This is a genomic window from Citrobacter sp. T1.2D-1, from assembly GCF_950098555.1.
In the GTDB taxonomy this organism is placed as follows: domain Bacteria; phylum Pseudomonadota; class Gammaproteobacteria; order Enterobacterales; family Enterobacteriaceae; genus Citrobacter_A; species Citrobacter_A telavivensis.
Map to the genome: position 1 here is coordinate 1 of NZ_CATNHH010000011.1, position 57671 is coordinate 57671.

General features: G+C 54.2%; 51 protein-coding genes and 1 pseudogene (1 of these 52 running past the window's edge). 17 read left to right on the forward strand and 35 right to left on the reverse strand.

Annotated elements, in window-relative coordinates:
* Positions 1-354 precede the first annotated feature (354 nt).
* Positions 355-921, reverse strand: coding sequence for a D-glycero-beta-D-manno-heptose 1,7-bisphosphate 7-phosphatase (gene gmhB / locus QQZ17_RS11090; protein ID WP_152405803.1), 567 nt, complete (start codon positions 919-921; stop codon positions 355-357).
* 189 nt (positions 922-1110) lie between these two features.
* Here gmhB and metN point away from each other — a divergent pair, with 189 nt between their 5' ends.
* The 7 genes from metN to QQZ17_RS11125 all read left to right on the forward strand — a co-directional run bounded on the left by metN (position 1111) and on the right by QQZ17_RS11125 (position 7577).
* Entirely contained in the window at positions 1111-2142 is a 1032-nt protein-coding gene (metN, locus tag QQZ17_RS11095; RefSeq protein WP_046475860.1) for a methionine ABC transporter ATP-binding protein MetN, read from the forward strand.
* On the forward strand, positions 2135-2788 hold the full coding sequence (locus QQZ17_RS11100) for a methionine ABC transporter permease MetI (protein WP_042323638.1): 654 nt from the start codon (positions 2135-2137) through the stop codon (positions 2786-2788). The genes metN and QQZ17_RS11100 overlap by 8 nt, the downstream gene beginning before the upstream one ends.
* A gap of 39 nt (positions 2789-2827) precedes the next feature.
* On the forward strand, positions 2828-3643 hold the full coding sequence (metQ, locus tag QQZ17_RS11105) for a methionine ABC transporter substrate-binding lipoprotein MetQ (protein WP_042997845.1): 816 nt from the start codon (positions 2828-2830) through the stop codon (positions 3641-3643).
* 118 nt (positions 3644-3761) lie between these two features.
* Positions 3762-4166 carry an Rcs stress response system protein RcsF gene (gene rcsF / locus QQZ17_RS11110; protein WP_042323642.1) on the forward strand — a complete coding sequence of 135 codons (405 nt, stop codon included), beginning with the start codon at positions 3762-3764 and terminating at the stop codon, positions 4164-4166.
* The gene (gene tsaA, locus QQZ17_RS11115; RefSeq protein WP_152405804.1) at positions 4163-4870 is read left to right on the forward strand and encodes a tRNA (N6-threonylcarbamoyladenosine(37)-N6)-methyltransferase TrmO; all 708 of its coding nucleotides are present in this window, start codon (positions 4163-4165) and stop codon (positions 4868-4870) included. The genes rcsF and tsaA overlap by 4 nt, the downstream gene beginning before the upstream one ends.
* A 110-nt stretch (positions 4871-4980) precedes the next feature.
* On the forward strand, positions 4981-6699 hold the full coding sequence (gene proS, locus QQZ17_RS11120) for a proline--tRNA ligase (protein ID WP_152405805.1): 1719 nt from the start codon (positions 4981-4983) through the stop codon (positions 6697-6699).
* Between the two features lie 53 nt (positions 6700-6752).
* Positions 6753-7577: a YaeF family permuted papain-like enzyme gene (locus QQZ17_RS11125; protein WP_152405806.1), complete on the forward strand. Its 825-nt coding sequence runs from the start codon at positions 6753-6755 to the stop codon at positions 7575-7577.
* Positions 7578-7654: 77 nt separating this feature from the next.
* Here the strand turns inward: QQZ17_RS11125 and nlpE are convergent, their stop codons facing one another.
* The 3 genes from nlpE to QQZ17_RS11140 are packed head-to-tail and all read right to left on the reverse strand — an operon-like array spanning position 7655 to position 9347.
* On the reverse strand, positions 7655-8353 hold the full coding sequence (gene nlpE / locus QQZ17_RS11130) for an envelope stress response activation lipoprotein NlpE (protein ID WP_152405807.1): 699 nt from the start codon (positions 8351-8353) through the stop codon (positions 7655-7657).
* Positions 8354-8385: 32 nt separating this feature from the next.
* Positions 8386-8805 (reverse strand): alternative ribosome rescue aminoacyl-tRNA hydrolase ArfB, encoded by a 420-nt coding sequence (gene arfB, locus QQZ17_RS11135; protein ID WP_042323653.1) that lies wholly within the window; start codon positions 8803-8805, stop codon positions 8386-8388.
* The gene (locus QQZ17_RS11140; protein ID WP_152405808.1) at positions 8802-9347 is read right to left on the reverse strand and encodes a YaeQ family protein; all 546 of its coding nucleotides are present in this window, start codon (positions 9345-9347) and stop codon (positions 8802-8804) included. The genes arfB and QQZ17_RS11140 overlap by 4 nt, the downstream gene beginning before the upstream one ends.
* 188 nt (positions 9348-9535) lie before the next feature.
* On the opposite strand from QQZ17_RS11140, the gene QQZ17_RS11145 reads away from it, so the two are divergent.
* Together QQZ17_RS11145 and rof are read left to right on the forward strand one after the other, a co-directional pair.
* Positions 9536-9736 carry a YaeP family protein gene (locus QQZ17_RS11145; protein WP_042323658.1) on the forward strand — a complete coding sequence of 67 codons (201 nt, stop codon included), beginning with the start codon at positions 9536-9538 and terminating at the stop codon, positions 9734-9736.
* Positions 9723-9983, forward strand: coding sequence for a Rho-binding antiterminator (gene rof / locus QQZ17_RS11150; protein WP_042323659.1), 261 nt, complete (start codon positions 9723-9725; stop codon positions 9981-9983). Before QQZ17_RS11145 ends, rof begins: the two co-directional genes overlap by 14 nt.
* A gap of 91 nt (positions 9984-10074) precedes the next feature.
* On the opposite strand, the gene tilS is transcribed toward rof, so the two are convergent.
* The 20 genes from tilS to rpsB all read right to left on the reverse strand — a co-directional run bounded on the left by tilS (position 10075) and on the right by rpsB (position 33623).
* Positions 10075-11373, reverse strand: coding sequence for a tRNA lysidine(34) synthetase TilS (tilS, locus tag QQZ17_RS11155; protein WP_152405809.1), 1299 nt, complete (start codon positions 11371-11373; stop codon positions 10075-10077).
* 61 nt (positions 11374-11434) lie between these two features.
* Positions 11435-11824 carry a VOC family protein gene (locus QQZ17_RS11160; protein WP_152405810.1) on the reverse strand — a complete coding sequence of 130 codons (390 nt, stop codon included), beginning with the start codon at positions 11822-11824 and terminating at the stop codon, positions 11435-11437.
* A 65-nt stretch (positions 11825-11889) separates the two neighbouring features.
* Complete coding sequence (ldcC, locus tag QQZ17_RS11165) at positions 11890-14028, reverse strand: lysine decarboxylase LdcC (RefSeq protein WP_152405811.1); 2139 nt, start codon at positions 14026-14028, stop codon at positions 11890-11892.
* 98 nt (positions 14029-14126) lie between these two features.
* Entirely contained in the window at positions 14127-15086 is a 960-nt protein-coding gene (gene accA / locus QQZ17_RS11170) for an acetyl-CoA carboxylase carboxyl transferase subunit alpha (RefSeq protein ID WP_046475834.1), read from the reverse strand.
* A gap of 12 nt (positions 15087-15098) precedes the next feature.
* Positions 15099-18581: a DNA polymerase III subunit alpha gene (dnaE, locus tag QQZ17_RS11175; RefSeq protein ID WP_152405812.1), complete on the reverse strand. Its 3483-nt coding sequence runs from the start codon at positions 18579-18581 to the stop codon at positions 15099-15101.
* Between the two features lie 24 nt (positions 18582-18605).
* The gene (rnhB, locus tag QQZ17_RS11180) at positions 18606-19202 is read right to left on the reverse strand and encodes a ribonuclease HII (protein ID WP_152405813.1); all 597 of its coding nucleotides are present in this window, start codon (positions 19200-19202) and stop codon (positions 18606-18608) included.
* Positions 19199-20347: a lipid-A-disaccharide synthase gene (gene lpxB, locus QQZ17_RS11185; RefSeq protein ID WP_152405814.1), complete on the reverse strand. Its 1149-nt coding sequence runs from the start codon at positions 20345-20347 to the stop codon at positions 19199-19201. The genes rnhB and lpxB overlap by 4 nt, the downstream gene beginning before the upstream one ends.
* Complete coding sequence (gene lpxA / locus QQZ17_RS11190) at positions 20347-21135, reverse strand: acyl-ACP--UDP-N-acetylglucosamine O-acyltransferase (RefSeq protein ID WP_042323676.1); 789 nt, start codon at positions 21133-21135, stop codon at positions 20347-20349. Before lpxA ends, lpxB begins: the two co-directional genes overlap by 1 nt.
* A gap of 3 nt (positions 21136-21138) precedes the next feature.
* A complete protein-coding gene (gene fabZ, locus QQZ17_RS11195; protein WP_003018528.1) occupies positions 21139-21594 on the reverse strand; it encodes a 3-hydroxyacyl-ACP dehydratase FabZ in 456 nt (151 codons plus the stop codon).
* A 103-nt stretch (positions 21595-21697) separates the two neighbouring features.
* A complete protein-coding gene (gene lpxD, locus QQZ17_RS11200) occupies positions 21698-22723 on the reverse strand; it encodes a UDP-3-O-(3-hydroxymyristoyl)glucosamine N-acyltransferase (RefSeq protein ID WP_042323678.1) in 1026 nt (341 codons plus the stop codon).
* A gap of 3 nt (positions 22724-22726) precedes the next feature.
* The gene (gene skp / locus QQZ17_RS11205) at positions 22727-23212 is read right to left on the reverse strand and encodes a molecular chaperone Skp (RefSeq protein ID WP_042323679.1); all 486 of its coding nucleotides are present in this window, start codon (positions 23210-23212) and stop codon (positions 22727-22729) included.
* A gap of 122 nt (positions 23213-23334) precedes the next feature.
* Entirely contained in the window at positions 23335-25764 is a 2430-nt protein-coding gene (bamA, locus tag QQZ17_RS11210; RefSeq protein ID WP_152405815.1) for an outer membrane protein assembly factor BamA, read from the reverse strand.
* A gap of 31 nt (positions 25765-25795) precedes the next feature.
* Positions 25796-27148 carry a sigma E protease regulator RseP gene (rseP, locus tag QQZ17_RS11215; protein ID WP_152405816.1) on the reverse strand — a complete coding sequence of 451 codons (1353 nt, stop codon included), beginning with the start codon at positions 27146-27148 and terminating at the stop codon, positions 25796-25798.
* Between the two features lie 11 nt (positions 27149-27159).
* Positions 27160-28017, reverse strand: coding sequence for a phosphatidate cytidylyltransferase (gene cdsA / locus QQZ17_RS11220; RefSeq protein ID WP_152405817.1), 858 nt, complete (start codon positions 28015-28017; stop codon positions 27160-27162).
* A gap of 12 nt (positions 28018-28029) precedes the next feature.
* Entirely contained in the window at positions 28030-28788 is a 759-nt protein-coding gene (gene ispU / locus QQZ17_RS11225; protein WP_152405818.1) for a (2E,6E)-farnesyl-diphosphate-specific ditrans,polycis-undecaprenyl-diphosphate synthase, read from the reverse strand.
* Positions 28789-28970: 182 nt separating this feature from the next.
* Entirely contained in the window at positions 28971-30173 is a 1203-nt protein-coding gene (gene ispC, locus QQZ17_RS11230) for a 1-deoxy-D-xylulose-5-phosphate reductoisomerase (RefSeq protein WP_152405819.1), read from the reverse strand.
* A gap of 158 nt (positions 30174-30331) precedes the next feature.
* A complete protein-coding gene (frr, locus tag QQZ17_RS11235) occupies positions 30332-30889 on the reverse strand; it encodes a ribosome recycling factor (protein WP_046475801.1) in 558 nt (185 codons plus the stop codon).
* Between the two features lie 142 nt (positions 30890-31031).
* Complete coding sequence (gene pyrH / locus QQZ17_RS11240) at positions 31032-31757, reverse strand: UMP kinase (RefSeq protein WP_042323694.1); 726 nt, start codon at positions 31755-31757, stop codon at positions 31032-31034.
* A 154-nt stretch (positions 31758-31911) separates the two neighbouring features.
* A complete protein-coding gene (tsf, locus tag QQZ17_RS11245; protein ID WP_042323696.1) occupies positions 31912-32763 on the reverse strand; it encodes a translation elongation factor Ts in 852 nt (283 codons plus the stop codon).
* 134 nt (positions 32764-32897) lie between these two features.
* Positions 32898-33623 carry a 30S ribosomal protein S2 gene (gene rpsB / locus QQZ17_RS11250; RefSeq protein WP_042323700.1) on the reverse strand — a complete coding sequence of 242 codons (726 nt, stop codon included), beginning with the start codon at positions 33621-33623 and terminating at the stop codon, positions 32898-32900.
* Between the two features lie 405 nt (positions 33624-34028).
* On the opposite strand from rpsB, the gene map reads away from it, so the two are divergent.
* From map to QQZ17_RS11270, 4 genes are all read left to right on the forward strand, one after another.
* Positions 34029-34823: a type I methionyl aminopeptidase gene (gene map / locus QQZ17_RS11255; protein WP_152405820.1), complete on the forward strand. Its 795-nt coding sequence runs from the start codon at positions 34029-34031 to the stop codon at positions 34821-34823.
* A 108-nt stretch (positions 34824-34931) separates the two neighbouring features.
* The gene (glnD, locus tag QQZ17_RS11260; protein WP_152406392.1) at positions 34932-37604 is read left to right on the forward strand and encodes a bifunctional uridylyltransferase/uridylyl-removing protein GlnD; all 2673 of its coding nucleotides are present in this window, start codon (positions 34932-34934) and stop codon (positions 37602-37604) included.
* A 30-nt stretch (positions 37605-37634) separates the two neighbouring features.
* On the forward strand, positions 37635-38459 hold the full coding sequence (gene dapD / locus QQZ17_RS11265) for a 2,3,4,5-tetrahydropyridine-2,6-dicarboxylate N-succinyltransferase (protein WP_152405821.1): 825 nt from the start codon (positions 37635-37637) through the stop codon (positions 38457-38459).
* 109 nt (positions 38460-38568) lie between these two features.
* Positions 38569-38955 carry a DUF3461 family protein gene (locus QQZ17_RS11270; RefSeq protein ID WP_042289892.1) on the forward strand — a complete coding sequence of 129 codons (387 nt, stop codon included), beginning with the start codon at positions 38569-38571 and terminating at the stop codon, positions 38953-38955.
* 126 nt (positions 38956-39081) lie between these two features.
* Here the strand turns inward: QQZ17_RS11270 and cdaR are convergent, their stop codons facing one another.
* From cdaR to dgt, 3 genes are all read right to left on the reverse strand, one after another.
* Entirely contained in the window at positions 39082-40239 is a 1158-nt protein-coding gene (cdaR, locus tag QQZ17_RS11275) for a DNA-binding transcriptional regulator CdaR (protein WP_042323710.1), read from the reverse strand.
* A gap of 150 nt (positions 40240-40389) precedes the next feature.
* Positions 40390-41820 carry a serine endoprotease DegP gene (gene degP, locus QQZ17_RS11280; RefSeq protein WP_046475779.1) on the reverse strand — a complete coding sequence of 477 codons (1431 nt, stop codon included), beginning with the start codon at positions 41818-41820 and terminating at the stop codon, positions 40390-40392.
* Between the two features lie 129 nt (positions 41821-41949).
* Positions 41950-43467 carry a dGTPase gene (gene dgt, locus QQZ17_RS11285; protein WP_152405822.1) on the reverse strand — a complete coding sequence of 506 codons (1518 nt, stop codon included), beginning with the start codon at positions 43465-43467 and terminating at the stop codon, positions 41950-41952.
* A gap of 82 nt (positions 43468-43549) precedes the next feature.
* Here dgt and mtnN point away from each other — a divergent pair, with 82 nt between their 5' ends.
* From mtnN to QQZ17_RS11300, 3 genes are read left to right on the forward strand one after another with little or no spacing between them, the layout of a single operon-like run.
* Complete coding sequence (mtnN, locus tag QQZ17_RS11290) at positions 43550-44248, forward strand: 5'-methylthioadenosine/S-adenosylhomocysteine nucleosidase (RefSeq protein ID WP_152405823.1); 699 nt, start codon at positions 43550-43552, stop codon at positions 44246-44248.
* Positions 44241-45041, forward strand: a complete 801-nt coding sequence (gene btuF / locus QQZ17_RS11295) for a vitamin B12 ABC transporter substrate-binding protein BtuF (protein WP_152405824.1) — start codon at positions 44241-44243, stop codon at positions 45039-45041. The genes mtnN and btuF overlap by 8 nt, the downstream gene beginning before the upstream one ends.
* A gap of 37 nt (positions 45042-45078) precedes the next feature.
* Positions 45079-45702: a TRIC cation channel family protein gene (locus QQZ17_RS11300; RefSeq protein WP_042323720.1), complete on the forward strand. Its 624-nt coding sequence runs from the start codon at positions 45079-45081 to the stop codon at positions 45700-45702.
* A gap of 102 nt (positions 45703-45804) precedes the next feature.
* Here the strand turns inward: QQZ17_RS11300 and erpA are convergent, their stop codons facing one another.
* From erpA to clcA, 3 genes and pseudogenes are all read right to left on the reverse strand, one after another.
* Complete coding sequence (gene erpA / locus QQZ17_RS11305; protein WP_046475767.1) at positions 45805-46149, reverse strand: iron-sulfur cluster insertion protein ErpA; 345 nt, start codon at positions 46147-46149, stop codon at positions 45805-45807.
* Positions 46146-46199: pseudogene (gene yadW / locus QQZ17_RS26415) on the reverse strand (small protein YadW); the annotation flags it as partial. The gene erpA and the pseudogene yadW, both read right to left, overlap by 4 nt.
* 31 nt (positions 46200-46230) lie before the next feature.
* The gene (clcA, locus tag QQZ17_RS11310) at positions 46231-47652 is read right to left on the reverse strand and encodes a H(+)/Cl(-) exchange transporter ClcA (protein WP_152405825.1); all 1422 of its coding nucleotides are present in this window, start codon (positions 47650-47652) and stop codon (positions 46231-46233) included.
* Positions 47653-47820: 168 nt separating this feature from the next.
* Between clcA and hemL the strand changes: the two genes are divergently transcribed.
* Positions 47821-49101 (forward strand): glutamate-1-semialdehyde 2,1-aminomutase, encoded by a 1281-nt coding sequence (gene hemL, locus QQZ17_RS11315; RefSeq protein WP_152405826.1) that lies wholly within the window; start codon positions 47821-47823, stop codon positions 49099-49101.
* Positions 49102-49212: 111 nt separating this feature from the next.
* On the opposite strand, the gene fhuB is transcribed toward hemL, so the two are convergent.
* The 5 genes from fhuB to mrcB form a co-directional block, all read right to left on the reverse strand.
* Complete coding sequence (fhuB, locus tag QQZ17_RS11320; RefSeq protein WP_152405827.1) at positions 49213-51195, reverse strand: Fe(3+)-hydroxamate ABC transporter permease FhuB; 1983 nt, start codon at positions 51193-51195, stop codon at positions 49213-49215.
* Positions 51192-52082, reverse strand: a complete 891-nt coding sequence (gene fhuD, locus QQZ17_RS11325) for a Fe(3+)-hydroxamate ABC transporter substrate-binding protein FhuD (RefSeq protein ID WP_152405828.1) — start codon at positions 52080-52082, stop codon at positions 51192-51194. The genes fhuB and fhuD overlap by 4 nt, the downstream gene beginning before the upstream one ends.
* Positions 52082-52879, reverse strand: coding sequence for a Fe3+-hydroxamate ABC transporter ATP-binding protein FhuC (gene fhuC / locus QQZ17_RS11330; RefSeq protein ID WP_044255394.1), 798 nt, complete (start codon positions 52877-52879; stop codon positions 52082-52084). Before fhuC ends, fhuD begins: the two co-directional genes overlap by 1 nt.
* A gap of 47 nt (positions 52880-52926) precedes the next feature.
* Positions 52927-55104 (reverse strand): ferrichrome porin FhuA, encoded by a 2178-nt coding sequence (gene fhuA, locus QQZ17_RS11335; RefSeq protein ID WP_152405829.1) that lies wholly within the window; start codon positions 55102-55104, stop codon positions 52927-52929.
* Positions 55105-55387: 283 nt separating this feature from the next.
* Positions 55388-57671: the 3' portion of a bifunctional glycosyl transferase/transpeptidase gene (gene mrcB / locus QQZ17_RS11340; protein WP_152405830.1), read on the reverse strand. It continues 245 nt past the right edge of the window; only the last 2284 of its 2529 coding nucleotides appear in the window; the start codon falls outside the window, past its right edge; it ends in the stop codon at positions 55388-55390.

Consider the following 57671-nt stretch of genomic DNA (forward strand, 5'->3'; position numbering starts at 1 on the left):
AGAATTAAACTTCGTAATGAATTACGTGTTCACTCTTTGAGACTTGGTATTCATTTATTGTCCGAAGACATTAAGAATCCATGTCACTTTGAGTGCCCACACAGATTGTCTGATAAATTGTTAAAGAGCAGTTGCGACGCGCTTTAGCGCTCTGTCGCGAGGTCCCGTATATTACGTTTTCCTCTTTCAGAGTCAATCTTTTTTCAGGATTTTTCTCTTCAATCTCACTGGCGTTTTTCTGTGAAGTGATTCACATCCGCCGTGTCGATGGAGGCGCATTATAGGGGGTCGACTCAGGAAGACAAGCGGAAAAATGCAGATTTATTTCAACCGCTCACCTTTTAACCACAATGCTTATTTTTGCTGCTTTTTGATCGCCGATGGCAGGTCAGCAAGGCTATTTAATACCCAATCGGCCGCATTTTCTGCTTCCGGGGTGATCGGCTTGCCGGTACGAACTAACACTTTTGTCCCGACTCCTGCCGCGGCAGCCGCCTGCATATCTTCTAATTTGTCGCCCACCATATAAGACGCTGCCATATCAATGTGCAGGAAATCGCGGGCCGAGATCAGCATCCCCGGATGCGGTTTACGGCAATCGCAGACCTGGCGGTACTCTTCCACGCTGCCCTGCGGATGGTGCGGACAGTAATAGATACCATCGAGGTCGACATCGCGATCGGCCAGCGACCAGTCCATCCACTCTGTTAATGTCTCAAACTGCGCTTCGGTAAATTTGCCGCGCGCAATCCCTGACTGGTTGGTGACAACCACCAGCGCATAGCCCAGGGTTTTAAGCTCGCGCATGGCATCAATAACACCTTCGATAAATTCGAACTCGTCGATTTCATGTACGTAGCCGTGATCGACATTAATTGTACCGTCACGGTCGAGAAAAATTGCGGGTACGGACTTTGCCACCTTTTATAGCTCCTGAATAAGGCATGTAGCGCTAGTATCGCATGTTTCGGCAGGCAAGAAAGTGCTCATCGTAGAAACCCTGATTGATTTAGACGTCTGGATGCCTTAACATCCATTTTGTTGACGGCTTTTGACCGCATCAGACAGACGAAAATGCCACGGTAACTTCATTACGATAATAAATAATCAATGATTAAACTTTCGAGTATCACCAAAGTGTTCCATCAGGGGACTCACACCATTCAGGCGTTGAACAACGTTAGCCTGCATGTCCCTGCCGGACAAATTTATGGCGTTATCGGTGCCTCAGGAGCCGGTAAAAGCACACTGATCCGCTGCGTAAACCTGCTGGAGCGCCCGACGGAAGGGAGCGTTCAGGTCGGTGGACAAGAGCTGACCACGCTATCTGAATCTGAGCTAACCAAAGCGCGTCGCCAGATTGGCATGATTTTCCAGCACTTTAACCTGCTGTCCTCCCGTACCGTTTTTGGTAACGTCGCTCTGCCACTGGAACTCGACAACACGCCGAAAGAAGAGGTTAAGCGTCGCGTGACAGAACTGCTCGATCTCGTGGGACTGGGTGATAAGCACGACAGCTACCCTGCAAACCTGTCCGGTGGTCAGAAGCAGCGTGTCGCCATCGCCCGTGCGCTGGCAAGCCAGCCCAAAGTACTGCTGTGCGACGAAGCCACCAGCGCGCTGGATCCTGCCACCACTCGCTCCATCCTCGAACTGCTGAAAGACATTAACCGTCGTCTTGGCCTGACCATTCTGCTGATTACGCACGAGATGGACGTGGTTAAGCGGATCTGCGACTGCGTGGCCGTTATCAGTAATGGTGAACTGATTGAGCAAGATACCGTCAGCGAAGTGTTTTCACACCCAAAAACGCCTCTGGCGCAAAAGTTTATTCAGTCAACGCTGCACCTGGATATTCCGGAAGATTATCTGGCGCGGCTCAAGGCGGAATCGACAGCCGACAGCGTCCCGATGCTACGCATGGAATTTACCGGTCAGTCGGTTGATGCTCCGCTGCTTTCCGAAACGGCGCGCCGCTTTAACGTGAATAACAACATTATCAGCGCGCAGATGGATTACGCTGGCGGCGTGAAGTTCGGCATCATGCTGACTGAAATGCACGGCACACAAGAAGAAACGCAGGCCGCAATTGCCTGGCTGCAAGAACACCATGTAAAAGTAGAGGTACTGGGTTATGTCTGAGCCGATGATGTGGCTGCTGGTTCGTGGCGTCTGGGAAACGCTGGCGATGACCTTCGTATCGGGTTTCTTTGGTTTTGTGATCGGTCTACCCGTTGGCGTACTGCTATACGTGACGCGCCCCGGACAAATCATTGAGAACGCGAAGCTCTACCGCACCCTGTCTGCGGTTGTGAACATCTTCCGTTCGATTCCGTTCATTATTCTGCTGGTATGGATGATTCCGTTCACTCGCGTAATTGTCGGGACGTCAATCGGTTTGCAGGCCGCGATTGTCCCACTCACCGTCGGTGCTGCGCCATTTATCGCGCGTATGGTGGAAAACGCCCTGCTCGAAATCCCGACGGGGCTGATTGAAGCCTCGCGCGCAATGGGCGCAACACCGCTGCAAATTGTACGCAAAGTGCTGCTGCCGGAAGCCCTACCAGGGCTGGTGAACGCGGCGACCATTACGCTGATTACACTGGTCGGCTATTCCGCTATGGGGGGTGCCGTGGGTGCCGGCGGTCTTGGACAGATAGGCTATCAGTACGGCTACATTGGATACAATGCTACTGTTATGAATACGGTACTGGTATTACTCGTTGTTCTGGTTTATTTAATTCAGTTCGCGGGCGATCGCATCGTCCGGACTGTGACGCACAAGTAACGTTCTACAAAACACAAATATCACATTAAGGAAATAAGCATGGCGTTCAAATTCAAAACCATTGCGGCAGTAGGCGCCCTGATTGGTTCACTGGCACTCGTGGGTTGCGGTCAGGATGAAAAAGATCCAAACCACATCAAAGTCGGCGTGATTGTCGGTGCGGAACAACAGGTTGCTGAAGTCGCACAAAAAGTCGCAAAAGAAAAATACGGTCTGGACGTTGAGCTGGTGACCTTCAATGACTACGTTCTGCCGAACGAAGCGCTGAGCAAAGGCGATATCGATGCCAACGCCTTCCAGCACAAACCGTATCTGGATCAGCAGATCAAAGATCGCGGGTACAAACTGGTTGCCGCAGGTAATACCTTCGTTTATCCGATTGCTGGCTACTCAAAAAAAATCAAATCTCTGGATGAACTTCAGGATGGCGCACAGGTAGCGGTTCCGAACGATCCGACCAACCTGGGCCGTTCCCTGCTGCTGCTACAGAAAGTGGGTTTGATCAAACTGAAAGATGGCGTAGGCCTGCTGCCGACTTCACTGGATATCGTCGGAAATCCGAAAAATCTGAAAATCGTCGAACTGGAAGCCCCGCAACTGCCGCGTTCTCTTGATGATGCGCAGATTGCCCTGGCGGTGATCAACACGACCTATGCCAGCCAGATCAACCTGACGCCGGCAAAAGACGGTATCTTTGTTGAAGATAAAGATTCCCCGTACGTTAACCTGATCGTGACCCGTGAAGATAACAAAGACGCGGAGAACGTGAAGAAATTCGTCCAGGCTTATCAGTCTGACGAAGTTTACGAAGCCGCAAACAAAGTCTTCAACGGTGGCGCTGTTAAGGGCTGGTAATTTTTAGGCGCTTTTCACAATCTGTAATATCATTCAGGACGGGCGTTTGCCCGTCTTGTCATTTATGCAAGCTCCTGATTCAATATGTGACAGTTAGATCATTCATTGAGGAAATATTATGCGTGCTTTACCGATCTGTTTATTGGCACTCATGCTGAGCGGCTGTTCTATGCTAAGCAGATCCCCTGTTGAACCCGTTCAAAGCACCGCAACCCCGCCTAAAGCGGAGCCGGAAAAACCGAAAGCGCCGCGCGCGGTCCCCGTCAGAATTTACACCAATGCTGAAGATCTGGTCGGCAAGCCGTTCCGCGATCTCGGCGAAGTAACCGGTGAATCCTGTCAGGCCTCTAATCAGGACTCTCCGCCGAACATCCCGACGGCACGTAAACGCATGCAGATTAATGCGTCGAAAATGAAAGCCAATGCCGTTTTACTGCATAGCTGTGAAGTCACCAGCGGGACACCAGGCTGCTATCGTCAGGCCGTCTGTATTGGTTCTGCGCTCAACATCTCGGCTAAATGAGTCATTTTCAGTTTGAGCAAATCGGTGTCATTCGCTCGCCCTACAAAGAGAAGTTCGCCGTTCCCCGCCAGCCAGGACTGGTAAAAAGCGTCAACGGCGAACTGCACCTGCTGTCGCCCTATAATCAGGCCGATGCGGTACGCGGTCTTGAAGCATTCAGCCACTTATGGGTGATCTTTGTTTTCCATCAGACGATGGAAGGGGGATGGCGCCCAACCGTGCGCCCGCCTCGTCTTGGCGGTAACGCGCGTATGGGCGTATTCGCCACGCGCTCAACGTTTCGCCCCAATCCCGTCGGTATGTCGCTGGTCGAACTGAAAGGCATTGTCTGTCAGAAAGATCAGGTTATTCTGCAACTGGGTAGTCTGGATCTGGTCGACGGTACGCCGGTCATCGACATCAAGCCCTATCTGCCGTTCGCGGAATCTTTGCCGGATGCAACCGCCAGCTACGCACAACAGGCACCTCAGGCCGAAATGGCGGTGAGTTTTACCGACGAGATTGAACAACAGTTTCCTGCGCTGGAAAAGCATTACCCCCTGCTGAAAACGTTTATTCGCGATGTGCTGGCGCAGGACCCGCGTCCAGCCTATCGGAAAGGGGAAGAGACAGGCAAAACCTACGCCGTCTGGCTGCACGATTTCAACGTGCGCTGGCGCGTAACCGAGACGGGTTTCGAAGTCTTTGCACTAGAACCCCGCTAATTTCACGCCCTTCTCTTTTGACATCCCTTTCTCGCTGGTAAACTGAGTTACTTTTTTTGTGTCAGGCTCGCATTGAGCCTGTTCGATCGTTCAACTGGAACCGTAACAACATGCGTACTAGCCAATACCTGCTCTCCACTCTGAAGGAGACACCTGCCGACGCCGAGGTTATCAGCCATCAGCTGATGCTGCGCGCCGGGATGATCCGCAAGCTGGCCTCCGGGTTATACACCTGGCTGCCGACCGGCGTGCGCGTCCTGAAAAAAGTCGAGAACATCGTGCGTGAAGAGATGAACAACGCCGGTGCCATCGAGGTGTCTATGCCAGTCGTTCAGCCTGCTGACCTGTGGCAAGAGAGTGGTCGTTGGGAACAGTACGGTCCGGAGCTGCTGCGTTTTGTTGACCGTGGCGAGCGTCCGTTCGTACTCGGCCCAACGCACGAAGAAGTGATCACCGACCTGATTCGTAATGAGCTCAGCTCTTACAAACAGTTGCCGCTGAACTTCTACCAGATTCAGACGAAATTCCGTGACGAAGTGCGTCCGCGTTTCGGCGTGATGCGCTCCCGTGAATTCCTGATGAAAGATGCCTACTCTTTCCATACTTCTCAGGAATCGCTGCAGGAAACCTACGACGCGATGTACGCGGCTTATAGCAAGATCTTCAGCCGTATGGGGCTGGATTTCCGCGCGGTGCAGGCTGACACCGGTTCTATCGGCGGCAGCGCCTCGCACGAATTCCAGGTACTGGCGCAGAGCGGTGAAGACGATGTGATCTTCTCTGACTCCTCTGATTATGCGGCCAACATTGAATTTGCTGAAGCTGTTGCGCCGAAAGAACCGCGTGCCGCGGCAACGCAGGAGATGACGCTGGTTGATACGCCGAATGCGAAAACCATCGCCGAGCTGGTTGAACAGTTTAATCTGCCTGTCGAAAAAACCGTTAAAACTCTGCTGGTAAAAGCAGTGGAAGACAGCAAGTCTCCGCTGGTCGCGCTGCTGGTTCGTGGCGATCATGAGCTGAACGAAGTCAAAGCGGAAAAACTGCCGCAGGTTGCCAGCCCGCTGACGTTCGCCACCGAAGAAGAGATCCGCGCGCTGGTGAAAGCCGGTCCGGGTTCCCTGGGTCCGGTGAACATGCCGGTGCCGGTGATTATCGACCGTACCGTGGCTGTAATGAGTGATTTCGCGGCGGGCGCTAACGTGGATGGTAAACACTACTTCGGTATCAACTGGGATCGCGATGTCGCAACCCCAGAAATTGCTGATATCCGTAATGTTGTCGCCGGCGATCCGAGCCCGGATGGTAAAGGCACGCTGCTTATCAAACGCGGTATCGAAGTCGGTCACATCTTCCAGTTGGGCACCAAATATTCGGAAGCAATGAAAGCCTCCGTTCAGGGTGAAGATGGCCGCAATCAGATCCTGACCATGGGCTGCTACGGTATCGGGGTTACACGTGTAGTGGCGGCTGCCATTGAACAGAACTACGACGATCGCGGCATCGTCTGGCCTGACGCCATCGCCCCATTCCAGGTCGCGATTCTGCCGATGAACATGCACAAGTCCTATCGCGTGCAGGAACTGGCTGAAAAACTGTATGCCGAGCTGCGTGCGCAAGGCATTGAAGTGCTAATGGATGACCGTAAAGAGCGTCCTGGCGTGATGTTCGCGGATATGGAACTGATCGGTATTCCGCACACTATCGTGCTGGGCGACCGTAACCTCGACAACGACGATATTGAATACAAATACCGTCGCAATGGCGAGAAACAGCTGATTAAAACCGGCGACATCGTCAACTATCTGGTTAAACAGATTAAAGGCTGATGTCATAAGAGGCTCTGATTTTCAGGGCCTCTTTTTTACATGGATTGTATAAAATGGCTAAACCAACGGCGTATTACCGCCTGTTCCTCCCTTGCCTTCTTTTGCTTTCGGCCTGCACCGTTGACGTCAGCCCACCGAATAAATCCGCCACCGCCATTGATGCGCAATCCAAAAAATGGGCGGTTAAATTCCAGCGCCAAAGCTCATTCACGAATAAAGCACTGGTCGAAATTACTGATACCGAACTTAAGCCAGGCGATCTCCTGTTCTCCTCCAGCCTTGGGGTCACCTCATTAGGCATCCGCGCGTTCAGTAACGCTTCCGTAAGCCACGTTGCCGTTTATCTGGGAAATAATGAAGTGGCAGAAGCCACCGGGGCTGGCGTGCAAATCGTTTCACTCGAACAGGCGATGAAGCATAGCGATAAGCTTTTTGCCCTGAGAGTTCCTGAACTGACCCCGCAACAGGCCGCGGAGATCAAAACCTTCGCCTATAAAATCAAAAACAGCGGCTACAACTATCGCGGTATCGTGGAATTCATTCCGTTTATGATGACCCGCCAGATGTGTTCGCTTAACCCCTTCTCCGAAGATTTCCGGCAGCAGTGTGTCAGCGGACTGGCGAAAGCGCAGCTGAGCGATCCCCGAGCGGGAGAGAAAACGGCGTGGTTTTGTTCCGAATTCGTAACCGATGCGTTTGCTAAAGCGGGACATCCGCTAACTCTGGCGCAGTCGGGCTGGATAAGCCCTGCCGACCTGATGCACATGCGGGAAGGCGACCTTGCCGCGTTTAAGCCAGAAACGCAGCTTCGCTATGTCGGTCATTTGAAGTTAGGGATTTATATCAAGACGGGACGTTTTGTAGGACTGACGCGCTAAGCAGCAGGCGCCATAGCATCACCGCAGGTAAGACGATAGCGGTCCGGAGACCGGACCGCTATCTTTCAGTCTGCCACTCAGTCGGTGCAGCTCTTACCCGGGATAAATTTAATCTCTTTATCGGCCATCAGCGTTTTCACAGGCTCATGAGTATCCGGATTCGCCTCCAGCGTGAAGTGCCCTTCGACAGACAACAGCACCGGTTTTTCACTGGCGCCACGCGCCGCAAGATAACCGCGTTCCAGCTCGGCGTTACTGGCAACGGATACCCGCTTTCCTGTCGCGCAGTCGGTGAAGGTTGCGGCATCCGCCATATAGAAATACATGCCACGCATCGCCATCGGCGTCACTGGCAAGCTCGATTTCACAGGCGCAAGCGTATAGTTAAACTGAGACTCGATAGGGTTACCTTCCCGATCCAGCATCTCCAGCGCTTCTCCTTTCGCACGATAGTAGGATTTCTCGCCCTGACTGTCGGTCAGCACCAGTTTATCGGCCGTACGCGCCCAGGTGCCGTAGGAGGCAAAAGAAGACGGCTCTTCACGTACGCCCTGATAGCGTTCGTTCATTACCCATGTGCCATCTTTCTCCAGAAACAGGGACGTCTCAATTCCCTCGCAGTCGGCACAAGGTAGAATGCCTCGCCAGCTTTGCTGCATCGGTTTTAATTCTGCAACCTGAGTCGGCTGGATAACGTCAACGTCTGAACGGTTATTACAACCAATCAATGCGAAGAGCGTAAACGCCGCCATCGCTGAAAGTAGTGTTTTTTTCACCCTGACTCCCTATCCATTTTTATTCCTGCCCGTCAGTCATCGCGACGGACTTTCCCGCGAAGGGCTTTTACTGAGGATTTCTGCGCCTTCGAATTTAATCTTCGTTCTTTCGATGCCCGCGTTGGTCGGGTTGCGCGTCGGCTTTTTTGTTCTGCGGTGAGTTCTTTTATGACCGCCACCAGCCTGGCAAGCGCCGCTTCCCGGTTGAGTTCCTGGTTGCGGTATTCCTGCGCCTTAATAATCATCACGCCATCGGCCGTAATCAGATGATGGCTGGCGGCCAGCAGACGTTCCTTATAATACTCTGGCAGGCTGGAGGCCCGAATGTCAAAACGCAAATGTATCGCCGTTGAGGTCTTATTGACGTGCTGTCCCCCTGCGCCCTGAGCTCGAATGGCGGTGATCTCCAGCTCATCGTCAGGGATTGAGACAGTTCGCGAAATGACGATCATGCCGGCTGATGCCACGACGTCAGATGAATTTCCAGATTATTCTGAGAATCAGACAGCCAGATAGCACCATCCTGAATCGTCGCCTGTAGTGTCATGGTACGGTTCGCAAAGGCGCTGAGCTGGGCCAGTTGTTCATCATCCAGATACCAGACCGTGAGATTCGAAAACTGCGCGCATTTACTCTGGTTTTGCTGCCACCAGATCTGCGCTGCCCGACTGTTATAGGCAAACAGCGCCACGTCGGCGGCCTGCGTGCACGCCTTCTTAATACGCCTTTCATCCGGCAATCCCAGCTCGACCCACAGGTCGATACCCAGATGATCGTTACGCAACCATGCTTCCGGCTCATCCTCCGCGCTTAAGCCACGCGTAAACTGGAGACGCTCATCCGCATACTTAATCCACGCCAGCAGACGCAGCATCATGCGCTCCTGGGTTTCAGAGGGGTGACGCGCCAGCGTCAACGCCGCATCAAGAAACTGGTTACGGTCAAGGTCCGCCACGTTAACAACGGCTTTATAAATTGTCGCTTTAAGCGCCATGGAAAAACTCCTTTCGAATCAGGCGATCATTGTAGCGAAAATGAAGCCAAAAGGCTGTCAGAGGATCATCTATCAAGGCGCTGATATTGCGCGAATGGCTGTGGTATAGTCACCTTGCTAAACAGAGTTTATCTTCGTAGGCTTAGACTTGCATCCACGGTTAAGTCAGAATGCTGACAGGAGGGCATGTGGAAAAATATTGTGAGTTAATACGCAAGCGGTATGCGGAAATCGCCAGCGGAGACTTAGGGTATATCCCGGATGCGCTGGGTTGCGTATTGAAGGTGCTTAATGAAATCGCGGCAGACAGTGCCCTTTCAGAGTCGGTCAGGGAAAAGGCGGCCTATGCTGCGGCGAACTTACTGGTGAGCGATTATGTCAATGAATGATACATACCAACCCATCAACTGTGATGACTACGACAACCTCGAGCTCGCCTGCCAGCATCATTTATTACTGACGCTGGAACTGAAAGATGGTGAAGTTTTGCAGGCGAAAGCCAACGATCTGGTTTCGCGGAAAAACGTGGAATATCTGATCACCGAGGTTGCGGGTGAAACGCGCGAGCTTCGTCTCGATAAAATTGTCAGCTTCAGCCATCCGGAAATCGGTACCGTGGTGGTTAGCGAATCCTGAATATGTGTTGCCGGATGGCGGTGCAAGCACCTTATCCGGCCTACGCGCCATGCGATACGTAGGCCTGATAAGCGCAGCGTCATCAGGCATTTCAGATGCTCTTATCCCACACCAATTTCACCCCTGATTCCCCCTCTGTAAGCCCCTCACGCGTGACAAATACCCCAGCGGCCGCAATCAGCGTTTCACCGTAAAACAGCAACGGCGTGGTATCTCGTCGCCAGGAAGGCACATTCAGCTCCTGCCAGATTTTCTTTAACTTACGCCCACCGTTGCGGCCAACAATATGCAGCATTCCGGATGCTTTAAAACGGATGCTGACGCATTCATCCTCGCGGGGCATGCGCAATTCGCCACCCGGTTGTAGCCGGAGATAGCCCAGACCGGCAGGCAGCGTGAGCGGCATCTGCCAGCAAGGCCAGGGCAGTATGGTCTCACTCTGCCCGACAGCAGATTTAATCCACCACAGTTGCCCCTGATAACGTCGCACTTCATAGTCGCCAAAGCGCAGACACGGTGAAGCATCTTCACGCGCCAGCGCCACCTCCTGCCAGAGACGGTCAAGTCCATCGCGTGAAGGCATTGGCGCATTTTGCGCAGCCAGCCAGCGGCGAAGCAGCGCTGCACGCCGGACACGGCTCATTGCCATGAGTGGCGTAAGCACCAGCGTTCCGTTTGCCGTGGTGCAACCAGACAGTTCATCGGCAAGCAGTTCATCCAGCAGACTCTCCTGCTCGGCGCACAGCGCGGCGCTGCGCGCTGTGGCATCAGCGAAATGCGGCCAGCGCTGTTGCAGAAGCGGCAGAACCTGCAAACGCAGGAAGTTGCGATCGTAGGCGTCATCCTGATTGCTTTCATCTTCAATCCAGCGAAGCTGATATTGCCTTGCCCATTGCTCCAACGCCGCACGGGTTTGCGTCAGCAGCGGACGGATGAGTTGCGTGCCGGCAAACGCAGAAATCTCCGCCATCGCAGACAGCCCCGCCGGGCCGCTGCCGCGTTTGAGCGCCAGTAAAAAAGTTTCACACTGATCGTCAAGATGCTGGGCGGTCGCCAGCACTTCACCGGGCAACAACGCGTCGGCAAACGCCTGATACCGCGCCTGTCGGGCATGAGCTTCAATCCCCAGTCCCGCGTCCGCCAGCGTTACCCGCTCCACCACCAGCGGTACCTGCCATTGCGCACAGACGGCTTCACAATGCGCCACCCACGCATCGGCGTGAACGTTTAACCCATGATGGATGTGAATTGCGCGAAGTGAGAGCGTCGGTTGCTGCGCCCGCCATTGCACCAGTTGGTGCAGGAGCACGGTAGAGTCCAGACCGCCGCTAAAAGCGACCAGTATCTGTCGGGAGGTGAAAAGCGAAGTGTTCAGCGTGAGTGTTGTCATAGCGGTTATTTACAGTGACGTTGCCCGGCACGTTACCGGGCAATCGCCGCAATAACAAGTCTTACTGCTCATACAGTTCGAGCGGCAGGCCATCCGGGTCTTTAAAAAAGGTGAAGCGCTTGTTGGTGAAGGGATCGATGCGGATGGCTTCGCAACTGACGTGATTTTCCTTCAGATGCGCAACCGCGTTATCCAGGTCATCCACGCTGAACGCCAGATGGCGCAATCCGCAGGCTTCCGGGCGACCTGGACGTGCTGGCGGGAAAGGAAATGAAAAAAGCTCAATCACATATTGTCCGTTTAGCGCCAGATCACCCTTCCACGAGTCTCGTTCTTCGCGATAGGCTTCGCTCATCAGCGTAAACCCCAGAATATCGCAATAGAAGGACTTACTCGCGGCATAGTCTGTCGCAATAATCGCAATATGGTGAACCTGTTTTAATCCCAGCATAGTGTCTTCATCTCCTTTATTTATCATCAGCACGTTACCCGCCAGAGGGCGCGGAAGGCAAGCTGTCATGCTGTTTTTAAGACTCGTACGTGGTATACGCCATCGTCATCCTGCTTCGCCCCGTGAATATCCGTTTCAAAGCCCGGATAGTGGTGGCCGACGGAACAGAGCATCAACAGGAAATCGAGCACTGCGCGACTCTGCTCGGTGATCATTTCTCCCGGCATCAGCAGCGGAACGCCAGGGGGATACGGCAGGATCATATTCGCTGACACACGTCCCACCAGCTGATCGAGAGTCACCGTTTCGACTTCGCCTTTGATCTGCCGTTGCCAGGCCTGATGCGGCGTCATGATCATTTCCGGCAGCGTATCAAACGCTCGCAACATCAGTCCGGAAAGATCGTGCTGGCGAATGAGCTTATGGATCCCTTGCGCCAGATCCTGGATACGCATGTGACGATAAAAATCAGGATCTTCCGCATACAGATCCGGCAGCATATTCTTCACACGCAAATTGAGATCGTAAGAGCGTTTAAATTCGGTCAGGCCACGCAACAACCCCATCGCCCGGGTTTTATCAATCCCGATGCTAAAGAGAAACAGCAGGTTGTACGGGCCGGTTTTCTCCACTACCACGCCGCGCTCATCGAGGAATTTTGCCACCAGCGCGGCGGGGATCCCTTCGTCACTCATCTTCCCCTGCTCATCCATACCGGGAGTCAGGATAGTCACTTTTACCGGGTCGAGGAACATATGGTCGTCGTCGGCATCGGTAAATCCGTGCCAGTCTTCACCTGGCGCAACCGGCCAGCACGCCGCTTCATCAACCTCTTCTGGCTGCCAGATATCAAAGAACCAACCATCAGACTCTTCACGCAACCGCTGTACCTCTTTGCGAAAATGCAGCGCACGCTCTACCGAGCGGTTGATTAACCGCCGACCCGAATTTCCACGCAACATCGCCGCCGCCGTTTCGATGGAGGCAACAATGGGATAGCTCGGTGAGGTAGAGGTGTGCATCATAAAGGCTTCGTTGAAGGTCTCTTCGTCATATTCCCCTTTAATATGGATAAGCGACGCCTGCGACAACGCCGCCAGCATTTTGTGAGTGGATTGCGTCTCAAAAATCACCTTGCCAGGCACTCGCTCACCGCTCATCCCGCTTTTCCCCTGATAAATGGGATGGAAGTGGGTATACGGCACCCAGGCAGAATCGAAGTGGATAGAGGGAACATCCAGCGTCTGTTTGATCCAGTTGGTGTTATACAGCAGTCCGTCATAGGTTGAGTTGGTTATCACGGCATGAACCGGCCACTGTGCCTGGGTCGTGGCGGCAACTTTGCTCGCAATACTCTCGTGCGTAAACTCGCGCTTAGGAATGCCGCCCAGAATGCCGAGCGCGTTACGCGTCGGTTTCAGCCAGATTGGGACCACGTCGCTCATCATCAACAAATGCGCCAGCGACTTATGGCAGTTGCGGTCAATCAGCAGCGTACTGCCGGTCGGCGCGGCGTACATCCCCACAATTTTGTTTGAGGTAGAGGTGCCGTTGGTCACCATGTAACTCTGCTCTGCACCGAAGGTTCTGGCAATGTACTCTTCGGCCTCCAGATGCGGTCCGGTGTGGTCGAGTAACGAACCCAGCTCAGTGACCGATATCGACACATCTGCTTTTAGGGTATTGCCGCCGAAAAAGTCATAGAACAAGCAGCCAACCGGGCTTTTTTGATAGGCCGTTCCAGCCATGTGCCCCGGCGTACAGAAGGTGTACTTCCCCTCTTTCACGTAAGTGAACAGCGCCCTGGTGAAGGGCGGCGTGATATTGTCGAGGTACTCGTTGGTGTACTGGCGAATGCGCGTCGCAATATCTTCCGCCTGCCCCAGCGCATACTCAAAAAACCATAACGCCATGCGCATATCGTGAACGCTGACGTCCATGGTTGAATGCGTGTTGATAAACGCATACAGCGGTAAATACTCATTAAGCTGGTTAATCTCGCTGCACAGATCGAGACTGTACTCATCCCAGTCAAAAATTACCCCGCAGATGCGCGGGTTGTGTTCGATAAATTTCAGCAGGTCGACGCTGTTCTGTGGCCAGATTATCTGAAATCCCTGTGATTGCAGCGCACGCTCAAGCTCCTTGATGGGCTCATCTTTATAAAAAACCCCGTGCGGCCCCATGATGGCGATGATGTTCATGCGTTCCTCCTGGAAAAACCTACGCTAATCATAGCGGGTTCAAACCACAGGTAAAAAAAAGGGCCACAATTTGTGGCCCTTTTCGGAATGGTCAACGTTTATGCGTAACCGTAGCTCATCAGACGCTGATAGCGACGGTTTTTCAAATCTTCGGTGCTCAGTACATCGAGATCGGCAAGATCGGCCAGCAGTTGCGCTTTCAGCGAAGCCGCCATCACTTCCGGGTTGCGGTGCGCACCGCCCAGTGGTTCAGGGATGATGGAATCAATCAGCTTCAGCTCTTTCAGACGCGGAGCGACGATACCCATTGCTTCAGCGGCCAACGGCGCTTTGTCCGCGCTTTTCCACAGAATGGACGCACAGCCTTCCGGGGAGATCACGGAATAGGTGCTGTATTGCAGCATATTCACTTTGTCACCCACGCCGATTGCCAGCGCGCCACCGGATCCCCCTTCACCGATCACGGTGCAGATAACCGGAACGCTCAGACGTGACATTTCACGCAGGTTTCGTGCGATAGCTTCAGACTGACCGCGCTCTTCCGCACCGACGCCTGGATAGGCACCCGGCGTGTCGATAAAGGTAATGATCGGCATGTGGAAACGCTCGGCCATTTCCATCAGACGCAGCGCTTTACGATAGCCTTCCGGCGCCGGCATACCAAAGTTACGACGGATTTTTTCTTTGGTCTCGCGGCCTTTCTGATGACCAATGATCATCACCGGACGACCGTCCAGACGCGCGATGCCGCCGACGATAGCTTTATCGTCGGCATAGGCGCGATCGCCCGCCAGTTCGTCAAATTCATCAAACGCCAGGCGAACATAATCCAGGGTGTAAGGACGCTGCGGATGGCGTGCCAGTTGGGCAACCTGCCATGCGCCAAGATCGGCGAAGATTTTGCGCGTCAGCTCTACGCTCTTTTCACGCAGGCGATGCACTTCTTCATCGATGTTAATATCCAGTTTCTCGTCCTGACGGCTCACCGCAGTCAGAGAATCGATTTTTGCTTCCAGCTCTGCAATCGGCTGTTCAAAATCAAGGAAATTCAGACTCATAGTATTCCTGTATTAGTCAAACTCCAGTTCCACCTGCTCCGAACCAATGAGGCCACGGAGATCGTTTAGCAAACGATCGCTCGGAGAGACACGCCACGTTGCGCCAAAACGCAACCGCGCACGTGCATCCGCCCTCTGATAGTAGAGATGTACTGGAATTGTCCCCGAGCGGTGGGGTTCCAGAGACTGACGGAGTCGGTTTAAAAGCTGGTCATCAATTTGCCTGTCCGTCAGCGAGATAGCAAGCCCGCGAGCATATTTTTCCCGGGCTTCGTCAATATCCATCACTTCGCGGGCGGTCATTTTAAGCCCCCCGCTGAAGTCATCAAAGCTGACCTGTCCGCTGACGATAAGTATGCGGTCTTTTTCCAGCAATTGCTGGTATTTATCCAGGGCGTCGGTAAATAACATCACCTCCAGACGTCCGGAACGGTCATCCAGCGTACAGATGCCGATACGATTGCCGCGCTTGGTGACCATAACCCTTGCGGCAATGACGAGCCCCGCAGCCGTGGTCACTTTACCACGTTCTGTCGGATGCATGTCTTTCAGCCGGTAGCCTCCGACATAGCGCTCAATTTCTTTCAAATACTGATTGATAGGGTGACCCGTCAGGTACAGCCCCAACGTTTCACGTTCCCCATCTAACACCACCTGTTCCGGCCACGGCTGGCAGCTGGCGTAGGACTGTTCAATTTGCTCCGGCTCTTCTGCCAGCACACCGAACATATCCGCCTGGCCAATCGCTTCCGCTTTCGCGTGCTGGTCGGCGGCTTTCAGCGCATCGCCCAGCGAGTTCATCAGTGCGGCGCGATGCGGCCCCAGCCTGTCAAACGCCCCGGACATGATCAGTTTTTCCAGCACCCGACGGTTGAGCTTTTTGGTATCGGTGCGCGCGCAAAGATCGAACAACTCGCGGAAGTAGCCGCCGTTGTTACGCGCCTCAATGATCGCCTCGATCGGACCTTCCCCCACGCCTTTGATCGCGCCGATACCGTAAACAATCTCGCCGTCGTCGTTGACGTGGAAGTGATACAGCCCGGAGTTGATATCGGGCGGCAGGATCTTCAGCCCCATGCGCCAGCATTCGTCCACCAGTCCAACCACCTTCTCGGTGTTGTCCATATCAGCGGTCATGACCGCCGCCATAAACTCGGCAGGATAGTGTGCTTTCAGCCACAGCGTCTGGTAAGAGACCAGCGCGTAGGCAGCAGAGTGCGATTTGTTAAATCCGTACCCGGCGAATTTCTCCACCAGGTCGAAGATTTTCATTGCCAGTTCGCCGTCAACGCCGTTCTTTATCGCCCCTTCTTCGAAGGTGCCGCGCTGCTTGGCCATCTCTTCCGGCTTTTTCTTACCCATCGCACGACGCAGCATGTCCGCGCCGCCAAGGGTATAGCCAGAGAGCACCTGAGCAATCTGCATGACCTGTTCCTGATACAGGATGATGCCGTAGGTCGGCTCCAGTACCGGTTTCAGGCTTTCGTGTTGCCACTGCACGTCAGGATAGGAAATCTCTTCACGCCCGTGCTTACGGTCGATGAAGTTATCCACCATCCCGGACTGCAACGGCCCCGGACGGAACAAGGCCACCAGGGCTATCATATCTTCGAAGCAGTCAGGCTGCAGACGCTTAATCAGGTCTTTCATGCCGCGGGATTCAAGCTGGAAGACCGCCGTAGTTTCCGAGCGTTGCAGCATATCGAAACTTTTCTTGTCGTCCAGCGGGATAGCGGCAATATCCAGCGGCGGCTCGCCGTGCTTCTCGCGGCGGGCGTTGATCATCTCCAGCGCCCAGTTGATGATGGTGAGCGTACGCAGGCCGAGGAAGTCGAACTTCACGAGGCCGGCATATTCCACATCGTTTTTATCAAACTGGGTAACCGGATGCAGCCCCTGTTCATCACAGTACAGCGGCGCAAAATCGGTGATTTTCGTCGGTGCGATAACCACCCCACCGGCATGTTTACCGGCGTTACGGGTCACGCCTTCCAGCTTACGCGCCATGTCGATCAGCGCTTTAACTTCTTCATCTGCCTCGTAAATTTCTGGCAGTTGCGGTTCAGCTTCGAAGGCTTTCGCCAGCGTCATCCCAGGATCAGGCGGTACCAGCTTCGAAATCCTGTCGACAAAACCATACGGATGGCCCAGTACACGGCCCACGTCGCGAATAACCGCTTTCGCCGCCATCGTACCGAAGGTAATTATCTGCGATACCGCATCACGACCGTACATGTCCGCAACGTGTTCAATCACCTGGTCGCGTTTCTCCATACAGAAGTCAACGTCGAAGTCAGGCATGGAGACACGTTCCGGGTTAAGGAAACGTTCGAACAGCAGGTCAAATTCCAGCGGATCGAGGTCGGTGATTTTCAGCGCATAGGCCACCAGCGATCCCGCACCGGAACCACGGCCAGGGCCTACCGGCACGCCGTTGTCTTTCGACCACTGGATAAACTCCATCACGATGAGGAAGTAGCCTGGGAACCCCATCTGGTTGATCACCTGTAGCTCAATGTCCAGGCGTTCATCGTACGGCGGACGTTTCTCTTTCCGCTCGGCTTCATCCGGGAACAAGAATTCCAGACGCTCTTCCAGACCCTCTTTCGATTTCTGTACCAGGAAATCTTCCGTGGTCATATCGCCGGTCGGGAACTGCGGCAGGAAGTATTCGCCCAGACGCACCGTTACGTTGCAGCGTTTGGCAATTTCGACGGTGTTTTCCAGCGCTTCCGGAATGTCGGAGAAGAGCTCGCACATCTCCTCTTCCGAGCGCATATACTGCTGCGCCGAATAGTTGCGCGGACGCTTGGGATCGTCGAGTGTAAAGCCATCGTGAATGGCGACGCGGATTTCATGCGCGTCAAAGTCTTCACTGTTGATAAAGCGCACGTCGTTGGTGGCCACCACCGGCAACCCCCGCGATTCCGCCAACTTAACGGCCGCATGCAGATAGGTCTCTTCATCCGGTCGACCGGTACGGATCAGCTCAAGGAAGTAACAGTCCGGGAAGTGCTCTTCGTAGAAAGCGACACACTCTTCCACCAGCGCGCTATTGCCGCGCAGCAGGCTACGCCCGACGTCACCCATTCGGCCGCCGGAGAGCAGGATCAACCCTTCTTTCAGCTCGATCAGCCAGTCGCGGTCGATGATCGGCCCCGCCGCACCATAACCGCGCTGATAGGCTTTGGAGATCAGCAGGGTGAGATTTTGATAACCGGTGTTATTCGCGGCGAGTACCGTCAGATGCGTGAGTTCATCGCCCATCTGCTCACTCTGAACATGGAAGTCAGCGCCAACAATGGGTTTAATCCCTGCGCCATGACCCGCTCCGTAGAACTTCACCAGACCACAGAGGTTCGTAAAATCGGTGATCGCCAGTGCAGGCATGCCTAACGCGGCCGCCTTTTTCACCAGCGGCCCGGTTTTCGCCAGCCCATCGATCATGGAATAGTCGCTGTGCACCCGCAGGTGGACGAAACGAGGTTCAGACATCTTCAGATTCCTTCAACACAAGAATCAGGACGCGAGTCCCAGTGCGCGTTTAACGGGAGCAAAACTACGTCGGTGATGCTCCGTTGCGCCATGTTCAGCCAGTTTTTCCAGATGGAAAGCGGTTGGATACCCTTTGTGTTGGGCAAAACCATATTGCGGGAAAACGATATCCAGCTCGGCCATTTCGGCGTCACGCGTGACTTTTGCAAGAATAGACGCGGCGCTGATTTCCGCCACCCGACTGTCGCCCTTCACCACCGCCAGGGATGGCACAGGCAATGCCGGACAGCGATTGCCATCGATCAGCACATATTCCGGCGCAATATGTAACCCCGCCACCGCTCGCTGCATAGCCAGCATGGTGGCGTGGAGAATATTCAGCTCATCGATTTCGTGTGGTTCTGCACGACCGAGGCTCCAGCTCAACGCTTTTTCTTTGATTTCGTCATACAGCGCCAGACGGCGCTTTTCAGATAATTTTTTGGAATCGTTAAGACCCACAATCGGGCGCGCCGGGTCGAGGATCACGGCAGCAGTGACGACCGCGCCGACCAATGGACCGCGTCCGACTTCATCCACACCCGCCACTAACTGCGTGTGCGGATAAACAAATTCGATCATTGTACTAACTCCAGGACCGCATCCGCCGCCTGCTCATCGGCGTTACAGCGGATCTGCTGATGCAGTTCGCGAAAAGTATCATGCATCGCATGGCTGGTTTTACCGTTGGCCAACAAGGGGAGGAGCGCCTCAGCCAGCTTTTGTGGCTCACACTCTTCCTGCAATAGCTCTTTCACCAGTTCCCTTCCCGCCAGCAGGTTTGGCAGCGAGACATAATCAGTCTTCACCAGTCGCTTCGCCAGCCAGAACGTAAAGGGCTTCATGCGATATCCCACTACCATCGGGCATTTCGCCAGCATGCACTCAAGCGCGGCGGTGCCCGATGCCAGCAATGCTGCATCACTGGCGACCATCGCTTCGCGTCCCATCCCATCCAGCAGGTGAACATGAAGATCGGGTGCAACCTCAGCCTTGATGCGTTCAAACTGTTCGCGGCGTTTGGCATTGACCAATGGCACCACGACTTCAAGGTCAGGGTATGTCTGTCGCAACAGTTGTGCTGTTTTTAAAAAATCGGCACTCAACATTTCGACTTCTGCACCACGGCTACCAGGCAATAACGCCAGGCAGTGGGCATCATGGGAAATACCCAGCACATCCCGCGCCGCGTTTTTATCCGGGTCCAGCGGCATGGCATCCGCCATCGTGTGACCGATAAAACGGCACGGTACATTAAACTTGTCGTAAAACGCTTTTTCGAAAGGCAGAAAAGCCAGAACCATGTTGGTGGATCTGCCTATTTTGAAAACGCGTTTCTGTCGCCACGCCCAGACGGACGGACTGACGTAATGAATCGTTTTGATGCCCTGTTTTTTCAAATTCCCTTCGAGAGTGATATTGAAATCGGGTGCATCGATACCGACGAAAACATCGGGCTGCAACTCGGTGAATCGACGGGTCAGATCGGCGCGGATATACAGCAGACGACGCAGGCGTCCAAGCACTTCCACAATGCCCATCACCGCCAGTTCTTCCATTTCATACCAGGCTTCACAGCCTTCAGCCTGCATGCGCGGGCCGGCGACGCCGACAAAACGCGCATCAGGTACGCGCGCTTTCAGCGCCCGGATTAAGCCAGCACCAAGAATATCGCCGGAGGTTTCTCCGGCGACCAGGGCAATCGTTAAGGGGCGCTGTTCAGCCATTAACGAATCAGTCCGCGCGTTGAGCGGGCAAAGAAATCGCTGAACGCCTGAACTTCCGGATACTGCTTCGCCAGTTCAGCGATTTCCGGTTTCACTTCTTCCAGGGTTTTGCCGCTACGGTACAACGCTTTGTAAGCATTGCGGATAGCGGTGATCGCTTCGCGGGTAAATCCGCGACGCTTCAACCCTTCGATGTTGACGCCAAACGGCGTCGCGTGGTTGCCCTGAGCAATAACGTACGGCGGAACGTCCTGAGCAACGCCAGAACAGCCACCGACCATCACGTGTGCACCAATAATGCAGAACTGATGCACTGCGGTCATGCCACCGATGATGACGTAATCATCCAGCGAAACGTGACCCGCAAGCGTGGCGTTATTTGCCAGAATACAGCGATCCCCTATTGTGCAATCGTGTGCCACGTGGGCATTAATCATCAGTAAGTTATCGCTGCCCACCTTCGTCAATCCACCGCCCTGTACTGTACCACGATGAATGGTAACGCTTTCACGAATGCGGTTACGATCGCCAATTTCCACACGGGTCGGTTCACCCGCATATTTCAGATCCTGGTTCACTTCACCGATGGAGGCGAACTGATATATCTCGTTATCGCGGCCAATTTTAGTATGACCATTCACGACAACGTGAGACTTCAGTACGGTACCTTCACCAATTTCAACATGGGGTCCAACGAGGCAAAAAGGACCAATGTGAACGTTAGCGCCGAGTGAGGCGCCTTCTTCCACAATGGCGGTTGGATGAATAAAGGCGGATTTATCAATCACGTATCAGGCCTCCCGACTACGAGCGCACATCATCGTTGCTTCGCAAACTACTTTACCGTCAACCAGCGCAACCCCTTTAAAGCGGGTCAGGCCACGGCGCGTTTTCTCGAAAGTGACTTCCATGATCATCTGATCGCCTGGCACTACGGGACGCTTAAAGCGTGCTTCATCGATACCCGCGAAATAGTAGAGTTCTCCTGGCTCCAGTTTCCCTACGCTTTTAAACGCAAGAATACCCGTAGCCTGTGCCATTGCTTCCAGAATCAGCACGCCTGGGAAAATAGGTTTACCCGGGAAATGGCCCTGGAAAAACGGCTCGTTAACGGAGACATTTTTCACTGCGCGCAGAAAACGACCTTCTTCAAAGTCCAGCACGCGGTCAACCAGTAAAAACGGAAAACGGTGCGGCAGAAGTTCTAAAATCTCTTCAATATGCAGAGTATGAGTGTTAGTAGTCAAAATACTCTTCCTGTCCAAATATACTAAAAGCCAATAATAACACGGCCTGCCGCAATCGTATGAATGCCGACAGGCCGTAAAGTATGTGTGACCGGGTGAGAGTTTAGTCTTGTTGATTAACCTTGCGCTCAATGGCTTTGAGGCGCTTGCTCATATCATCAATATTCATCACCAGTGCGGCTGTCTTACGCCATACTTTGTTAGGTTGCAGCGGAATGCCTGAGGAATAGACGCCAGGTTCAGTGATGGGACGCATCACCATCCCCATGCCCGTCACGGTAACCTTGTCGCATATTTCCATATGCCCGTTGATTACGCTGGCACCGCCGATCATGCAGTAACGGCCAATCTTCAGGCTGCCCGCCATGATGACGCCCCCGGCAACCGCCGTATTGTCGCCAATCACAACGTTATGTGCAATCTGACACTGGTTATCAATGATAACCCCATTGCCGATCACCGTATCATCCAGTGCACCGCGGTCGATGGTAGTACAAGCGCCGATCTCCACACGATCGCCAATAATGACGCGACCTAACTGCGGGATCTTCACCCAATTGCCACGATCGTTGGCATAGCCAAAACCGTCAGCACCAATGACCGTACTGGACTGGATCAGGCAATTCTCACCGATCTGAATGTCGTGGTAAACCGATACATTCGCCCACAGGCGCGAACCGGCCCCAATTTTCGTATTTTTTCCGACGAAGCAGCCCGCGCCGATAACCACGTTATCGCCAAGCTCCACGCCAGATTCAATCACCGCATTCGCGCCAATTGAAACATTGCTACCCAGCGTTGCCGTCGCATCAACCACTGCACTCGGTGCAATGTTCTGTGCCGGCTGCGGCGTGGTATCTAAAATTTGCGCCATTCGCGCGTACGTCAGGTAGGGATTCTTCACTACCAGCGCAGCACTCTTAGCAAAAGGAAGATCGTCCTGCGTCATGACAACGGCAGACGCCTGGCATAAGGCCAGGTGCTCACGGTATTTCGGATTCACCATGAACGTGATGTGACCCGTTTGCGCAGATTGCATGGACGCAACGCCGGTGATGACGAGATCGCCATCACCGTGTAATTCTGCATCCAACTGCTCTGCTAAATCAGCCAGTCGAATTGAAGGCATTACTTATTTAACCTGTTTCAGTACGTCAGCAGTGATGTCTTTTACGTCGCTGCTGTTGTAAGCAACGGTGTTCGCGTCAACGACCAGATCGATGCTCTGGCTGCTGGCAACAGATTTCACAGCAGTCTGGATACGGGTAACCAGTTTGCCACGTTCTTCGTTGGAACGACGTGCACGATCCTGCTCAAAAGCCTGCGCTTTCTGAGAGAAGGTCTGGCGCTGAGCCATCACGTCTTTTTCCAGCTTAGTACGATCGCTCCCCGCTTTCATGGACTGCAGACGCTGCATTTTAGATTGCAGATCGGATTCCATACGCTGCAGTTCGCTCGCGCGGCCTTTAAACTCATTTTCCAACGTGTTGGAAACACCGGTCTTCTGCGCAACCTGCTGGAACAGGCTACCCATGTTGACGATTGCAATTTTGTCAGCAGCCTGTGCAGACGTAACCATTGCTAAACCGAGACCTGCCGCTAATAACCACTTTTTCACAATAAACTCCTTACCATCCCATTTGCACCCGAAGGTACAGTTCTTTGCGTGGCCAGGCGATCCCATGCAAGATCGCCTAAAGTCATCGCTACACTACCATTACATTCCTTTGCGAAGAACAATTACCAGGTTTTACCAATGTTAAACTGGAACTGCTCTTTTTTGTCTCCATCGTAATCCTTAAACGGCTGGGCGTAGGAGAAGACCAACGGCCCCAATGGGGACATCCATTGTAATGCGATACCAGCAGACATACGGATATTGCTCGGATCACTGTAGTCTGGATAACCGGCATATGCACTTGAATCCCAGTTAGTATCCCAGACAGTACCCATATCCCAGAAGAACGAGGTACGCACCGAGTTCGCGTATTTATCGCTGATGAACGGTGTTGGGGTAATGAATTCCAGGCTGGCGACAGCCATGGCGTTACCGCCCACTGCATCATCCGATTTACACGGCGCTGACTGAGTGCTCTCACATTCGTTATTGTAGTCGCTATCGCCATCATGACGACTGCTGGATGGGAAATAGACCGCTTTCGGACCAATGGTGTTGGACTGGAAGCCACGCACGGTGCTGGAGCCACCGGCATAGAAGTTCTCATAGAACGGCATCTCTTTACCGCCGATTCCATCCCCGTAGCCCCAACGGGTACGACCGAGGACCACCCACTTGTGATCGTCGTCGATCGGTACGTAGGTCGCGGTATCCAGCGTCGCTTTGTAGAACTCGTTATCAGAGCCAGGAATGGTCACCTTACCGTTCAGGTTGACGCGGGTCCCTTCCGTCGGGAAGAAGCCACGGTCAAGCTTGTTATACGTCCAACCATAGTTGAAGGTGAAGTCGTTGGCACTGTAAGAGTTACGGTCATTCGAGTTATCCGGGTATTCACCCACGGAGTTCAAATAACGCCACATCGCGACCTGCGGCTGCATGTTAGACAGGGAGTTATGCACATACCCTAAGCCAGCACGCAACGTGTTGTATTCGTTGACCGGGAAGCCCAGCGTGACGTCTGTACCATAACTTTTGTTGGTATAGTCAGACAGATCCGCATCGTTCGCATCGAAGTCGTTATAGAAGATACGACCGCCCAGGCTCACACCATCAACGGTGAAGTACGGGTTGGTAACGGAGAGTTCACTGTAGGTCTGGTAATCGTTCTTGGTACCGTTAATCCCCACCGCGTAACCCGTACCCAGCCAGTTATCCTGCTGAACACCCGCCTGGAAGCTTACGCCGCTTTCCGTACCGTAACCGACACCGAAGTTGAAGCTACCGGTGTTACGCTCTTTCACCTTATAGACCACATCAACCTGGTCCGGGCTGCCCGGAACACGCTGCGTGTCGGTGTCGACCGTTTCAAAGTAACCCAGACGGTTCAGACGCTCTTTACCCTGATCAACCATATCGCTGCCCAGCCATGCCCCTTCCATCTGACGCATTTCGCGACGCAGGACGGCATCTTTGGACGTATCGTTACCTTCAAAACGGATCTTACGCACGTAGAAACGGTTACCCGCATCGACGTTTACGCGCAGTTTAACGGTTTTGTCAGCGTCGTTGATTTCAGGCTGTGACTGAACGCGCGGATAAGCATAGCCATAGCGACCCAGAAGCTTTTTAATATCATCTTCCATTTTGGTCACTTTGGTGCCGTTATAGAGTTCGCCCGGCTCAATTTTCGTCAGGCTTTCTATCTCCGCTGAGTGCCCCGCCAGGTTCCCCGTTACCTGAACGCCAGAAAGCTTATACTGCTCGCCTTCCGTGATGTTCACGGTAATGTAGATCCCTTTCTTATCCGGGGTCAGGCTGACCTGCGTTGAATCGATGTTGAAACGTGCGTAACCGCGATCCAGATAGTAGCTGCGCAGGGTTTCAAGGTCACCCGCCAGTTTCTGCTTCTGGTATTTGCGATCGCCAACGACGTTCCACCACGGGACTTCATCACGCAACTGGAAGTGAGAGATCAGTTCATCCGTGCTGAAGGCATGGTTACCGACGATGTTGATCTGCTGGATCTTCGCCGATACCCCTTCCTGGAACACCAGTTTAAGGTCAACACGGTTGCGCGGCAGTGGTGTGACAACCGCTTTCACACTGGCACTGTATTTACCGACGCTATAGTAGAAGTCTTCCAGACCTTTCTCGATATCGGCAATGGTGGTGCGATCCAGAGATTCGCCAACACGCACGCCAGAAGCCTCGAGGTTTTGCTTCAGCATGTCATCTTTCACCGATTTGTTACCGGAGAAGGTGATGCTGGCAATAGTCGGACGTTCTTTTACCTGAACCAGAAGCGTATCGCCATCGCGAAGGACACGAACATCCTCAAAGTTGCCAGTGGCAAACAGTGCGCGAATGGTATTACTGATATCTTCATCATTAACCGTGTCGCCTGTGCGCACCGGCATACTGAGGAGGGCCGCACCAACGGCGACACGCTGCAGGCCTTCGAAATGAATGTCCTTCACTACGAACCCTTCAGCACCGTATACGGTCGCGCTGCTAAACAGCAGCGACGCTATGAGCAACTTTTTCATCGCCATCGTTATTATGCGTTCTTCCTAACTATCTCTCTTACAACCGAGAGAAATCATTGAAAAGTGCAAGCCCCATTAACAGCACCAGCAATATCGAGCCAATGCGATAACTAAAGTCTTGAACCCGCTCGGATACCGGTCCGCCCTTAAGCTTTTCAATCGCCAGGAACAGCAGATGCCCCCCGTCAAGAACGGGCAACGGAAACAGGTTGATTATCCCTAAGTTCACGCTAATCAGCGCAAGGAACATCAGATAATAAATCACCCCGAACTCCGCTGACATCCCAGCCCCCTGAGCGATAGAAATCGGCCCACTGAGGTTGTTCAGTTTCACATCACCGGTTATCAATTTTCCCAGCATACTGACCGTCAGCTTCATCAACTGCCACGTTTTATCCGTGGCCTGTGCAATGGCGCTGAACGGCCCATACTGGCGTACTGTCTTGTACTCATCCGGCAGAGGAATGATTTTCGGCACAACGCCGGCAAAACCTTCTGCCTTCCCATTACCCGATTTCGAATCCGGAATTAATGTTAAAGACAAGGCGCTCCCCTGTCTTTCAATCTCCAGCGCTAACGGCTGACCTGGATTATCGCGCACCAGGGTCACGAACGTCATCCATTGCGTTAGCGGTTGACCATCGACTTTAACGATCCTGTCGCCTGCTTGCAAACCCGCCTTACTTGCGGCGGACTGCGGCTGGACTTCTGACAGCACCGGTTCAATCTGCGGTCCGCGCGGTCGAATCCCTAAAGAAGATACAGGATCTTCCTTATCAGGCTCAAATGCCCACTGCCGCAAATCCAGCGTTTTTTCCTGTCGCTGGTTGCTGCCGAAAGGCGCCACGCTGATTGTCGTCTGTTCATCGCCAATTTTTGCGACCAACTGTAAACGCACTGCATCCCAATCAGGGGTTTCGATGCCATCAACGGCTTTAAGTTCCGTGCCTGGAATAATTTGCGCCTGGGCGGCAATCGAGTTGGGCGTTATTTCACCAACAACCGGACGAACACCGGGGACGCCGATGATAAACACCAGCCAGTAAGCGAAGATGGCAAAGAGGAAATTGGCAACCGGACCGGCTGCAATGATTGCTGCGCGCTGGCCAACGGTTTTATTGTTGAAAGCGTGGTGACGCAACTCCGGGATCACCGGTTCCGCGCGCTCATCCAGCATTTTGACATAGCCGCCCAGAGGGATCAGGGCGATGACATATTCGGTCCCAGACCGATCGGTACGGCGCCAGAGCGCTTTACCAAATCCAATGGAAAAGCGCTCAACACGGACACCGCAGCGCCGGGCAACCCAGAAATGACCAAATTCATGCACGGTGATCAGCACACCCAGTGCGACAATGAATGCAGCCAGATTCCAGAGAATACTCAGCATAAAACCTTCCGTTAAAGCGTTTTGAATACCAGTAACAACAGGCAAGCAAAGACCGGCACTGCCGCCGTCAGGCTATCAATACGGTCCAGAATACCACCGTGTCCTGGAATCAAATGACCGCTGTCTTTAATTCCCGCTTCACGCTTAAACATGCTCTCAGTCAGATCGCCCAGCACGGAGGCCAGCGCGGCGACAATAGAACAGATTAATAAGGTGACAGGCGCAACATCCAGATTCGCCCACATGCCGTAACCCCAGGAGATGACAGCTGCCGTGGCAAGGCCACCAAAAAAGCCCTGCCAGGTTTTCCCCGGCGACACTTTTGGTGCCAGTTTATGCTTGCCAAACAGTTTGCCAAACATATACGCCCCGGAGTCCGCTCCCCAGACCAGGATCATGACATAGAGTAGCCATATTGCGCCACTGTAATGATTCTCGTCGTAGTGCCAGGCACGCAGCGCCAGCATTCCCCAAAAGAAGGGAACGATCGTCAGCACGCCAAAAATTATGCGTAATGTCTTCGAATTGCGCCAGAGAGTCGCCGAGCCAGGATAAAAAAACACCAGCACTAACGCAACAATCCACCAGCCCAACGACGCCCACAGCGAGGCCTCGACCCACGGCTGATGAATATTATGATGATATTCCGGCAGCAGAAACAGCATCAGTGCGAGCAACAACCCGCACAGCACCGCCAGCCAGACGCGTTGCGTGCGCGTGGCAAAACCGCTTAACTGTCCCCATTCCCACGCGGCCAGCATACAAACAACCAACGTCACAATGGCGAACCCCACCGGCGGCAACAGAAACAGCGCCGCGATGACCACGGGTATTAAAACGAAAGCAGAAATCAGGCGATACTTCAGCAAAAGCGACCCCCATCAGGCTTTATCATCACCGGGCTCGGTGCCGCCGAAACGACGCTCTCGATTAGCAAAGGCATGCAGCGCACCTTCAAAGTCTTGTTCATCGAAATCGGGCCAGAGAACATCTGTAAAGTAAAGTTCGGCATAGGCGATTTGCCAAAGCAAAAAGTTACTTATTCGATGCTCTCCCCCAGTCCTAATTACTAAATCCACCGGAGCCAGCTCATGCATACAGATTTGTTGATTGAGCATGTCTTCATCAATCTGCTCAGGCCGCAGTAAACCTTCCTGCACCTGTTCTGCCAGCTGTCTGACTCCCTGGACAATATCCCAACGTCCGCCGTAATTCGCCGCAATATTCAGCGTCAACCCGGTATTCTGGGCGGTAATCGCTTCAGACTTACGAATACGTTCTTGCAAACGCGCGTTAAATCGACTGGTGTCGCCAATAATGCGCAGGCGGACGTTATGGCGATGCAGGCTTTTAACTTCACTATCAAGCGCCCACACAAATAACTCCATTAACGCACTCACTTCCTGCGCCGGTCGGTTCCAGTTTTCACTACTAAAGGCATACAGCGTTAACGCATCAATACCATTGTTGGCAGCAAAAGAGACGGCCCGGCGGACGGATTTCGCTCCGGCCTTATGCCCAAATGCGCGAATCTTCCCTTGCTTTTTCGCCCAGCGACCATTGCCATCCATAATGATCGCGACATGACGACAGCCATGTGCAGGCAAATTTTCGCTTACTGGTTGAGTTGCAGACAACATAACGCGTTTATAGTCCCTGAAAGGATTTAGCGGTACTCAGGAATACTGAAGCCTTTACACAAAAAAGCCGTGTCAAACCACGGCTTACCTGACCCAAAAAAGCCAAATACCTGCGATCAGGTGGCGCAGACTATATCACTGAAGCACAACGCTAACAAATAGCACGATCTCCTGTAGAAGGATTATCCTAAGCTTGCGAGTCGCATCACTTGTTTTCTGGCGACTTCTCGCGCAATCGCATCCACCCTCAGTACGTCATCAACGCTCTGGGGTTCCTCCAGATCCATCTGCTCCAGCACAGCTAAATTGAGATCGGCGATATCGGTAAAGCGTATTTCTTCAGCAAGAAATGCAGCAACGACAACTTCATTGGCTGCATTCAGCGCGGTTGTGGCAGCTTGCCCCTGCTCAAACGCCTCCATCGCCAGCTTCAGGCATGGGTAACGTTGGTAATCCGGCGCGCTGAACGTCAACGCACTGAGTTTGCAGAAGTCGAGCGGCTTCACGCCGGAGGTTACGCGATTCGGCCAGGCCATCGTATGAGCGATAGGCGTGCGCATGTCCGGCTCACCCAATTGCGCCAGAACGCTGCCGTCCTGATAACGCACCATCGAGTGAATCACCGACTGCGGGTGAATCAGCACTTCCATCTGGCGTGCACTGGCGTTAAACAACCAACGCGCTTCAATGTATTCCAGACCTTTATTCATCATAGTGGCTGAGTCGACGGAGATCTTACGTCCCATCGACCAGTTCGGATGACGGCATGCCTGATCGGGCGTCATCGACACCAGCTCATGCAGCGGCGTTTCCCGGAACGGGCCACCAGACCCGGTAAGCAAAACGGACATCACGCCATTCTGCTCCAGGTCAGCGTATCCCAGATTGTGTTGAATGGGTTGGGGCATACTCTGAAAAATAGCGTTATGTTCGCTGTCTACCGGCAAAAGTTGGGCTTTACTGCGCTTCACGGCATCCATGAACAGGCGTCCACAGGTCACCAGAGATTCTTTGTTTGCCAGCAGAATGGTCTTTCCCGCACGAATAGCGGCAAGTGTTGGCAGAAGGCCCGCAGCGCCCACGATGGCAGCCATCACCTGATCAACCTCATCAAGCGCCGCCATATCACAGGCCGCCTGTTGTCCGCTCAGGACTTCCGTCTGGCTACCGTGCTGTTTCAGCGTGGCATTGAGGAGGCGCGCGCTGGCGTCATCATCCATCACGGCATAGCGCGGGGAAAATTCCAGGCACTGCTCCACCATACGACTGACATTTTTACCTGCCACCAGCGCGATAACACGGAAGTGCTCAGGATTATGGCGCACCACGTCCAGCGTGCTGCAGCCGATAGAGCCGGTCGAGCCCAGAATGGTTAATTGCTTCATCAAACATCCAGCAAAATGATACCTGTCATCCTTCACGTTGCAGGTGTGTTAGCTTTCCTGCGACGCAAATTATCCAGGGTATGGACAGATTAAAAAGCAAAACGCCGCCAGCCGATCCTAAACGATCTTCTGAGCGGCGTTTTGAGCGTACAGGAGAATCAGAACTGCATCAGTTCTGCTTCTTTATCTGCCAGCGCCGCATCCACTTTCTTGATAGCGGCGTCAGTCATTTTCTGTACGTCGTCCTGAGAGCGGCGATCGTCATCTTCGCTGATCTCTTTGTCTTTCAGCAGCGCTTTCACTTTGTCGTTTGCGTCACGGCGGACGTTACGTACGGCAACACGCGCCTGTTCAGCTTCACCACGAACGATTTTCGTCAGATCTTTACGACGTTCTTCCGTCAGCGGAGGCAGTGGAACGCGAATATCGCTGCCCGCAGAGCTCGGGTTCAGACCGAGGTCAGAAGCCATAATCGCTTTCTCAACGGCCGGGCTCAGGGAGCGGTCAAACACGTTGATTTTCAGGGTACGGGAATCTTCTACCGTTACGCTTGCCAGCTGACGCAGCGGCGTAGGCGTGCCGTAATATTCCACGACAATGCCATCCAGCAGGCTGGGAGAAGCACGACCCGTGCGTATTTTGCTGATTTGGTTTTTGAACGCTTCTACGCATTTTTCCATGCGTACTTCAGCATCTTTTCTGATATCGCTAATCACGTTACGAATCCTTGAAAACTTGTCTCAGTCAGACCAGACAGGACACCTGCAGAGGTGTGCTTAGTATAGCCCTGATTAAAATATTGCGGGTAAGCCCGCGATATTAACGCGGAATCTTACCTCTATTTAGCCGTTACGGGAATTATTCCGTAATTAATGTGCCTTCTTTTTCACCCATGACTACGCGACGCAGTGCACCAGGCTTGTTCATGTTAAAGACACGAATCGGCAACTTATGGTCACGCGCCAGCGTGAACGCGGCCAGATCCATTACTTTCAGTTCTTTATCCAGCACTTCGTTGTAAGTCAGTTGCTCGTACATGGTAGCAGAAGGATCTTTCGCCGGATCGGCAGTAAAGACGCCATCAACTTTCGTCGCTTTCAGAACCACGTCAGCTTCGATTTCAATGCCACGCAGGCAGGCCGCAGAGTCAGTGGTGAAGAAAGGATTCCCCGTACCCGCAGAAAGGATAACCACGCGGTTATTGCGCAGCAGGCTGATAGCCTCTGCCCAGCTATAGTTGTCACATACGCCATTAAGTGGGATGGCGGACATCAGGCGGGCGTTCACATAGGCGCGGTGAAGCGCATCGCGCATTGCCAGGCCGTTCATCACGGTGGCCAGCATGCCCATGTGGTCGCCCACAACGCGGTTCATACCCGCTTTCGCCAGACCAGCACCACGGAACAAGTTACCGCCACCAATCACCACACCAACCTGAATACCCAGTTCAACCAGTTCTTTGATTTCCTGAGCCATACGATCCAGTATGCTTGCGTCAATACCGAAGCCTTCCGAACCCTGCAGAGCTTCGCCACTTAACTTAAGCAGAATGCGTTTATAGACGGGTTTTGCATTGGTAGCCATGTTTCTTTCCTGAGACTGTCGACGATTAAAAATGGGGGTTAATTCTGGCGACAAATGATATGCCGCTACTCAGTACAACGAAATAAGAGCCATACTGATTTTTGCGTGATGGGTGACAAAAAGAAGCCGCCCTCAGGCGGCTCCTTTTCGACAATTAAGACTGCTTGGACATCGCAGCAACTTCTGCTGCAAAGTCAGTCTCAACTTTCTCGATGCCTTCGCCCACTTCAAAGCGGATGAAGCCAGTCACGTCAGCGTTGTGCTCTTTCAGCAACTGACCAACAGACTTGCTCGGCTCCATAACGAAAGGCTGACCAGTCAGAGAAACTTCGCCTGTGAATTTCTTCATGCGGCCTTCAACCATTTTCTCTGCGATTTCTTTCGGCTTACCAGACTGCATCGCGATGTCCAACTGGACCTGGTATTCTTTTTCTACCACTTCAGCAGACACGTCTTCCGGCTTAACGAATTCAGGCTTGCTTGCAGCAACGTGCATCGCCAGCTGTTTAACCAGCTCTTCGTCAGCGCCTTTAGCCGCAACCAGAACACCGATACGCGCACCGTGCTGATAGCTACCCAGAACGTCGCCTTCCAGAGAAGCGATACGACGGATGTTGATGTTCTCACCGATTTTCGCAACCAGCGCAACGCGCTCTTCTTCGAACTGCGCTTTCAGCACTTCAACATCAGTGATTTTGCCCGCCACAGCAGCGTCCAGGACTTTGTCAGCAAATGCCTGGAAACCGCCATCTTTAGCAACGAAGTCAGTCTGGCAGTTAACTTCCAGAATGAAAGCGATGTTGCCATCGATTTTGGTTTTGATTACGCCGTCAGCAGCAACGTTGCCTGCTTTTTTCGCTGCTTTGATAGCACCGGACTTACGCATGTTTTCGATTGCCAGCTCGATGTCGCCATTAGCTTCAGTCAGTGCTTTTTTGCAATCCATCATGCCTGCGCCAGTACGCTCACGCAGCTCTTTTACCAGGGATGCGGTAATTTCAGCCATTCTAAAATCCTCGGAAGATTTGATCTGCCCGGCGTCAAACCGCACAGATTTAAAAGTGAAAAAGGGGCCTAAAGGGCCCCTAACCAAACGTGATACTACCTGGTTTATAAGGGGGCTCGAACGAGCGTGCCTTATTATTCAGCTTCTACGAAGCTTTCTTCCGCCTGGGAAGCCAGATCCTGAGAACGGCCTTCACGAACGGTTGCAGCGACAGCGCCCAGGTACAGGCTAACAGCACGGATGGCGTCGTCGTTACCCGGGATAACGAAGTCAACACCGTCCGGATCAGAGTTGGTATCAACGATAGCAAATACCGGAATACCCAGGTTGTTTGCTTCTTTGATAGCAATGTGCTCGTGGTCAGCATCGATAACGAACAGAGCGTCCGGCAGACCGCCCATGTCTTTGATACCGCCCAGGCTGTTTTCCAGTTTCTCAAGCTCACGAGTACGCATCAGCGCTTCTTTCTTGGTCAGCTTTTCGAAAGTACCGTCCTGAGACTGAGTTTCCAGGTCTTTCAGACGTTTGATGGACTGACGAACGGTTTTCCAGTTAGTCAGCATACCGCCCAGCCAGCGATGGTTCACGAAGAACTGGTCGCAGCTGTTAGCAGCGTCTTTCACCGCTTCGCTTGCAGCGCGTTTAGTACCAACGAAAAGGATTTTACCTTTACGAGAAGCAATCTTGTTCAGTTCAGCCAGAGCGTCGTTGAACATCGGTACAGTTTTCTCAAGGTTGATGATGTGAACTTTGTTACGCGCACCGAAGATGAACGGCTTCATTTTCGGGTTCCAGTAACGAGTCTGGTGACCGAAGTGAACACCAGCCTTGAGCATGTCGCGCATGGAAACAGTTGCCATGATTAAAACCTCTATAGATAAAAGTTGGGGTTATGCCTCCACGTATCCCATATTACCGACCCCAAAGGGCACCCCGGAATATGTGCCGATACGTGTGTGTTGTTACACAAAGTGAGATTTGTCGCTTCCGTCTATTCTGTGTATACGAAATGAGATCGGAAGTCCGGCGCGCTTTATACCACAAATACGCCACAGACACCAATAATTGTTGGTGGTCTGTGCTGAATTGAACGATGCCAGCAGCGGCCCCGGCAGGGGCGGAGTCACTAAGCAGCCAACGCACTTGTGGCACGAAAGGCGAAGTTCAGAATGATTCTCAATTTGGCAGGGTATACCCCTGGCTGATACCATTGGCAGCACTTACACAATTATTGTCGAAATAACCGACACTGATGGACAGAATTCATGGCTATCTCAATCAAGACCCCTGAAGAAATCGAAAAAATGCGCGTCGCGGGCCGTCTGGCCGCGGAAGTGCTGGAGATGATCGAACCGTATATCAAACCGGGCGTCAGCACGGGTGAACTGGATCGTATCTGTAATGACTATATCGTCAACGAGCAGCACGCGATCTCCGCCTGTCTCGGCTATCACGGTTATCCGAAATCCGTCTGCATCTCTATTAATGAAGTGGTGTGTCACGGCATTCCGGATGATGCCAAGCATCTGAAAGACGGCGATATCGTCAACATCGACGTGACCGTCATCAAAGATGAGTACCACGGTGACACCTCCAAAATGTTTATCGTCGGCAAACCGACCATTCTGGGCGAGCGTCTGTGCCGCGTCACGCAGGAAAGCCTGTATCTGGCGCTGCGAATGGTAAAACCGGGTATCCGCCTGCGCACCCTCGGCGCGGCAATCCAGAAATATGCGGAAGGCGAAGGTTTCTCCGTGGTACGTGAATACTGCGGACACGGTATTGGCCGCGGCTTCCACGAAGAGCCGCAGGTGCTGCACTATGATGCGGACGACGGCGGCGTGGTACTGCAGCCGGGCATGACCTTTACCATCGAACCGATGCTGAACGCCGGTGATTACCGCATCCGTACCATGAAAGACGGCTGGACGGTCAAAACCAAAGACAGAAGCTTGTCTGCGCAATACGAGCATACTATTGTGGTAACCGAAAACGGCTGTGAAATTTTGACGTTACGCAAGGATGACACCATCCCGGCGGTACTCACGCACGACGTATAACTTTTTTGCCTGATGGCGCTCTCGCTTATCAGGCCTACAAATGGCACTATTCCGTAGGCCGGATAAGGCGCTTTCGCCGTATCCGGCTTTTTTAATGGGTGGCGCATGATGAATACACTTCCTGAACAGCACGCGAATACCGCACTCCCCACCCTCCCCGGTCAGCCGCAGAATCCGGGTACCTGGTCTCGCGACGAACTCACCGTCTCCGGAGTCAAAACGCGCATCGACACCTTCCAGCAGTGGTTGGGGGATGCCTTCGACAGTGGGATTTCCGCCGAACAATTGATTGAAGCCCGTACCGAATTTATCGACCAGTTGCTGCAACGCCTGTGGATCGACGCCGGTTTTGGACAGATTGCCGACCTGGCGCTGGTCGCCGTTGGCGGATACGGGCGCGGTGAGCTGCATCCGCTTTCCGACATCGACCTGCTCATCCTGAGCCGTAAAAAATTACCGGACGAACAGGCGCAAAAGGTCGGCGAACTGCTGACGCTGCTATGGGACGTCAAACTGGAGGTCGGACACAGCGTGCGTACGCTGGAAGAGTGCCTGTTGGAAGGGTTATCGGACCTGACTGTTGCCACCAACCTGATTGAAACCCGTTTGTTGATTGGCGACGTGGCCCTTTTTCTGGAGCTGCAAAAGCATATCTTTAGCGAAGGCTTCTGGCCGTCCGATAAGTTTTACGCCGCCAAAGTGGAAGAGCAGCATCAGCGCCACCAGCGCTATCACGGTACCAGCTATAATCTCGAACCCGATATCAAAAGCAGTCCCGGCGGCCTGCGCGATATCCATACGCTGCAGTGGGTCGCTCGTCGCCATTTTGGCGCCACCTCGCTCGACGAGATGGTGGGCTTCGGCTTTTTGACCCAGGCAGAGCGCGCTGAGCTGAACGAATGCCTGCACATTCTGTGGCGTATTCGTTTTGCTCTGCATTTAGTGGTCAGTCGTTACGATAACCGCCTGCTGTTCGATCGCCAGTTGAGCGTCGCTCAACGCCTGAACTACAGCGGCGAAGGTAACGAACCGGTCGAGCAGATGATGAAGGATTATTTCCGCGTCACCCGCCGCGTTACTGAACTCAACCAGATGCTGCTGCAACTGTTTGACGAAGCGATCCTCGCGCTGTCCGCCGACGAGAAACCGCGTCCTATTGATGACGACTTTCAACTGCGCGGCACGCTAATCGATCTGCGTCAGGACGATCTGTTCATCCGTGAACCGGAAGCGATCCTGCGGATGTTCTATACCATGGTACGCAACAGTGCGATCACCGGGATCTACTCCACCACTCTGCGCCATCTGCGCCATGCGCGCCGCCATCTGAATCAGCCGCTGTGCTATATCCCGGAGGCGCGGTCGCTGTTTCTCAGTATGCTGCGTCACCCTGGCGCGGTCAGCCGCGGTCTGCTCCCAATGCACCGCCATAGCGTGCTGTGGGCCTACATGCCGCAGTGGTCACGTATTGTTGGGCAGATGCAGTTTGACCTGTTCCACGCCTACACGGTGGACGAGCACACGATTCGCGTGATGCTGAAGCTGGAAAGTTTTGCCAAAGAAGAGACCCGTCAGCGTCACCCGCTGTGCGTGGATCTCTGGCCGCGTCTGCGTCAGCCCGAGCTGATTTTTATCGCCGCGCTGTTCCATGATATTGCCAAGGGGCGCGGCGGCGACCACTCGGTGCTGGGTGCGCAAGACGTGCTCAAATTCGCTGAACTGCATGGTCTGAACTCGCGCGAAACGCAACTGATTGCCTGGCTGGTTCGCCAGCATCTGCTGATGTCGGTGACCGCTCAGCGCCGGGATATTCAGGATCCCGAAGTCATTAAGCAGTTCGCCGAAGAAGTGCAGACGGAACACCGCCTGCGCTTCCTGGTCTGCCTGACGGTAGCGGATATTTGCGCCACCAACGAAACGCTGTGGAACAGCTGGAAGCAAAGCCTGCTACGTGAACTGTACTTCGCCACGGAAAAACAGCTGCGTCGGGGGATGCAAAACACGCCGGACATGCGCGAGCGCGTGCGTCATCATCAGTTGCAGGCGCTGGCTTTGCTGCGGATGGATAACATTGATGAAGAGGCGCTGCACCATATCTGGTCGCGCTGTCGCGCCAACTACTTAGTGCGCCACAGCCCAAATCAGCTGGCCTGGCATGCGCGTCATCTGTTGCAGCACAACCTCAGCGAGCCGTTAATTCTGCTCAGCCCGCAGGCGACGCGCGGCGGGACGGAAATATTCATCTGGAGTCCGGACAGACCGTATCTGTTTGCCGCCGTCTGCGCCGAGCTGGACCGACGTAATCTGAGCGTCCACGATGCGCAGATTTTTACGACCCGCGACGGAATGGCGATGGATACCTTTATCGTACTGGAACCGGACGGCAGTCCATTGTCGTCAGACCGACATGAAGCCATCCGCTTTGGACTGGAACAGGCAATCACCCAGCACAGCTGGCAGCCGCCGCAGCCGCGTCGACAGCCGGCAAAATTGCGCCATTTTACCGTCGATACCGAGGTCACGTTCCTGCCGACACACACCGACCGCAAATCGTTCCTCGAGCTTATCGCGCTCGATCAGCCCGGGCTGCTGGCGCGGGTCGGGCAAATTTTTGCCGATCTCGGAATTTCGCTTCATGGCGCCCGAATTACAACCATTGGCGAGCGAGTAGAAGATTTATTCATAATCGCCACAGCGGACCGGCGTGCGCTTAATAATGAGCTTCAGCAGGAAGTGCATCAACGGTTGACAGAGGCCCTCAATCCAAACGATAAAGGGTAGTGTGTTTATTTATAGGGAAAGAGTTTAACAATGCAGCAGTTACAGAACGTTATTGAGACCGCTTTTGAGCGCCGTGCCGACATTACTCCGGCCAATGTGGATACCGTGACCCGTGAAGCGGTGAATCAGGTGATTTCTCTGCTGGATTCCGGCGTACTGCGCGTGGCAGAAAAGGTAGACGGTCAGTGGGTGACTCACCAGTGGTTGAAGAAAGCGGTTCTGCTCTCTTTCCGTATCAACGATAACCAGGTGATCGACGGCGCGGAAAGCCGCTACTTCGATAAAGTGCCGATGAAATTCGCGAACTACGACGACGCGCGCTTTCAGAAAGAAGGCTTCCGTGTGGTTCCGCCTGCAGCAGTGCGTCAGGGTGCATTTATCGCCCGTAACACCGTGCTGATGCCGTCTTATGTCAACATCGGCGCTTATGTTGATGAAGGCACGATGGTCGATACCTGGGCAACCGTCGGTTCCTGCGCGCAGATCGGCAAAAACGTTCACCTGTCCGGCGGCGTCGGCATCGGTGGCGTACTGGAACCGCTGCAGGCGAACCCGACCATTATCGAAGACAACTGCTTCATCGGCGCGCGTTCTGAAGTGGTAGAAGGCGTGATCGTGGAAGAAGGCTCCGTGATTTCAATGGGCGTTTATATTGGTCAGAGCACCCGTATTTACGACCGTGAAACTGGCGAAGTTCATTATGGCCGCGTTCCGGCGGGCTCGGTTGTCGTTTCCGGCAACCTGCCGTCGAAAGATGGTAAGTACAGCCTGTACTGTGCGGTGATTGTGAAAAAAGTCGACGCCAAAACGCGCGGCAAGGTCGGTATCAACGAGTTGTTGCGCACCATCGACTAACGGTGATTTGAAAAAGCGGGCTTAGCCCGCTTTTTTTACATCTGCGAGTGGCAGAAACAGGGCTTTTCGTTAATTATTCAATAGTTATAGTGAGCTTAAGGGTACCGCTATGTATGACAATCTGAAAAGTCTGGGCATTACTAATCCTGAAGAAATCGATCGTTACAGCCTGCGGCAAGAAGCCAACAACGATATCCTGAAAATCTATTTTCAGAAGGATAAAGGTGAATTCTTTGCCAAAAGCGTGAAGTTTAAATACCCCCGCCAACGCAAAACCGTGGTCGCCGATGGTATCGGTCAGGGATACAAAGAGGTGCAGGAGATCAGTCCTAACCTGCGCTACGTGATCGACGAACTCGATCAAATTTGCCAGCGCGATCGCACTGAAGTGGATCTGAAACGCAAGATCCTTGATGACTTACGCCATCTGGAAAGCGTGGTGGCGAATAAAATCACCGAGATCGAAGCCGATCTGGAAAAACTGACGCGTAAATAAGCCGTTTGTTGCCGGATGGCGGCGTCATACGCCTTATCCGGCCTACAGGTGCATCCTCATACACCTTATCCAGCCTACAGGTTCATCCTCGTAGGCCTGATAAGCGTAGCGCCATCAGGCAATTCATCAACGCTGCTCATCCAGTTGCAACGCTACGTACAGCAGCAACCGGTCGTCAAAATTCCCTAAATCCAGACCGGTCAATTCTGAGATGCGATTCAGTCGATACTCCAGTGTGTTACGGTGAATAAACAGCGCCTTCGAGGTGGCCAGCGGCTGCACGTTGTGACGAAACCATGCCGCCAGAGTGCGGCGCAACAGACCGTTATTGTCCATCGCCTTCAGTCGTACCAGCGGACGCGCCAGCTCATTGGCCTGCCAGCCGCCGCGCAGACTGTCGAGCAGCACCGGCAGCATCAAATCCTGATAAAAATAGCTACGACTTTCCGGCATTCGCTGTTTGCCAACCATCATCGTCGTGCGCGCGGTACGGTACGAACGCGCGATACTGCCAGGCCCGGTAAAGTAATTGCCCAGCGAAACGCGAAAGCGTAACTGCCCGTTCTCTTTCATGCGCGCAATAAGCTGCTCAACGCGCTTGCGGTGATCTTCCGCATCCCAGCGGCCAAACGAATTCAGCGCCGGTTTTAACACCACCATCTCAGTCAGCGAAACAATCGCAATCAGGTTATTACGCTCCGGGGTGGTCAGTGCATTCTGTAACTGCTGCAGCTCCGCCATGGCGCTGTCCACGCCGAGTTGCCCGCTGTCCACTTCCACCACCGCCACTACGCGCGGCTGGTTGAGATCAATGCCTAAACGTTGCGCCCATTCGGTCAACGCCGGCGTGTTCTCTTCTGCCTGAATCAGGTTCATCACCAGCTCTTCACGCAGGCGACTGTCCTGCGCGAGCAGGTGCATCAGGCGCGATTGTTCCAGCATCATCTCCGCCGTCATGCACACCAGTTCGCCATACTTGCGCAGATGCTCAGGCTCGCCGGTCAGGCCAATCACGCCCACGATCTCGCCTTCCAGACGCAGCGGCAGGTTGATCCCCTGACGGACGCCGTGCAGATGGCGCGCGACAGCGTCATCAATATCCACCACACGACCCTGAGAGAGGACTAACAGTGCGCCTTCGTGCAATTCACCAATACGTTCGCGATCGCCGCTGCCGATGATCCGCCCACGGGCATCCATTACGTTGATATTGGTATCAATGATGCGCATCGTGCGTGCCACGATATCCTGCGCCATTTTGGTATCAAGATGCCAGCCAGCCATAAACCCCTCCTGTGAGCAGAGCTCCAGCATAAAGAAGATAAGGAACGCTGACATTGTGCGAATGCACAAAGCAAAGGGAAGAAGTATGGAGTTGTGGGAAGTATCACAAAACGAAACCCCTTCCTGTGAAAGGAAGGGGTTCAGGGGGAATTACTGCATCAACAGGTAGATATTGCTGTCGCCACGCTGAATGTTCAGCGCCAGGACAGACGGTTTGCTGTCGAGGATTTTACGCAGTTCAGCGATGTTTTTCACCGGCTGCTGGTTAGCGCCAACAATCACATCCCCTTTCTTCAGGCCAATCTGCGCCGCCGGGGTGTTCGCTTTCACGTTGTTCACCACGACGCCTTTATCCTGACCTTTGTTGCTCATTTCAGCCCCTTCAATGCCGCTGAAGATGGAGCTGGAATCAACCTGAGTCTGGCTGCTCTGCTGCAGTTCCAGATTAACGGTAACCGGCTTACCGTCACGCAGCAGGCCGAGAGTAATTTTGCTGCCCACCGGCATGGTGCCAACCTGCGCACGCAATGCGGCGAAGCTGCTGATCGGTTTACCATTCAGAGAGGTGATCACATCCCCGGCTTTAATTCCGGCCTTCGAGGCAGACGAGTTCGGCATGACCTGGCTGACAAACGCGCCGCGCTGAGCGTCGACTTTCATCGCTTTCGCCAGCTCGGAGCTCAGTTCGGTACCCATGATCCCCAGCTCACCGCGTTTCACCTGGCCGAATTCCACCATCTGAGAGGTCAGGTTTTTCACCATATTGCTTGGGATCGCAAAACCGATACCGATGTTGCCGCCATCCGGCGCGAGGATCGCCGTGTTAATGCCGATCAGCTCGCCGTTCAGGTTAACCAACGCACCGCCGGAGTTACCCCGGTTGATCGCCGCATCGGTCTGGATGAAGTTTTCATAGTTTTGCGCATTCAGGCCGCTACGACCCAGCGCTGAGACAATACCGGAAGTCACCGTCTCGCCCAGACCAAACGGGTTACCGATGGCGACGGTGTAATCCCCCACGCGCAGTGCGTCGGAGTCAGCCAGTTTAATCGCCGTCAGGTTTTTCGGATCCTGAATCTGGATCAGCGCGATATCAGAACGCGGGTCTTTGCCGACGATCTTAGCGTCGAATTTACGGCCATCGCTCAGTTGAACCTTAATCACCGTGGCGTTATCCACCACGTGGTTGTTGGTGACGACATAGCCTTTCGCAGCATCAATGATGACACCAGAACCCAGCGCCATGAACTTCTGCTGCTGGCCGCCACCGTTACCGCCCTGCATACCGCCACCCTGACAGAATGGCGAGCTCTGGAACGGTGAACCGTCCTGGCAGAACGGGGAATCATCACCAAAGAACTGCTGGAAATTACGCGGCATACGCGGCGTATTGACGGTTGTGCTACCTTCCACGTTAATGCTGACCACCGATGGCATCACTTTTTCGAGCATCGGTGCCAGACTTGGCATCTGCTGTGCGGTCGTGGCTGATGCAGTTTCAGCTGCCGTTGCAGAAAGCGGGGATAACGCCAAACCTAAACTCAGAGCCAGTGCACTCATTGCTAATGTGGTTTTTTTCATGTGTCTCAATCTCGATTAACAGATAACGCAAAATTGCTGTGTACGTCAGATTCATTTTATAGCGCTAAGTTCCGGACAGAAGTTTATGGAAAAGGTAAAAATTTATTGTCCGTCTTTACAAAACTCAGCTTATTGTTCAACCGCCATCAGGCGACGATATTCATCCCAGGCATAGAGGTCGGTCATGCCGCTGATATAATCCTGGATCAGCCGGCAACGGTAATAATATTCCAGCACAGGATACTCAGGTGAATCTGACGTTAATTTACCCACGGCCTCCACGTAGGCCAGTCGGTGACGCGTTGACAGTTTCTGAAATAAGCGCGATTCGATAGGAAAACGCTGCAGGCGCTCTTTTTCCACTAATTCACTGAAATCCGCAAGCGGCAGGCTTAATAAAGGACGGTAGATATCGAGTAAGCCACTGATCACCCGGTAACCCTGTAATTCGAGTTGCTCCACATCAGGATGGCTAAACACATGTTTCATCGCAACATTTTTATAGATCTTCAGCAACCGGCTAAAACTGCTGCCGTCTTCCAGCAACGCCTGATTAAACCTTCCGTCGAAGATCTCCGCCAGGTTATCAATAAAACGCTGCGCGGCGTAGGGCACCAGTTTATTAAGCGTATTTACCCGCAAATACATGAAAAACTGATCTTCAGTACTGCGACTCAGATAATTTGCGCGTGATTTGTCCCAGGCATTTTCGACAACCTGCGCAAAGAGCGAACCTTTCTCATGCTGTCCCCAGGCTTCATGTAAATGATGATAGAGTTGCTCAACGCTGAAGATTCTTTTCTCTACTGCATCTTCCAGATCGGCTACACAATAAGAGATATCGTCGGCGGCTTCCATTATCCAGGTTAACGGAAAGCGACTGTAAAGGGCGAGATCCAGTTCTTTACGTAACCTCTCAATATACGGTTCTTCAGAAAGGTAATAGCCCGGTTTTTTCATTAAATAGTTGTGCGTCGCGGGTGTGTCTCCCCGCCACCATGCCGGGCGAGTATATTTTAAGATCCCGCCAACCTGGGCCCATGTCAGGTTCATCCGCATCAACGTGTGTACCAGCCGAATTCCCTGCGCATTCCCTTCGAAATGACACAGATCCTGGCGTACTTTACGACGGATATCATTCAGCAACTCCTCGCCTTCACGCAGACGCAACGTCGCCACAATGCAACGATCTTCCGTTAAGGGTTGGCTTTCCGCATCCGCCGGATGTAAGCGCTGGCGAAACCAGTCATTGATCGCCGCCTCGCCAAAATGGCCAAACGGCGGGTTGCCAATGTCATGCATCAGGCAGGACATTTCGACGATGCTCTCAAACGGTCCCGTCAACTCATCCAGGCCGTATTGTTCCAGCAATTTCTGTTCTTTGAGGCGGCTTAAGACCTCTTTGGCGATATAGCGCCCCACCTGCTGAACTTCCATCGAATGGGTAAGACGCGTACGCACGGCGGCATTACGCTCGAGGGGGAACACCTGGGTTTTTTGCTGCAAGCGACGGATCGCCGGAGAATTAATGATGCGCCCACGGTCGCTTTCAAAAATGCGTAGAATCTCATGCTCGGTTTTTACCCCTTGCGGTGAACGAAAACGACGGTGCCAGTTTATTTTTTTCCGGAAATCAATCTGTGACATGTCCTCTCCCGCGTGAGAATGCACTTCGCCTTAAGCGCATGATAGACTATGCCTTTAAATCTCACCTGGCGCGAGTAAATCTATGAAAATCGGCATCATTGGTGCAATGGAAGAAGAGGTTACGCTGCTGCGTGACAAAATCGAAAACCGTCAAACTCTCACCCTGGGCGGTTGCGAAATTTACACCGGTCAGTTAAACGGAACCGACGTTGCGCTGCTGAAATCCGGTATTGGTAAAGTGGCGGCGGCGCTGGGCGCAACGCTGCTGCTGGAACGCTGCAAGCCGGACGTCATTATTAACACCGGTTCCGCAGGCGGCCTCGCACCGACCCTGAAAGTGGGCGACATTGTGGTCTCTGACGAAGCGCGCTATCACGACGCTGACGTCACCGCATTTGGTTATGAGTTCGGTCAACTGCCGGGCTGCCCGGCCGGCTTTAAAGCCGATGAAAAACTGATCGCCGCAGCGGAGTCCTGCATTGCGCAACTGAACCTGAACGCGGTGCGTGGTCTGATCGTCAGCGGCGATGCCTTTATCAACGGTTCCGTGGGTTTGGCCAAAATCCAGCATAACTTCCCGCAGGCAATTGCCGTTGAAATGGAAGCCACTGCGATTGCCCACGTTTGCCATAACTTCAAGGTGCCGTTTGTCGTGGTCCGCGCGATCTCTGACGTCGCCGATCAACAGTCCCATCTCAGCTTTGATGAATTCCTGGCCGTTGCCGCGAAACAATCCACGCTGATGGTCGAATCGCTGGTACAGAAACTGGCGCATGGCTAAATCCCTCTCCAGGGCGCTTGTCGCCCTGCTGTTAGCCCTTCCGGTGTGGCTGCATGCCACACCTCGCGTGATCTCACTCTCTCCAGCCAATACGGAGCTCGCCTTTGCCGCCGGGATCACGCCCGTTGGCGTCAGCAGCTATTCTGACTATCCGCCGCAGGCGCAACGCATTGAACAGGTCTCGACCTGGCAAGGCATGAATCTGGAACGGATTGTGGCGCTGAAGCCGGATCTGGTCCTCGCCTGGCGCGGCGGCAATGCCGAACGGCAGGTGAATCAACTCACCTCGCTGGGCATCAAGGTCATGTGGATCGATGCCGTCACTATTGAGCAGATTGCCGATACGTTGCGGAAACTGGCCGCCTTTAGCCCGCATCCCGAAATAGCAAAGCGCGCCGCGCAAACCTTGCTGGACGACTATTCGCAGCTAAAATCTCAGTATGCAGGCAAAGCGAAAAAACGCGTGTTTTTGCAGTTTGGCATCAATCCTCCCTTTACCAGCGGAAAAGGGTCAATTCAAAACGAGGTTATTGAGCTCTGCGGCGGAGAAAACATCTTTGCCGGTAGCCGGGTTCCCTGGCCGCAGGTCAGTCGCGAACAGGTGCTAGCGCGCGCGCCGCAGGCGATCGTTGTCGCCGGAGATGCGGGGGAAATTCTCAAAATTAAACAATACTGGGGTGATCAGCTACAAATTCCGGTAATTCCCCTCACCAGTGACTGGTTTGAACGCGCAAGCCCGCGTATTATCCTCGCCGCAAAACAACTCTGTAATGCGCTTTCACAGATGAATTAGCGTCTGCCCCCACCAGGTTTGTTGTGAGGTTTTGAGAATGCTCGTCTATTGGCTGGATATTGTAGGTACCGCGGTATTTGCCATCTCTGGCGTGTTACTGGCCGGAAAACTGCGTATGGACCCGTTTGGCGTGCTGGTTTTGGGTGTGGTTACCGCCGTGGGTGGCGGGACAATCCGCGATATGGCATTAGATAACGGGCCCGTTTTCTGGGTCAAAGATCCGACCGATCTGGTGGTAGCGATGGTCACGAGCATGCTGACAATCCTGTTGGTGCGTCAGCCCAGACGCTTACCCAAATGGATGCTGCCGGTGCTGGACGCCGTCGGCCTGGCGGTCTTTGTGGGTATCGGCGTCAACAAAGCATTTATTGCGGGCACCGGCCCCCTGGTGGCTATCTGTATGGGCGTCATTACCGGCGTGGGCGGCGGCATCATTCGCGATGTGCTGGCGCGGGAAATCCCGATGATCCTGCGTACGGAAATCTACGCTACGGCCTGTATCATCGGCGGGATCGTCCATGCCACCGCGCATTACACCTTCGCGATGCCGTTAGAAGCCGCCAGTATGTTGGGGATGGTTGTCACGCTGGTGATTCGCCTCGCGGCGATCCGCTGGCATCTGAAGCTGCCGACGTTTGCGTTAGATGAGAATGGTCGTTGACTTGATTTTGCCCGATGGCGCTGCGCTTATCGGGCCTACAACAGAACAACACCGTAGGCCGGATAAGGCTTTTATGCCGTCATCCGGCATGACAGACAGCACTCAGATGCTGAAGGAAGAACCACACCCGCAGGTGCTTTTCGCATTCGGGTTGGTGACTACGAAGCGGGAACCTTCCAGACCTTCGGTGTAGTCAACGGAACCGCCGACCAGATACTGCAGGCTCATTGGGTCAACCACCAGGCCAACACCCTGTTTCTCGATGGTCATATCGCCTTCGTTGATCTGATCATCAAAGGTAAAACCATACTGGAAACCGCTGCATCCCCCTCCGGTGATATACACACGCAGTTTCAGGTTCGGGTTTTCTTCGTCAGCGATCAGGCTTTTTACTTTATTGGCTGCTGCTTCAGTAAATTGCAGTGGCAGCGCTACGTCATCACTCATATTTTTGCTCCAAACGACATCGGCAATTGGGCAAATTCTGACCCAATATTAACGCCATTATCTAATACCCTGGTATTTCATTCAAGTATTCTCGCCAGCGGTGGTCGTCTGACTTTTTGCCGCCTGCTCTGCTTCCTGCTTCGCCAGCGTGCGGGCAAGAATAGTGGAGTATAGCGGTTTTCCGCCCAGGAATTGTGCCAATAGTGTTGCGCCAAGACAGGTAATAATCATTGGCAAAATGAGCTGATAGTTATCGGTCATCTCCAGCACCAGCACAATCCCGGTCAACGGCGCGCGCACCGAAGCCGCCAGCAGTGCGCCCATTCCGGCGATGGCGAACGTCCCGGCCTCAAGCTGATAATGCGGAAAACCGGCGGCGGCTGCCATGCCAAATGCCGTCCCCAACAGCGTACCCAACGCTAGCATCGGCGCAAAAATGCCGCCCGGCGCGCCAGAAGAGAAACAGAGCAAGGTGGTGATCACCCGCGCGATAAAGATAAACAGCAGCAGCCCGACGCTAAAATTGCCCGCCGCCGCAATCGGGATAAGGTTAAAACCGCCACCCGCCGCCGCGGGTTCAATCAGTCCCAGAATGCCGCACAGACCGCCAATCGACCCGCCCATGAGCACCCATTTGGTCATATTACCGTGATGAAAACGCTGGAACATATCCTGGGTACCCAGCACCAGCTTATTGAAAACTGGCCCCACGCAGCCGAAAATCATCCCGAGGATCAGGTACAGCCACAGCGTATTGACCGGCGCGTTGGACAGTTTCCCCACCTCGATAATCGGCGATTCACCATTGAAGATGCGAAAAACAATGCTCGACATAATCACACCAGTGAAGACGGCTTTGATCGAGATAAGGTTGTAGCGAAACTGCGGGCGCATCTCCTCAATGATAAACAGAATGCCCGCCAGCGGCGCATTGAAGGCGGCGGAAAGCCCCGCAGCCGCCCCGGTCGCCAACAGGGTATGGCGTGCTTCGGCGCTGCGCATACGAAAGATATCCAGCACCATACGACCTATATTCCCGCCGATTTGTACCGTTGGCCCTTCGCGACCCAGTACCATCCCCGCCCCCAGCGTACCCATCCCGCCGATAAACTTGACCGGCAACACGCGCCACCAGCGAACGGGGCGCAGCTCTTCCAGTGCCCCTTCAATCTCTGGGATCCCCGAGCCACCGGCTTCCGGCGCAAATTTACGCACCAAAAAATAGCCGACCATTGCCAGTAATGCGGAGAGAATAAACGCCAGCGGCCAGAGCAGAAGCGGATGATCGGCCGCATTCACCAGCGCACCGATACGCAGGTTTTGCACCCCGCTCACCGCTTTTTCGAACGCCACGCCCACCAGGCCGGTGAGCGTCCCCACCACTGCCGCCATCATTAAGATCGCCAGCGGCGTTTTATCACGCTCCAACAGTCGACGGATTTGGTCCCTGCGCCGTAAGCGCACAATTTGCTGTGCTTCAAAAGAGGGAGTTTCTGTCTTCATCAGATGATCATTAATTGGTAATACAAATGCAGAGGCGGCATTGTACTCGCCTCTTCCCCGAAAATCCCCTGCAAATCGTACTGTTTCAAATGCGCAAAACTTTCATAACCTTCTCTGAATAACTAGAATAGCGACCATTCACATTTTCTACGAATCAGGAACCCATCCATGAGTAAGTCTGAAAACCTCTACAGCGCAGCACGCGAGCTAATTCCCGGCGGCGTTAACTCCCCTGTTCGCGCCTTTACTGGCGTGGGTGGTACTCCGCTGTTTATCGAAAAAGCTGACGGGGCCTATTTGTACGATGTCGATGGTAAAGCCTATATCGATTACGTCGGCTCCTGGGGCCCCATGGTGCTGGGACACAACCATCCGGCAATCCGCAACGCGGTAATCGAGGCGGCAGAGCGGGGCTTAAGCTTCGGCGCGCCAACCGAGATGGAAGTCAAAATGGCGGAACTGGTGACCGAACTGGTGCCGACGATGGATATGGTGCGAATGGTCAACTCCGGTACCGAAGCGACCATGAGCGCTATTCGTCTGGCGCGCGGCTTCACTGGCCGCGATAAGATCATCAAATTTGAAGGCTGCTACCACGGCCACGCGGACTGTCTGCTGGTGAAAGCCGGCTCCGGCGCGCTGACGCTGGGCCAACCGAACTCTCCGGGCGTACCGGCAGATTTCGCGAAGCACACCCTGACCTGTACCTATAACGATCTCAATTCCGTGCGTGCCGCGTTCGAGCAGTTCCCGCAGGAGATCGCCTGTATCATCGTAGAGCCGGTGGCGGGCAACATGAACTGCATCCCGCCGCTGCCGGAATTCCTGCCGGGTCTGCGCGCGCTGTGCGATGAGTTCGGCGCGCTGCTGATTATCGACGAAGTGATGACCGGCTTCCGCGTCGCCCTGGCAGGCGCGCAGGACTACTACAGCGTGGTACCGGATCTGACCTGTCTGGGCAAAATCATCGGCGGCGGGATGCCTGTGGGCGCGTTTGGCGGTCGTCGCGACGTGATGGACGCGCTGGCGCCCACTGGCCCGGTCTATCAGGCGGGCACCCTCTCCGGCAACCCGATTGCGATGGCGGCAGGTTTTGCCTGTCTGACTGAAGTGGCGCAGCCGGGCATTCACGAAACGCTGGATGACCTGACGACGCGCCTGGCGGAAGGTCTGCTGGAAGCGGCACAAGAAACCGCGATCCCGCTGGTCGTTAACCACGTTGGCGGCATGTTCGGGATTTTCTTCACCGACGCGAAAACCGTCACCTGCTATCAGGACGTGATGGCCTGCGACGTGGAACGCTTTAAGCGCTTCTTCCACATGATGCTGGACGAGGGAATTTACCTTGCGCCATCCGCGTTTGAAGCGGGATTTATGTCCGTGGCGCACAGCATGGAAGACATCAATAACACCATCGACGCCGCGCGTCGGGTGTTTGCGAAGCTGTAACAGAGTACGTTTTAAACCGTAGGCCGGGTAAGGCGAAGCCGCCACCCGGCTTTTTTATTGCCGGATGGCGACGCGAAGCGTCTTATCCGGCCTACACGAAAAACAACCGAATCAACGACTCTGCTTACGTAACAGATAAATAAAGTACGGCGCGCCGATAAACGTCGACAGTATCCCTGCCGGGATCTGGTACGGAAACAGCACCATCCGCCCGCACCAGTCGGCGAAAATCAGCAATAATCCCCCCGCCAGCGCCGACATCACAATATGCGGCATCGTTCGACGAAAACCCAACATCCGCGCGATATGCGGCGCCATCAGTCCGACAAAGCTCAGCGGGCCAATCGTCATTGTGGCGGTGGCTGTCAGACTGGCCGCCAGCAACAGCAGAGCCACCCGCGACGGTGTCAACGCGATACCGACTGCGCGGGCGGTATCGCCGCCCAGCGGTAAAATCGTCAACCAACGACGACAGAGCGGCGTGATGGCCAGCAGGATCACCATCACAATCCCGGTGTGCAGCACCTGCTCGCCCGACACGTTATAGGTCGAACCGGAGATCCAGGTCAATACCCCTGCCATGCGCGGATCGCCGCTCGCCTGCAACATCATCAGCAGCATGGTAAACGCGGTACTGAGCGCCATCCCGGCCAGCAGCATACGGTGGGGTGAGAACCCTCCCCGTCCGGCGGCGATCATAATGATCAACAGCGTGGCGGCAGCGCCGAGACTCCCGGCGGGCAGCAGCCAGCCAAACGCATTGCCCGGCACCAGAAACAGCATCAGTACAACACCGAATGCCGCGCCGGAACTGATCCCCAGCACCTCAGGACTCGCCATCGGGTTACCGGTCAGCCGTTGAATAATGCACCCCGCCACCGCCAGCATCACCCCGGCGATCGCCGCCGCCAGGATGCGCGGCCAGCGCCAGGGCATCAGCTCTTCCAACTGCACGCCGCTAGCCCAACTCCAGCCCTGAGCGTCACGACCCAACGACAGCGCGGCATACACCCCAATCAACAACAGCAGGCCGCCGATCAGCGCATAGCCCAGCACATGCTGACGTTCTGTCGCCCCCCGATCGCTGACGTTCATGTCCGGCGCGCTCATGCTTCGCAGGCGCGGCAATAGCCACAGCAGCAGCGGTGCGCCGATCAGCGCCGTCACGGAACCGGTGGACACTTCCATCCATACCCGGGTCAGCCAGAGAATGATCTGATCGGAAAGCCAGAGAATCAGCGCCCCGATCAGCGGAGCCAGCATCAGACGCGCCAGCAGACGACGCGCGCCTAGCATTTTCGCCAGCAACGGTGCAAACAGGCCGATAAAACCGATAATCCCCACCGCGTTAACCAGCAGCGCGCTGAGCACAATCGCCAGCGTCAGCGCCGCCAGACGCGCCAGCGACAGCGCCAGCCCTAAATTACGCGCAACGCCGTCGTCCAGCCCCATCAGGGTCAGCGGACGCAGCAACAGCAGGGTGAGCATCACGCCGCCCAGCAGTTGCGGCCACAGACGCTGCACGCCGCCCCAATCGGTTTGCGTCAGCGTTCCGGTACTCCACAGGAACATGCTTTGCAACTGATCGTGGTGGAAGATAACCAACAGCTGATTGATTGCCCCACAGTACAAACTGACCACCAGACCGGCGAGGATCAGCGTCACGGGAGAAAGACGTTTGCCCCAGGCGACGCCAAACACCAGCGCCCCGACAATACAGGCTCCCGCCAGAGCAGCGAACTGCGCGGCCAGTACGCCCGGGATCGCCCATAACGTTGTGACCGTCATCCCCAGTTGCGCACCTGTCGCCACGCCCAGCGTGGTCGGCTCCGCCAGCGGGTTACGCAGCACCTGCTGAAAGAGCACGCCAACCAGCCCCAGCCCGGCACCCACCAGCAGGGAAATCACCAGGCGGGGAAGAAGGCTGTAGTGGAAAATCATCTGCTCGATGATGTCGATATTGGGTGACCATAGCGCCTGTTGCCACTGAGCGCGGGGCAGCGCAATAGAGAAATTCGTCCAGGTTAAGCCCACCGCAGCAACAAACAGCAGCACCAGCAATAACGCCGGGAAGCGTGTAATACGTTTGCTCACGCTTTCCCCCCCAGCGCAGTATCCAAAATGCGCACAAAGTTCATGGTCGACAATGTGGCACCATAGAACCACACGGGCGGTACGCGCTGGAAACGCCCTTCGCGCACAAACGGCATTGCCTGCCAGAGCGGTGTCGCCATCAGTGCCGCCATCTCTTTGTTATTGCCATGATCAAAGCAGAGCACATCGGCATCTTTGTAGGCCGCAAGACGATCGATCCCTACTGCCGTACTGCCCCAGAAGTTGGTTTCCCCCTGCCAGGCGTTGCGAATACCGTACTCATCCAGCACGTCCTGGAACAGGCAGTTCGGGCCAAAGACCAGCATATGACGGGGATCAAGCAGGGTGACCAACAGCAGCGGACGCTCGCCGCGCTGCGCAAAGCGCGGTTTCCGGCTGGCAATAAACTGATCATATTCCGCCAGATGCCGCTCGGCTGCCGGTTCCAGATTCAGCATCTGCGCCATCTCGATCAAAGACCGGCGGGCCACCGCTAAGGGCTGTTTGCCATCGCTGAAGTTGAAACCGCGTCCGGGGGCTATCCGCGCCAGCGTCTCGGGGGAAGGACCATACCCTGTCGACCAGAACATATACGAGGGTTTCATTTCGGTCAGCAGTTCAAGATTCGGCTCGGTGCGTAAGCCGACATCAATCACCGACGCCGGCAGTGGGGGGTCATTCACCCACAGGCGATAATTGGGAATGTCCGCCACGCCGTAAGGCGTCACGCCAAGCGCCAGCAACAGCTCGACCGGCAGCCACTCCAGCGCCACAATGCGATGCGGATCGACCGAGGCCGCGCGCGCCGGTTTCATCTGCCAGAGCAGCGGGGAAAGTGCCATCGCCGTTAATAAACGACGACGCGTTATGTGGGGTAAGCCGCTCATCAATACACAAAACTCACAGGTGCAGCGCCTGCCGGATGCGGCAGGATCCCCATCGGGATGCCATAAATCCGCTCCAGGGTTTCGCTACGCATCAGGTCGGCAGGCGTTCCCTGGGCAATCATTTCGCCACCGCGTAGCGCGACTAAGTAGTCGCAGTAGCGGGCAGCCATGTTGATATCATGCAGCACGGCGATCACCGTCAGGCCACGCTCCTGGCTGAGGCGATGCACCAGCGCCAGCACATCAACCTGATGGGCGATATCCAGCGCCGAGGTGGGTTCATCCAGCAGCAGACAGCGGCTGTCCTGCGCCACCAGCATCGCAATCCACGCGCGCTGACGTTCACCGCCGGAAAGGCTGTCAACCAGACGATGCGCCAGCGGTTTCAACCCCACCAGCGCGATCGCTTCTTCCACTTTTTCTCTGTCCGCGACGCCAAAACGACCCAGCGCCCCGTGCCACGGATAGCGACCAATCGCCACCAGTTCACGTACGGTCATCCCTTCCGCCTGCGGCAACTGCTGCGGTAAATACGCCACCTTACGGGCAAACGCTTTGCTGTTCCAGCTGTTCAGCGGCTGGGCGTCCAGCAGGATATCCCCTTCTGACGGCGGCTGATGGCGACCCAGCATTTTTAACAACGTGGATTTACCTGAACCGTTGTGGCCGATAAGGCCAGTCACTTTACCGACGGGAAAGGTTAACGACAGAGGATGCAGAAGCGTGCGACCAGGCACGCGAAAGGAGACATCACGCAGTGCAAACGTGGTATCGGGATGATGGGTCTGTTCCTGCATAGCGGCCAACTTGTAAAGCGGGCACGCCATGCGTGCCCAAAGAAAAATTAGAAGCGGAAAGTTGCGGTAGCAACGACCTGACGTTCCGCGCCCCAGAAGCAGCCATAAGTATCGAAGCAGCTGGCGACGTATTCGCGGTCAAACAGGTTGGTAACGTTAACTGCAACGCTAGAACCCGCCATACCCAGGCGTGCGAGATCGTATTTAACGACAGCATCCATCACTGTTGAACTACCTACTTTGAAGGAGTTCGCTGGATCACCATAGCTGGAACCGACATAACGACCACCTGTTCCCAGAGTTAAACCAGACAGCGGGCCTTCATTGAAGGTGTAATCGCCCCACAAAGAAGCCATATTTTTTGGTACTTGAACAGGCGTTTTACCTTTAAGCGTCGTGTCTTCCGTATATTCAGCATCGGTATACGTATAAGACGCTGTCACGTTAATGTTCGCATTCACTGCGGCTTTCGCTTCTAACTCAACGCCACGAGAACGTATTTCACCGGCTGGGACCTGTGCAAACGGATTCAGCGGGTCGGTGGTCAGGTTATTTGTTTTTGTCAGCTCATACACAGCAGCAGTAACAACAACCGGCAGATCTTTTGGAACGTATTTCACACCAGCTTCATATTGCTTACCTTTTGACGGCGCATAAGCAACATTGTCAGCAGGCGTTGCAGCCCACGCTTTAGATGGGTTCGGCTCGAAAGATTCGCTGTAGCTAAAGTACGGTGTAATACCGTTGTCAAAGAGATAGTTTATCCCACCGCGCCAGGTGAATTGCTCATCATTACGCTCAACTTTCTGATTGCTGGCTCGAATGGTTGTTGCCTGCTGGGACCAGTCATAACGACCTCCCAATGTTGCAACCCATTTATTCCATTCCAACTGATCCTGGACATATACACCAGTTTGGTGCTGGGTATTGAGCTGGAACGGTTTCGCGTCCGGGAAATCAACATCCGTATACACGGGGTTATTCATATCTAACGACGGTGCAGTTCCGTAGGCGTTATCGATATCATTACGCAAACGTGAATAATCGATACCGGTCAGCAGAGTATGTCCGACGTCTCCCGTCGCAAACTTGCTTTCCAACTGGGTATCCACACCGAAATCATTGTAGCGTTCATTGGCTACGATGCTTGAGCGGGTCAATTGATTACCCACAGCCCCAAAACCGTACACGCTCTGCTGGGATGTCTTTATTTGGCTATAGCGTAAATTTTGGCGCACAGTGAAAGTATCATCAAAACTGTGTTCAAAGCTGTAACCAACCATACGCTCATAACGTGAATAAGTATTGTTCGGAGCGTAGTCAGTAAAGCTCACTGGCAAACGGGAACCATCAGGCAACGGTACTACAGTACCTTCTTTCGGCAACCATCCGTAATAACCCGTTGAAGGTTCATTCTGAATGTTTGCCCGCAACGTCAGATTGGTTCTGTCATCAGGTTTCCAGCTAAACACCGGCGCAATGGCATAGCGCTTCTGCTTCGCGAAATCCTGTTGTTCGTCATTAGAACGTGCCAGCCCTGTTAAACGATAGGAATAGACGCCGTCATCATCCAGAGAATCACTGAAATCAAAACCGGTCTGGAACAGATTATCTGTACCCATTTTGAATTGAATTTCTTTTAACGGCTCTGATGTTGGGCTTTTGCTGACCATAGAGATCAGGCCACCTGGGTTACTTTTCCCATAAAGAACAGAAGTTGGCCCACGCATCATCTCTACACGTTCAAGCATGTAAGGGTCAACAACGGCAGAACTGTAGTAATCACCCTGTAGTTTAATGCCATCAAGGTAATTGTTCGGGGTCGGACCAGGTGTGTAGAAGCCGCGAATGATAACGAAATCATACGTACTGGAAGCGCCACGTGTCGAAACTGCTGCGCCGGGCGTATAGGCTAAAGCCTCTTTCACCGACCCAGGCTGATGCATATCCATTTCTTCACGCGTCACTACCGAAACAGACTGTGGAGTCTTTTCGATAGGCGTATCTGTTTTGGTGGCAGTGGCGGAGCGCTTCGCGGCAATAGTCGGAGATGGGCCCCACGCACTTTCCTGCGGAGCAGGTGCAGCGGTTACGGTGATAGTGTCTTCTTTTTTCGGTTCAACCGCCGCCTGTGCATAGACAGACATGCCGCTAACCGCTGTGGCTACTACAACTGCGATTTTACGCAGCGAGTGTTTTGGCTGAGCAGTTTTTTGACGCGCCATTGGTATATCTCTGATGAAAAGTGAATGATAACGTAAACGAGAATTATTATTATGCCGGCAGAATAATATTCGAAACGCGGGCGCGATAGCAAGCGATACGCGTCCCCACCAAAACTAAGGGGTTAAGAAATATCCAGATGAAAAGAAAGGGTTAAGAAAGTGGTGTGAAATGTTTTTGTAGGGGAATTGCCGGATGGCGGCAAAAACGCCTTATCCGGCCTACAAGCCCAATGCCGTATTGATCCTGTAGGCCGGATAAACGAAGTGCCATCCGGCACGATGGTTAGTTACTGCCGAACATGTCTTTAATCCACCCCGCCACGCCGTCGCCGTCTTTCTTCTCTTCCTTCGGCGGCTGTTGCGGCTGTTGCTGCGGCTGAGAAGATTGATCGAACGGGTTCCCGGTCGGCTGCTGCTGCATTTCACCCTGCTGGCAGAGCGAATCTGGGTCTGATGTCCAGACCGGCAGCGTGCGCATGCCGCCGCTGCAGACAAAGTTGCCGTCATAGTCGACGCCCATCTCCGCAATATCCTCCGGCGGCGTCAGCGTCAGCGGCGTCGGCGTCTGGTTTGCCAGATAACGCTGATAAATAGACATCGCCCCGCTCGCACCGTACAGCTTCGTTGGCTGGTTGTTATCGCGGCCCACCCAGGTGATGGTCACCTGGCTGCCGTCAATACCGGCAAACCAGGTATCGACGTTGTTGTTCGTGGTCCCGGTTTTACCCGCCAGATGCAGATTCGGATACTTCGCGCCAAGCTGACGACCGGTGCCGCGCTGCACAACCTGCTGCATCGTCCACAGCGTCATGTAGGCAGCCTGAGCCGGAACGGCGCGTTCCGCCTGCGGGAAGCTCTGGTACAGCACGGTGCCATCTTCGGCAATAACCGAACGCAGCGCGGAAAGCGGCGCACGGTTACCGCCGCTGGCGATCGTCTGGAACGCCTGCGTCACTTCGATTGGCGTCAGGTTCAGCGCCCCCAGCAGCATGGCCGGAACCGGATGCAACTGCTCTTTTGGCACGCCCAGCTTCAGCCAGGTATCGGTGACGGCTGGCAGACCCAGTGCCATCCCCAGATTGACCGTCGGTACGTTCATGGAGCGCGTCAGCGCATCCACTAACATGACTTTGCCGCTTTCGCTGTAACGACGATCGTCGTTCTGCGGCGACCACACCTGACCGTTTGGCTGGCGCAGCGCAATTGGCGCATCGGCAATCCAGGTGTTCAGACGATAGATTTTCGGCTGGCTCAGCGCGGTCAGATAGGTCGCCGGTTTGGCCAGAGAACCAATCGAACGACGCGCCTGCATCGCGCGGTTATAGCCAGCAAACTGCGGTTCAGCGCCACCGACCATGGCCCGGACTTCGCCACTGAAGCGGTCCACCACCACAATCGCGGTTTCCAGATCGCTCAGCTTGCGCTGTTTTTTCAGTTCCGGAATCCCGTCAACCGCCGCTTTCTCGGCAGCATCCTGGGCAACAGAGTCAAAGGTGGTGAAGATCTTCACGCCGGAGAGATCTTTCACTTTATCGCCCAGCTTCGCCTGCAACTCCTGACGCACCATCTGCATAAACGCGGGCTGTGGTGAGATCACCCCACCGCGCGGCTGCACGCCTAACGGGCGCGCGCTCAGCATGTCGTACAGTTCCTGATCGATCACCTGCTGTTGCTGCAGCAGACGCAGCACCAGGTTACGACGTTCAAGCGCCAGTTTCGGGTTACGCCACGGGTTGTAGATTGACGCCCCTTTCACCATCCCCACCAGCAGCGCCTGCTGGTCCAGGCTCAGCTCTTCCACCGGGCGGCCAAAGTAGTACAAGCTCGCCAGCGGGAAGCCGCGAATTTCGTTATCGCCGCTCTGACCGAGATACACCTCGTTCATATACAGCTCAAGAATGCGATCTTTGCTGTAGCGCGCATCCATCAGCAGCGCCATGTAGGCTTCGTTGGCCTTACGCCAGTACGAACGCTCGCTGGAGAGGAACAGGTTTTTCACCAGCTGTTGGGTCAGGGTACTTGCCCCCTGTACCGTGCGTCCGGCGGTCAGGTTTGCCAGCACCGCGCGGCCGATAGAGTACAAACTCACCCCGTCATGCTCATAGAAATGACGGTCTTCGGTCGCCAGCAGCGTATCCACCAGCAGATCCGGGAAACCGCTGCGCGGAACAAACAGACGCTGTTCGCCGTTTGGCGACGAGAGCATGGTGATCAAGCGCGGATCGAGACGGAAGAAACCGAACTGGCGGTTGTTATCCATGTTGACGATCGTGTCCAGACGGCCGCTATCGAACGTCAGACGCGCGCGCACCTGACCCTCTTTGCTGTCCGGAAAATCAAACGGACGGCGGATCATCTCAATGCTGTTGGCCTGCACGGTAAACTCGCCAGGACGCGTCATCTTGCTGACCTGACGATACTGGGTGGCTTCCAGCAATTTGACCATTTCGTTTTTGCTGACCGACATTTCCGGCTCAAGGTTGACCATCCGGCCATACACCGCCGCCGGCAACTGCCAGACTTTGCCATCAATACGGCTACGGATTTTTTGATCCAGATAGACGCCA

Coding starts and splice junctions, on each gene's coding strand:
- metN (WP_046475860.1), top strand. CDS start 1,111: ATGATTAAACTTTCGAGTATCACCAAAGTGTTCCATCAGGGGACTCAC.
- QQZ17_RS11100 (WP_042323638.1), top strand. CDS start 2,135: ATGTCTGAGCCGATGATGTGGCTGCTGGTTCGTGGCGTCTGGGAAACG.
- metQ (WP_042997845.1), top strand. CDS start 2,828: ATGGCGTTCAAATTCAAAACCATTGCGGCAGTAGGCGCCCTGATTGGT.
- rcsF (WP_042323642.1), top strand. CDS start 3,762: ATGCGTGCTTTACCGATCTGTTTATTGGCACTCATGCTGAGCGGCTGT.
- tsaA (WP_152405804.1), top strand. CDS start 4,163: ATGAGTCATTTTCAGTTTGAGCAAATCGGTGTCATTCGCTCGCCCTAC.
- proS (WP_152405805.1), top strand. CDS start 4,981: ATGCGTACTAGCCAATACCTGCTCTCCACTCTGAAGGAGACACCTGCC.
- QQZ17_RS11125 (WP_152405806.1), top strand. CDS start 6,753: ATGGCTAAACCAACGGCGTATTACCGCCTGTTCCTCCCTTGCCTTCTT.
- arfB (WP_042323653.1), bottom strand. CDS start 8,805: ATGATCGTCATTTCGCGAACTGTCTCAATCCCTGACGATGAGCTGGAG.
- QQZ17_RS11140 (WP_152405808.1), bottom strand. CDS start 9,347: ATGGCGCTTAAAGCGACAATTTATAAAGCCGTTGTTAACGTGGCGGAC.
- rof (WP_042323659.1), top strand. CDS start 9,723: ATGTCAATGAATGATACATACCAACCCATCAACTGTGATGACTACGAC.
- tilS (WP_152405809.1), bottom strand. CDS start 11,373: ATGACAACACTCACGCTGAACACTTCGCTTTTCACCTCCCGACAGATA.
- QQZ17_RS11160 (WP_152405810.1), bottom strand. CDS start 11,824: ATGCTGGGATTAAAACAGGTTCACCATATTGCGATTATTGCGACAGAC.
- ldcC (WP_152405811.1), bottom strand. CDS start 14,028: ATGAACATCATCGCCATCATGGGGCCGCACGGGGTTTTTTATAAAGAT.
- accA (WP_046475834.1), bottom strand. CDS start 15,086: ATGAGTCTGAATTTCCTTGATTTTGAACAGCCGATTGCAGAGCTGGAA.
- dnaE (WP_152405812.1), bottom strand. CDS start 18,581: ATGTCTGAACCTCGTTTCGTCCACCTGCGGGTGCACAGCGACTATTCC.
- rnhB (WP_152405813.1), bottom strand. CDS start 19,202: ATGATCGAATTTGTTTATCCGCACACGCAGTTAGTGGCGGGTGTGGAT.
- lpxB (WP_152405814.1), bottom strand. CDS start 20,347: ATGGCTGAACAGCGCCCCTTAACGATTGCCCTGGTCGCCGGAGAAACC.
- lpxD (WP_042323678.1), bottom strand. CDS start 22,723: ATGCCTTCAATTCGACTGGCTGATTTAGCAGAGCAGTTGGATGCAGAA.
- bamA (WP_152405815.1), bottom strand. CDS start 25,764: ATGGCGATGAAAAAGTTGCTCATAGCGTCGCTGCTGTTTAGCAGCGCG.
- rseP (WP_152405816.1), bottom strand. CDS start 27,148: ATGCTGAGTATTCTCTGGAATCTGGCTGCATTCATTGTCGCACTGGGT.
- ispU (WP_152405818.1), bottom strand. CDS start 28,788: ATGTTGTCTGCAACTCAACCAGTAAGCGAAAATTTGCCTGCACATGGC.
- ispC (WP_152405819.1), bottom strand. CDS start 30,173: ATGAAGCAATTAACCATTCTGGGCTCGACCGGCTCTATCGGCTGCAGC.
- pyrH (WP_042323694.1), bottom strand. CDS start 31,757: ATGGCTACCAATGCAAAACCCGTCTATAAACGCATTCTGCTTAAGTTA.
- tsf (WP_042323696.1), bottom strand. CDS start 32,763: ATGGCTGAAATTACCGCATCCCTGGTAAAAGAGCTGCGTGAGCGTACT.
- rpsB (WP_042323700.1), bottom strand. CDS start 33,623: ATGGCAACTGTTTCCATGCGCGACATGCTCAAGGCTGGTGTTCACTTC.
- map (WP_152405820.1), top strand. CDS start 34,029: ATGGCTATCTCAATCAAGACCCCTGAAGAAATCGAAAAAATGCGCGTC.
- glnD (WP_152406392.1), top strand. CDS start 34,932: ATGAATACACTTCCTGAACAGCACGCGAATACCGCACTCCCCACCCTC.
- dapD (WP_152405821.1), top strand. CDS start 37,635: ATGCAGCAGTTACAGAACGTTATTGAGACCGCTTTTGAGCGCCGTGCC.
- QQZ17_RS11270 (WP_042289892.1), top strand. CDS start 38,569: ATGTATGACAATCTGAAAAGTCTGGGCATTACTAATCCTGAAGAAATC.
- cdaR (WP_042323710.1), bottom strand. CDS start 40,239: ATGGCTGGCTGGCATCTTGATACCAAAATGGCGCAGGATATCGTGGCA.
- degP (WP_046475779.1), bottom strand. CDS start 41,820: ATGAAAAAAACCACATTAGCAATGAGTGCACTGGCTCTGAGTTTAGGT.
- dgt (WP_152405822.1), bottom strand. CDS start 43,467: ATGTCACAGATTGATTTCCGGAAAAAAATAAACTGGCACCGTCGTTTT.
- mtnN (WP_152405823.1), top strand. CDS start 43,550: ATGAAAATCGGCATCATTGGTGCAATGGAAGAAGAGGTTACGCTGCTG.
- btuF (WP_152405824.1), top strand. CDS start 44,241: ATGGCTAAATCCCTCTCCAGGGCGCTTGTCGCCCTGCTGTTAGCCCTT.
- QQZ17_RS11300 (WP_042323720.1), top strand. CDS start 45,079: ATGCTCGTCTATTGGCTGGATATTGTAGGTACCGCGGTATTTGCCATC.
- erpA (WP_046475767.1), bottom strand. CDS start 46,149: ATGAGTGATGACGTAGCGCTGCCACTGCAATTTACTGAAGCAGCAGCC.
- clcA (WP_152405825.1), bottom strand. CDS start 47,652: ATGAAGACAGAAACTCCCTCTTTTGAAGCACAGCAAATTGTGCGCTTA.
- hemL (WP_152405826.1), top strand. CDS start 47,821: ATGAGTAAGTCTGAAAACCTCTACAGCGCAGCACGCGAGCTAATTCCC.
- fhuD (WP_152405828.1), bottom strand. CDS start 52,082: ATGAGCGGCTTACCCCACATAACGCGTCGTCGTTTATTAACGGCGATG.
- fhuC (WP_044255394.1), bottom strand. CDS start 52,879: ATGCAGGAACAGACCCATCATCCCGATACCACGTTTGCACTGCGTGAT.
- fhuA (WP_152405829.1), bottom strand. CDS start 55,104: ATGGCGCGTCAAAAAACTGCTCAGCCAAAACACTCGCTGCGTAAAATC.